This window comes from Evansella sp. AB-P1, from assembly GCF_029688925.1.
Classification (GTDB): Bacteria; Bacillota; Bacilli; order Bacillales; family Salisediminibacteriaceae; genus Evansella.
In genome coordinates, this window is the sequence record NZ_JARUKY010000019.1 from 1 (window position 1) to 57671 (window position 57671).

Sequence of the window (57671 nt, forward strand, 5' to 3'; positions counted from 1 at the left end):
CTTTATAGTATAATTTACATATTCATAGAATACAAAAGTGAAAATCAGTAATCCAGCAAATATAATCCATGCACTCTTTAATGAAAGGACTCTATCTCATGAGAATTACTAAAATCCATAAAATTTTTATCTTTTTAATCATTATTGGTTTAGGTGTAGCCACTTACTTTTCCATTGCGCAATATCAAAGTAGTCCAGAATTAGACGTACCATCGTTTACCGTTTCTTTTCTATCACTTTCCATCGCACTACTAGCATTTTATATTGCACTGGAAACCTTTAGCTCTATAGATAGTGTAAACAAGATTACGAAAATGGAAGGAAACATCCTTGAAAATGAGAGTTATGTCATCTCTCTCCCTAGTTTAATTAAAGACTTCGATGATAAAGACCTTAACAAAACAGAAGAAAAAATATTTTCTGATTTAGAAAAACGATTTAAAAGGAAATCAAAAACTGCCGTTGAGTTTGCTGATAATCTACAGCACTTTATTGACTTAATTGTGTTATTTCCTGCTCTTTTTAATGTTAATAGAAAAGATCATCATGAATACCAGAAAAAAATGGATAACATATTAAGATTAATACGTAAGCGTGAAAAAGAATTACTCTTCATAAACACAGGAAATCTCATTTTAATCCAAGAAACTGTAAAACTAATTCATGCAATCATGTCGTATCAAAAATTAACGCATGAACAAACCTTAAAGCACGATTCAGATTTATTTGAAGTTAGAGGTATGATTTTAAAAAATTCTGTTACAAGAACTGTTTATTATAATTACTTAGGATTACTATATAACAAAAAAGCAATGGCGGTTTTAAAGAAGAATTTGCAGTTACCTGATGCAGACTTACTACAAATTGACCAACTAAAGGAAATTATTGCTCAGAAGGACAAATTAATAGGAAAAGAACGTGAAATAGCCATCTTATTTTTACAAGAATCCAAGAATGCATTTCAAAAGGCATTGTCAACTAGTCAGGAAGATGTAATGTGGTTAGGATTTATTCTATACAATGATGCGAGAACAACTTTTTTCCTCCAATTATTAACAGAAGATACATCGGATACAAGTGATAGTAATAACACGTGGCTAACAATCATGAAAAAAGCCATCGATTCACGAACAAAATTAAATATTATTATTTCTGAGGTAGTTAAGAGTAATGGAGGATCAACTTGTCTTCAATCACATTTTTTATATCAAGAAGAAATGGCAAGATTAGTACAAGTAAATATCCTTATTGCCGAATATGGTTCTAATAGTGAATCCACATCTATGAAAGAGATTATCTATAGAGGGATGGATATAACGAAAATTAGTAATCCAGTATCACTAGAAAAGCTCTTTTTTACAGAAATCAACGTGGATAAAATTGCAAAATACCAACAAACGATACAAGGACATCTATTTAATAAGGAAAAGGACGGATGAAAATGGCAACCCCTTTTAATATTCAAAAACCAAAAATCCCAGCAACGTTATCACAGGGGGACTTTTCTCCACTTGAGGATGGATATTTAAGCATGTGTGAGATACGAGACTGTGAAATAAGTGGTGATGAACTACAACGTTTAGGTATGGGTGAAGGGCTCCGCTTCGACCAAGTCCTATTTAAGAATGTGACATTTACAGATACTACCTTTCCTAATATTGAACTTACAGATGTTATTTTTCATAAATGTGACCTATCAAATGGAGATTTAAGTGACAGCATTATCCATCGTGTGGAATTCAAAGATTCAAAATTATTGGGATTAAACCTTTCAGGTGCAACACTAGGTAACATAATCTTTGAAAATTGCAAAGCTAACTTAGTTTCATTTGGTTATGGCAAACTTAAGAACGTAAAATTCGATTCTTGCTCTTTATCAACCGCTGACTACGTGGAATGTCTTTTTAAAAAAGTTGCTTTTCAACATTGCCAATTACACGACGGAAACTTTCATGGAACCTCTCTAGCTGGGGTGGATTTGAGCACGTGTAGCTTTGAAAGGCTGAATGTATCTATGGAAAACCTTGAGGACTGCGTGGTAACTCCCTCACAAGCCATTGGTTTCGCCCAACTTCTTGGTCTAAAAATCAAGGATTAGAAGAAAACGGGCATAATACCCACGGCCGTACATTTGAATTAATTATAGTCCAACGAAAGCTCCCGAATTTTCGATTTTTCACTATTTGTAGGATCATTGGCGGCCTTCTATATGACTGCAAACCTCTTTTTTCCATTTGCAGGCTTATTGGCAAGCTTCTATACGCCTGCAAACCTGCTTTTCTCCATTTGCAGGCTTATTGGCCGGCTCCTATCGGACTGCAAACCTCTTTTTTTCATTTGCAGGCTTATTGGCTCGCTTCTATACGCCTGCAAACCTTCTTTTTCCCTTTTGCAGGCTTATTGGCGCCTTCCTATACGCCTACAAACCTTCTTTTTTCCATTTGCAGGCTTATTGGCTCGCTTCTATACGCCTGCAAACCTTCTTTTTCCCTTTTGCAGGCTTATTGGCCGGCTCCTATCGGACTGCAAACCTCTTTTTTTCATTTGCAGGCTTATTGGCCGGCTCCTATCGGACTGCAATCTTCTTTTTCCCTTTTGCAGGCTTATTGGCGAACTTCTATATTCCTGCAAACCTTCTTTTTCCCTTTTGCAGGAAGAATGTCCCCTTTTTCCTTACCAAATATTTACTCCCTCATTGTTTATAGAAGCTTACACACAAGGAATAAGAAAAGCACAAGGCGCCCCAATTCTGCCTAAGTACAGCCTACGTCCTTTAGGTAACGGCGTAATATCGACATCCTGTCTCCCACCGATATGCAGATATTCCGGCCGTTAAAAAGTGCTTTTTACTTTTTATGCGGACAGGTTATTTGATACGAGGTGATGGCGCCTAGAGCTAGACAACTTTCAAAGTAAGAATTTATACTTTCTTTTAAAAAGGAAGAAGCGTAGGATTACGATTAAACCCACTCTTCTTCCTTTAACAGCTCATTCACTTCAGCTACTGGCAGAGGCTTACTAAAATAAAAGCCTTGCATCTCTAAGCAATTCATTTTTTTTAGTTTTTCATATTGCCCCTTTGTTTCTACTCCTTCCGCAACTACATCTAAATTCAATGATTCTGCTAGATAAATAATAGAAGAAACAATTCCTTCGCTTCGATTGTCCTTTTCAAGATTCCAAATAAACGATCCATCAATTTTCAAAGTATCTGCCATAAATTTTTGAATGTACATTAAAGAGGAGTAGCCTGTCCCAAAATCATCAATAGAAATACGAATTCCTAAGTTTTTAATTTTTATAAGATTATCTTGAAGACCCAATTCTTTATCAATCATTGCTGTTTCAGTAATTTCTAACTCCAATCTTTTCGGATCTACCTCGTATCGTTCAACTATTTCCTTTAGTCGTTCGTATAAATCCACCTGCATCAATTGTAATGTAGAAATATTTATGGACATTGTAAAAAAATCATATCCCATACTATCCCATGTTACTAACTGCTTACATGCTGCTTCAAAAACCCAGTTTCCTAACTCAATAATCTGTCCTGTTCCTTCTGCAATAGAAATAAACTCCGTAGGTGGTATTAATCCTAACGTTGGATGCTCCCAACGAATTAATGCTTCAAAGCCAACTACTTTTTCATTTTGTGCAGAAATACGTGGTTGAAAATACAATAAAAACTCTTCATTTTTTATAGCTTCCTTCAGTCCATTTTGTAATTGAAAGCTCCTCTTACTCATGGCCATTGCTTTGTCGTAAACCTTATATATGTTTTTTCCAGAACGTTTTGCACTGTACATTGCAATATCTGCATTTTTTAATAACGTATCAAGTTCCTCTCCTCCAACAGGATACAACACAATACCGATACTGCTCGTAATATTTAATTTATATTGCTTCACTGGAATCGGGGTGCGAAACATGTGAAGAATGTCATTAGCTACTTTCACAGCTTCTACTTCCACTGTATTTTTTAAAACAATAACAAATTCATCTCCACCGAATCGAGCAATCTCTCCATTCGTGATTAACTTTTCGAATTTAGATGCAATTTCCTTTAATAAGGCATCACCAATTTCATGACCTAACGTATCGTTTACATCTTTAAATCCATCTAAATCTAGAAAAAGAATAGAAAAGGTATCCTTACACATTCGAACCTTTTGGATCTCTTCTGTTAATAATTTCGTTATTCCTCTCTTGTTCAAGAGCTGTGTTACTGAATCGTGGAAAGCCATATACTCAATTTTTTGGGCGAACTCTTTATGTTCACTTATATCACGAATATTTACTACTATCCCTCTAATATTTTCATTATTGAGTAGATTGGTAAAAATTACATCGCAATATACCCACTCCCCATTTTTATGGCGGAGTCTTAATTCTTCCTTCACAGGCTTTTCAGGGTACTTTAGTGCCTTTTTATATAATTTAAATGCTTTCAGTCGATCCTCTGGATGATTATACCTAGAACTATCTAATCCTCGAACCTCGCTTGTACTATAACCAAAAATCCTTTCACAGGATGGACTATTATAGGAAATCACCCCATTCTCATCCACGATTCCAAGAACATCATAGGCATTCTGAACTAACGCCCGAAACCGTTCTTCATTTCTTTCTAGTTCATACTCCACTTTTCTTTTTTCCGTAATATCTTGGATGGAGCCAATCATATGAGTGGCTTTCCCATCTTGATCATAAGTAATTTGTGCTTGCTCTTTTACAATTCTTTCTTCCCCATCAGCCCGTAAAATTGTATGTTCAACATCGTATTTTTCTCCATTAAACGCCTTATCAATTTCTTGTTGAATATACTGTTGTTCCTTGGGTGGAATGAAGCTCAAAAATTTGTTATGGGTTGGATGGAACTCTTTCGGGGAGACCCCAAAAATATGATACGTTTCTTTCGACCAGTATAATTCACCTTTAACCAAATCAGCTTCCCAACTACCAACTTGAGCTAAGCGTTGCGTTTCAGCCAACAGCTTTTCACTTTTTCTTAAACTAACCTCTGCCTTTTTTCGTTTTGTAATATACACATAAATTAATAAGGCAAGTGCAAAGGATACTATTGTAAAACCAAAATGGTTTAGTATTCGATTCATTGTTAAAGGGGTAAACAAATATGGCACAAACACTGTTCCCCATATAAAATGTACTAAATTAACTAAAAAAGTTCCGATTATCAAGTTTTTCAACGTAAAAAAAAGAGAGAATACAACAATCGGAATTAAAAACAAAAGAAAAATGGTTAATGGCGTATTTGGGTACAAATAATAATCTGCTAACAAAGGAATGGAAATACTCATAAAAACAATGACCCACAACTTTAGAGGAATGGTTGTGTTTGTTGTGTTAGTGAAATCAGTTTTTAAAGATGTTTTAAACAATTTATTAAAGCCTCCTCAAAATGCGGTCGATGTCGTAGTCGTAGTTACTTTATTATAAATAATTTTAATTTTTATATACTATTTTCTATTGGCGAATCATGCTGTGTCAGTGCGTTTTTTCAGGTAATAGGGGGGATGGATGGGTGGGCATTGGATCATGACGATAAGATTTCTCTATACTCATAGAACGATCAAATATGCTCATAGAAATGTAGAATCGGCTCATAGGAAACCAATAATAGCCCATAGAAACACCAAACTAGCTCATTGAACCACAAAACTCATCCAACCCCTTATCCAAACAAAATCAAATTCACTGCTGCCACTGCCACCACTACGGCTGCAAGCTTTTTAATCCGTTGTTGGGAAAGCTTTGCAAAAAAAAGTACGCCGATCCTTGATCCAACTAGAACACTGACAATCCCCACAGCAAAGTAACTTAAAAACTCTAAAGTAAAATCACCGTTTAAGCCGTGCAGTGACACTGTCAAAATGGCTGTAATGGCAAATGTCACTTGAAGATTTGCGCTATATGCATACTTATCATCATGAAAGATCAATAGAAAATAAAAAACAAAAAATGGACCTCCAACAGCAAAAACACCACTAATGAGTCCACCTACAAAACCAAGAACAACAGGAAGCCACGTTCTATTAACAACCGCACCTGGTTGGGGACCTTTACTGCGGAACAAATAAATGACAACACCAATCAAAAACACACCGAGAAACACCTTCAGTACATCTAGTTCCCCATATTCCCGTAAAACTAAAAAGCCAGCGAATCGCCCAACTAAACCAGCACCTAGCAGAACAAACAACGACTTCCATTGAATGTGCTTGTACATTTGCAAGGCAATACTTGTGGCTAGTATGAGTGCTAATGACACAACAAGTAATGTGCTTTCCTTTACTGTAAATAGAAACGGTAACAAACTCATGGCAACTAAGCCAAAGCCAAAACCGCTAACCCCCTGTACAAAACTCCCAAAAAACAATATGAAAAACACAAGCAATAACTCTATTACCATTTTCCACAGAACCTTTCATCTCTAACATATTTTATTTTTATCCATATCCATATTTACAAGACAAAACCTGATTTAGTTTCGCTTTTAACTCTTATGGAACATTTACTGGAAACTCTCTATAAAACCTTTTACCCTTACTATGAAAGAGTAGCATAAACCAATTGAATGAAACACCTTGAAAGAATATTTTTATACCACATAGTATAAAGTGTAACTTACTTTAGAGGTCTCCTGAAAATTATTGGTTATGGATTCGACTTTGGCGACTCCTACGATGATAATTTATTTTATGAATCAACTTGCTATTTGCAGTAGAATAGATCTTCCCCTTTTTACCGGAATACGTCATTTATGCTATTTGCCGTAGTCATGGAAAAAGGAAATGCGACAGCCAGGCTCATTGGCGACCTTCTATGTGCCCGCAAATTTACTTTCCCCCCATGTTCCTGTAAATGTCGTTTTTCCTATTGCGGGAACATTGGCCGACTCTTACTTTCGTCTACCCTGAAAATAGCTGTTATCGAACTTATCAGAGTTAACAAATACAGGTCAGATTAATCATTCGTTTCATCCCACTTCGCTTTCACCACAAGGGTATAAGCGCGACATCTATTCTTGTGCTTCACTCCGTTCTCAATCACAGTGTCTTCTTTACCGCGGGCAACGCCTCAGCTACACACTTCGCACACTGTGCCGAAGTGTGGGATCTTCACCTGTTGCTGTTCCCACAGGAGTCTCGTGGGATTCCACTCATTCCAATTGGATTTAAATTATTTTCATGCGCCATGGTGCAAATCTTCACTTGCATGGGTGGTCTACCCTGAAAATAGAAACGGTTCAGTAGTGGAAGGCAGCGACTCCAGTGGGATTAGCACGAGTCCTCAACTCCCCTAGCACTTACTGTGTAAGTGCTAGGGGAGTTGAGGACGTGCCCCAAGGAAAGCGTCCGCAAGAAATGGATGAACTCCTCGATGAGTAATTTTCATCCTCCATGGTGATAGTTTTGCTTGCATAAGCGGTCTACCATGAAAACTTCCTTTAATGGAGCCTTTCCTGCCAACAACCACAATCATACTTTCGGATAATATTAATTCTATTCGTTCGTATGCTACCATTGGCATAGTATTAAATTTAAATGAGAAAGGACTTCAGCCTATGTTACGTAAACTCCCCCTCGCTGCTATGTTCCTTGCTTCTGTTTTTCTATTTCTAGGGTGTAATGACGATGAAAATAACAACCATTCTGTGGCCGTTGAAACAAACAATGGAGATAGTTCAAATACTGTTTCTTCCAGCACCAACAACATTGATGGGCATGACAGCAACGAAGCTTCAGAAAAGGATGAAAACGAAGAAAGTACCGCTACAATTGGATTTGAAACTAACGTAAATAACTCAGAGGAAAGGGAAGAAGTAGAGGAACTAATAGAAGCAATTATCGAACTAGATGGTACCGACCTTCCTAATGATTTCTTAACCTTTGTCCCCTTCCCAACAGACTACGAAATTCAAGCCATTAAATACGTTTCCAATAACGAATACATTAGTGAAGGCTATCTCGTTGTTTTTTCAACAGGGAAACAACTGCACGAAATAATGACCTTCTATGAAGATTTTAGAAATGGATATAACTTCTTTAGTTCAGGGTATGTACAGTACGGCACCACTTTTCAAAGCGACGGAAAAAATAATGAAGAAGCCTATCAACTTGATGCCAATGCGGATGAAAATAATAATGTACTAGTAGAGTTAATGGTAGGTCGACCAGCAGAGTAAAACTAATAAAATGACACATTAATTTCGTAGAAATATAAAATCAACATTGGGAGAATACCCTCATTAGTAATTATTCTCCCAGTTTACATTTCTATAAAATCCAACATCTCACTACTATCCAATATAACCGTTCCTGCCAACTCTCCTTTTATCCTTATAACATAACCGACAACTACCTACTTCACTGGGAACATATGCAGTTTATCCGCTGTTACTCGTGATAATGGCTTTATAGTTTCCCACGTATTATAAAAGTAAATCCAATTACGAAAGATCGTGATCGATTCGCCAGATTCGTTACTTATTTTCGTACTTTTCTTCCTTTTCATATTATAGGAATAAATAGCGTAATAGGATCGCTGACTCTTTGTATATTTACTAACATAATAAAGAATCCCTTCCTCATTTGGCGCAGAGAATTCCACTATATTTTTTCCAGACAAAAATGTATCTTCCATCTCTCCATCAAGTCTATAGTGACTAATCCCTTTATCGGTTAACAAAAATATCCCGTCCTTGTTGCATTTAAAATCCAAAATGTTCATCCGTTCCTCTCCTTTATTATCAAGCACCACATTCACTTTCTCAGTTGAAATGTCGTACGACCACACTATACCTTTCGTATGGGTAAAATAAAGCTTTTTATCCCACAGTGAAAGATAAACCTTTTCCTTCGAATCGATGGAAAAAGCATCACAGTAGTTGTTTGGCAACGATATATTCCGCCCACACCAAATCAATTCCAACTTAAGTGAATCAGTCAATTTATCTATATGTACCTTTTTCTCACTACCATCAATCCCGATCGAAAGGAGCTGCTTTCGGGTAAAATAATAAATTCGATCATTATATAGAAAAAAGTGATCGTAAGAAAAAGCTTTCACTAGTTCCTTCGTTTCTGTTCCATCCAAATGACAACGAAACAGGCTAGGAGTCTTACTTCTTTGCTTGTATGCCGTAAAATAAATCCATCTCTTATTAACCTTAAAACTTAGTACTCGTAATGAGCAAATCTTCCATTCCTTCGAACCTTCATTATGGATTTCATGAGGTATTTTAAAGAGGGGACCTCCCTCCCCTTTTTGAATAAAATAAATACCATCCTCTAAGGCCTCCAAGTTTGAGGATACACCGTCACCATTTTGCACTTCCCCTTCATCTAACTGCAAAAGATCAAGATGGTAACTAAATTTTTCCCATTTAGAAATAAGACCGAAGTTTTTCCCATAGGAGAATGCTTCGTATGCCTTTCCCTTCTCACCTGATCCAACCGCTTCACATAATAAGGAGATGAAATGCTGCTCCCTTAAGGTCATATGGAATAAGTCCATGTACAGCTTTCTTACATCTTCCTTGTAAGCTGCACTAATACGAATCTCTGTAAACAACCGTTCCAAATCTAGCAAAAACAAATATTTCTGATACGGAAAGTCAAAGGTAGTGGAAACCTCCTCAATCATCTCTTCCGTTGGCTGGTCAATTTTACGAATGTCCCATAGCTGATTAGGAAGTAAATTCAAGCTATTGGCCAAATCCTCCACAAAAGCAATCGACTTCTTTGTTTTATAATTTTTTTCGTTCAACAGAAGCCAAAGATACGTCACATAGGAAAGTCGAATCATAACGTCCTCTTCTCTCATTGGATGTGGTTTCTTAGAACGATTACGCTTAACAGCCTGTAATTTATCTATAAATGACACACTACCAGCCTCCTTTCTACATAAATTTTTGGGTTGCAAATTCAATCTACCCAAAAATCTCCCATTTCCCGGGAAATTATGACAAATCCTGATAGTCTCCGCTACTTTTGTTGAAACTTTTTAAATTCCTCCATTTTTACTTAATGCACTGACAATACCGGATATTGAATGAACAGCTTTAGAAATTGCTCTATCTAGATCGCCTTTCCCAATCATCGCAGTATCATTCATGTATAAACCACCACTAAAAATTCTAGCCAGTTTCGGTTTACTTTGTTTTTCGTCAAAAAAGTAAAGAAAAGGTTCATGTGGCTGAAGGTCCACGCCCCCTTCATGTCCCATGATTTTTACATCCTTACCATTTGTCTTTCCTCTATAAATCTCATATGTACCCTTCGTTTGATCTACCGCTGTGAAATAAAGAGACTCTTCATCCAATGTAAAGCTTACAATCTTATCGTCCCTATTGATAATCTCCTTGAGCTCTCCAGTTGAACGGTTTAGCTTATGGATACTATGTTTTTCACAATAAAACACACCATTTCTATTCGTCTGTAAGCTCACCACATTTACTGCCCCATAGTTTACTGCGTAATTATTGATGAGCTTTTCTACATGTTTTGTAATGTCAGATTCTTTCTTACTAATGTCGCAGGAGCACAAGCTTCCATAATTACTAATAAAATAAACAAGGTCATCGTGAATCGAAAAAAATTCACCCTTATTATAAAGTGCAATTTTTCTATTTACTTCCTTAGTATTAGCACCGTTTCTATCCATCGTAAATAACCGATTCCCTTTCGGATAAAAAATACGATCAAGATAAAGGGAAAAATGCTCCGTCCCAAAGTCCTCACAAATGACACGGCGATCCAATCCATCCATCGTTGTTTTCCACAAACTTTCAGACTTACTATTACTAAAATAAGTAGTGTAAAAAATGTTGTCCTTATATAGTTTAAAGGTACGAACCTTTGACTCTACTAAAACCTCCCGCTTCGTTTTATCATGTGTCATGCGACAGAGGAAGCAGTTATTCTCGTAATCAATAAAATAGATCCATTGTTCTGTTCCTTCAATCTTTCTTGAAGCTCCTTCATATCTTTTTTCATCCCCATTATCCCAATTTTCATCATGAAAAAAATAATAGAAGTCCCTGCGTTCTACATAAATAGCCTGCTCATAGGCGTACGTAAATGCTTTGTTTAAAGCTTCCGTCCCATTCTCTTCTAGACCATTCAATAATAGTTGTAAAAAATGCTGCTCTGTGGGTGTAAAGCGTAGAAATTGTTTAAAGTAAGCAACGATTTTTTTCATTTCTTCCTTTTCCGTTCCCTCTCGATCTTCCATTCCCATCACGATCCGATGACAATCTAGCAAAAATGCATACTTCATTCGATCCTCTTGTAAATTGGCAACGATCTCTTCAATTAGCGCTGTTGACGGGTCTTGACCAACCTTTTTCACGTTGACCAATTGTTCAGTAGGAATGTGGAGCTCTTCACTGATGGTCTTCATTAGCTCTTCCCTCACGTTATCCTCTTTCTCCTCTACACCGTAAACTAAAATAGACAAGCCAGAAATATACATGATACGAAAAGATAAATCAGCATCTACTAATGGATGCTCCTTTACAAACAAATTCTTCTTCACCGCTTCAAATTTATTTAAAACAGACATGCCATTCTCCTCCATTATTTAAAATATGGAATTCCATAAAGGCAAAGACGGCTCCTGCTATCTATACCATTATCGTTAATTTTCGCCCCTCTGCTAATTCCATCACAGAAACCAGCTCTCCATACTCTTTTAAACTTTTCTCTTTGTTTTTGATTTCCCCTTGAAGCTGTTGTAGGTCTTCCTCTATGTCAGACAGAATGGAACGAACAAAGTCCTGCTGAGCTCTTTCAAGGATTCCTGAAATCTCTTTCGTTTTTTTCAAAATGGATGCTTGCATATCCTTCAGAACTTCCTTTATGGCTTGCCTCTGGGCATTTTCCAGCTTCATAATGGCATCGTTTCTTATTTCTCTTTCGTTAAAGTGCTTTGTGATTATCCCTGTATAGTCTTTGTTTCCAAAATCTATCTCTGGTAGATTCAAACGGTTTATTGTTTTTTCAACAGGAATAACCACGTCCTCCACCTCAAAGGATTCATCACTTAAATCAAACAAACTAAGGGCTGCCTGACGTAGCTCCCCCTTCATTTTATCCTTATTCACAATCCCTAATAGAAGCTCCTTTAACCGCCGTTCTGTTTCGGTGGCGAACTCCTCCACTTGATCAATAGAATCATAAACATTGGCATAGTCATATGGGATGGCACGATATTCTGTTTTCTTTTTAAACCACGTCTTCGGCTTAAATAGTTCAAAGGCACTTACCTCATAAGACTCCATTTCACTACCCGTCTTAATATTCACCGTTTGAAATTCCCGTGCCATTCCTTTCATGTCTGTTTCTAGCATGGAAAAATCACTTTTCACCTTTAGCACACACGATTCGAAAACGGTCTCTAGTCGATAACGACCTTTTTGAATTTTTCCAACAATCGCCTTTTCTTTTTCCTGAAGAAGGTCTACATCACCAGATCGAATCTGCTCCATTCGCTGCTCCGCTGCCTCTTTCATTTTTCGTAATAGCTGATCAAAGCCCTCACTTGCACCTTCAGTAATGCTCTGTATGCGACTTGCAATAATATCGTCCTTTTTTCTACGTTGCTCTTCCAGTTTTTCATGGGCCAGCTCTAAATTAGACAATTCGTACAGAAGCTCTCGATCAAAGGACGGTTCATGAGGATACATGGCATTGTAGCTATTTAAATGGTAAGCCTCCTCCTTTGATAGACTCCCCCAATTCGTAGCAATATTGAAGGCCATGGAAGAGATGAAAATAGGGGGTAACGATTGAATCACCCGATCAATAATCTGCTTCTCCCCTTCATGGTCACATTGATCGGCAAGATGGTGAAACGTTCTTTCTGCTAGTCGTTCAAGCTTATCCTCCTGCGTATCCAACAGCTCCCCAATAGACGGAAACTTCCTGAACTCTTGACGTAACACAGCATCTAGCTTCGTCCCGATTAGTATAATTTCATTAATCCCATTGGAAGGAATGTATTGAGCAAGGAGCTGAACATCCACTTTATCAATAAAGGAACCAGCATAGCTTAAGACAAAAACCACGTCACATATCCCTAAGTTGTCCTTCGTTCGACGGCCTCTCGATAGGACAGGATCGTTTAGCCCTGGCGTATCAATAATTTCAATGTCCTTCAGTAACGGATCATTGTAATAGACCGTACTATTACGAACGATAGGGGTAAATTCTCCTTCTGCACCAACGTATTTCTCCAGTTTCCCAATGAGCTCATCTACTGTTATCCCTTTAATCACCTTTGGTGGGGCACCTAAATAATTTTCAAGCTTAAGGCCACTTTTTTTCACCATTTGAACGATCGTTTTCGCAGCCTTCACGTGTTCAGGAATAATGGCAGCACGCTTCACCTGCTCCTCCGTTATAGGCTTCTCCACCTCTGACCGACCAAAACGACCTCCATTCCCACTACGATCGCGCTGTTCACGTGCGAGACGTTCCTTCGTTTCTACTAAAATCTCATCATAATGTTGCCCATCCTCTTCAATCCGCTGCCATTCCTCTTTATTGTAAAACTCCAGCTCTGCCTTTAGCTCATCAGAATAAGTAAGGACAGTAAGAGCAGCTGTCATTGGAGTGGCCGCCTTTGGCAATACGCCCTTCCCTTGAAAGACAAGAGTATTAATAAAGGATGATTTCCCTGCATTCACTTGTCCAACAATACCAATACGTAAGCACCTATTTTTTTCCTTCGCATCTTTCACGTTCTCCTTCGTCCGTTTCACGTGCGAAACTAGCTCCTCATAATGCCCTGGAAGCATGTGACCATATTTTTTAAGCCCCTTCACCACCTGCTCCATTTCCTTCATTGATCTCATCAGATGACCTCCCCTTCTCCTCCATCTTCATCACTAGAAGTTTTTTCACGCGATCCACTGTTACGATCTCTCCGTACACAACCTGCCCGTTGGAAAAAATATCCTCCACTTCATTCGTAAATGCTTCACCAATATCATGCATGGAAATGACTGCACTGTCGTTAAAGCCAAAATCAATAAAGACACCAAAGAAATTCCGTTTCAAAACCGTTCCTTTTAAAGAATCACCAACTGAAAGGCCGTCAAACAAGTCTGCCTTTCTTCCTTGTAAATAGGCTAATACCCCTCCATCACCTATTGTTTGCTCCTTTAATTCAAGGAGCTTCATGACGTGGTCTAGCGTTATGTAAAGCTTTTCCTCCAATTGATCAAGCTTCTTCATCATTCCCTTTTGCCTGCTGATCTCCTCTTTACTTTCATTTGTAAGGAACGTGATTCGATCCTTTACCTCCTGAGACGCATCCCCCACCTCAAAGTAAAAACCATTCATGATCTGGAGCATGTCCTTCCCCTTCTTTGTTTCTTGGAAGCTATATTTTTTCACCTCATCAAGGACCTTTCCAAAGCTCTCCTTCACCGTCGTGAACTTCATCCGTTTATTCACACGACAGAAGAAATCTCGTAAATAATTCCCATCCCGTTCATTTCCCTCCTGTGCAGTGGAGTCATACATAATGACACGTTCATATGGAATGTTCGCATCTGCCAATCTCTCTTTTCCCTCTTGGACAATTTGAAGTGCTGTTTCCTCATCTACTAAATCCACTTTGTTAAAAATAACAAACAATGGCTTTGTGAAATGAAGGCTTAACAGAAATTGAATATCTGTGTCATTGATCGTCCCTTTCGTTATATCCACGAGCCATATGAGATAATCCGCATGCATCAGGTGCTCCCTTGCAATCCGTTCGTCCGTGTTATCTCCCTTTTCCATAAACGTATCGGACTTACTATAGCCAGGCGTATCCAAAAAGGTAATGGTTTCATATGGGATGGACGGCTTTTCGATAGTCAGCACCTTAATAATATGACTGAAGCTCACATTGTACCGTTCATGAAATTCATGACTAATAGCCTTCACCGCCTCCCGATCAAGAGGCACGCTTAAATGAAACGTGTTTAAAGCAGTGATTTTTTCTTCCCTTCCTTTAAAAATATAGGTAGGGATAGCTGTCGTTGGTGTTAATTCTGTAGGAAGAATATTGTCCTGCAAAATGGAATTTAAAAACTGGGATTTTCCTGCACTAAATCCCCCACCAATTGCTACCACGTTCTTATTGGCTAAGGCTGAAAACTGACACATATCCTCTACATCCTGCACCAATTTTTTTAAACTGGAAAACATCATGGCCTCATTTGGCAGGTGACCGAGCTTACAAATTTCAAGAAACTCCTCATGTACATATTTATTTAACGTTTCTACATGCTGCTGGAGCTCCTCCTTTTGCTTCGGCATGGAAATTAAATTCGATATTAAGGCCATCCCCTCCTGAGGGTTGTCCAAAAATCGATTTTCCTCCTGCACAATTCTTCGCTTTCCACGTTCAGATCTTAATCTTGCCATGGTGAACTCTCCTCTTCCCTGTCATCTAGCTCATGAGCTGCTGTAAATCTGCCTCTATCTCTTGACGTTTGACAGCAATCTCTTCCTCGCTTTTACGAATTTGATCCTCTAGTAGCACAATCGTTTGCTCCATTTCCTTTATGACGTCCCCTATCTTTTCTTCTAAGTGGTGAAAAAAACGTTCCCCCATCTCCTGCAGCTGCTTTACTGCCTGATCACGAACATTTTCTGACCCTTGGCGAATGAGTTCATCCAACTGCCGTTCCAGCTCCTTTTCTCTTTCCTGCTTATATAAATAAGAAAGAAACAGAACAACTAAGCTAGCTATAATACCTGCTGGCAAAACAACAGCCGGCAGTACGATTTTCCCAATACCAACTCCTGTCAGCGACGTTAATGCACCTAAGCTCGCCAACGTTCCGGACCCTTTCATTACGAAGCTTGAAACGCCCACTTCATTTTTTACAGCAGCTGAAGATGACACTTCTGTCCCCGTCACATTTGCATCGACCATGATCTCGTCCATGACGGCATACACTCTTTCCTCCACATACTGGGATACTTCTTGTCCGATTTCACGAAAAACGGCACGACTTCTTTCTAAAACAGAAACCTTAAAGGTGTTCTGAATTAAGCCCTCCAGCCTTGATCGAAGTTGATCCTCATCCTTCATTGCCTCTTTTATGCTTGACCTGCTTTGCAGAAGGACCCCGTACACATCGTCCACTACACCAGAAGCCATCCTTCCTTCACAAAGCTCTAGCACTCTTTTTTTCCGGCGCTGTATAAATGCCTTTAAGTCTTGTTCCTTTTTCTTGAGCTCTCGTTTCTTTTCCTCTAAATCATAAAGGGACAAATGCTCCTCTTTACTCAAAAGGACGAGGCCAGCCTGCACCTTCCTTTTCAACTCCTCCACCGAAGCATGGAACGTCCTTTCCAGCAGCACTTCCTTCCGATCATCAATGCTTCTAATCACGTGATTCCACGCCTGCAATTTATTTTCTCCTGCAGAAACGGTTCCAACGAACAGCTCTCGCCCAACCATTTGCTCCGTTAATCCTTTATGCTGCTCCACAATTCCTGGAACATCCTCCGGTACGATTAACTCCTCTTTCGTGAGCAAAATGCTAATATCCATAGGACGATTTCCATCATCAAACACCGCTAAATCATAAAGAAATTCCTTCGTGCTTTCTTTAAAACCGATGGACATATCCACACAGACAATGAAGGTCGTCCCTACATCAATGTAGCTTTGGATCGCCTTATTATGAGCTTCAATGTTGGAGTCAAGCCCAGGCATATCCACTAAAATAACATCCTCGTGGTCAAACAGTTTCCGGTTATTTAGGTGTATTTCGCAATAAGCCATTTCCTGATGGTCCTGCCTTTTCACCAGGTTCCGTTCCGATAATGGGAGCTCCCGCGTCTCCCCAGACTCCATATGAATGACAAACTTCTCCTGATCAGACGGTCGAATCTCCGTTGCAACAGCCGTTTCCGGTGTTAAATCGGCATCAAGAAGATTCTCCCCTAAGTAACTATTCAAAATAGTCGACTTCCCTGCACTAAATGCCCCAATGACAGGGACAATGATTTCAAAGCGAACAATTCTCTGTTCCAACTTCCCAATATCCTTCTGAAGAACCTGAGACAAATCGTGCTTCTTACAAAGCCTACTAAGCTCCCTCAGCTCCTCCACATACCTCTCCTTAGCAACAGAAAGCTTCTTCCTCTCCCGCTTCCCATAACCACCACGCTGCAAATGAAATAACAACTCAATCATAAACGAAAAAACACCAAAGCTAGCGCGTGGGTTGGGGCATAGGGACGGTTCTGATGAGTCATCCAGTGCAGTCCAATGGAACAAATCCGATGAGTCACCCGTTGCAGTCGCAAGAAACTGACCCGATGTTTCATCCAAATTTGACTTGCAAGCTGAGTTACCCAATCCACCTTGACCTCCCGTTGACGATGGCGATTGCTGCAAATTCTCCAACACTTGAAGAATGGACACCGCGCCATGTCCAAACCCATATTCCAATATGTTGTGCCGCCCAAATCCGTCCTGTCCGAGTCCGTCATTACGTCCACCTGCCGCTTCCAAGCCTCGAAACAGACGATCCACTAAGTGCCGCTTCTCAGAAATTTCGACAAAAAAATTCTCTAAATGGATAGAGACCTGGTTCATGTCTAATTTGTGACAGACTACCTTCAGCTTTTCTAGCTCCTTTTCATTCCATTCTCCATTCGTCAACGTGTAGAAGTCATTTGTTACACAAACAACCTTCTCCACTACGGAAAGGTGCCGATACTCCCGCCCTTGATACGATTTCACAATAACAGAATCGGACCAATCTAATATACTCACCCGATTTTCCAAACTCGCAATCCGTTCCTCCTGGCTCTTTAACTCCTGCCTCACCTTCACATACACATTGGCAATCGTTTTATACATTTGAACGGCCTGCTCATTCAGTTCGTCACTTAATTGATCCACCTCAGAAAAAAGCCAGTTTGCCCTGTTTTGCAGCACAGTAGCAAACTCAAAAGTAAGCAAATGCTTCTCCTGCATAAGGGAAATGAGCTTCAGACCCGCAAACTGCCCCTTAGCCAACTGAAGCTGACTTTCAGCTAATACACTTTCGTTTTTTCCCGAAACAAAAGACCAGAGCTTGGCGAAAAATCCTTGCTCTTGAATGTGTTTCGTTCTCCCTTCCTGCGCCGACAGGACCGACACCGCCTCAAGGGCAGCCTGCTCCAAATTGTGGCGATTATCCGTGTTTTGCGAAACAAAGTCGTTCACCCGCCTTGAAATCTGCCCCAATTCATTCCGATCAATTTGCCGCAAGAGGGCGTAGTTTCCCGTATCCAACAAATTTTCCAATCGACTAGGTAAAAAGGCCATGTCCCCCTCAAAATCGTCCTCCCGAATGACGCGCTGAAGCTGGCCGATCGACTGTTTAATTAGCAGCCGATCCCCTTCCTTATCATTAATATCCTGAATCGCCTTTTGGAAGGGCACCTCCTGCTGAACAGCCCTCTCCCACAGCTCCTCGTAACGATCCTCCTGCTGAACGAACACCTCCAGCTGCTGCAGAATAGCCGAAGCATCCGCATAGCCTTGAGAAATTCTCCGCTGAACACCTTCTTGGGAAAAATCCAGTGTCCCTTTCACAAAATTACCAAGATCCGTCGTTGGCACAATTGGGATAATCTTTGCATGAGGATAGTCCTGATACATCAAGAGTTCTGCCTGACTCAACGCCACCACTACAATCACGTCACAGCCCATTTTATAAAGTGGCTCGATTGGCGTATTGTCTATTAATCCCCCATCCCGGTAGCGTTTCCCGTCAATGGTTTCCGAATTAAAGACAACAGGAAGGGAGGAGGATGCAAGCAATATCGTCCGAAGCTTTTCTTCCTCCAGTCCGTTTAGCTGAAAGTATTCTGCTTTTTTCCCCATAAAAAAGTTTTTCATCAGGAGCTTCGATTTATCAATTGCCCGATCAAAGGTGGATTTACCGAAAGCCTTTTCTATGTCGTCCTCTATCTCCACACACGTAGCAAACAACGGAATGGGCGAGCTAGAAAGGGTCGAGAAATTCACCTTTTCATCCATTAATTCAATTAGTCCATCACGGGAAAGGACACCAGTTCCCTCCAGCATTTGGAGCCACTTAAGGACTTTTGGAGGAATGACAGCTCTTCGTCCGACATTTGCCGCCCATTTCACTACTTGCTCCGGCTTCACACCGATAATTTTTTCGGGACTGATGGACATCCAAAGGTTTTCCGCAAGAGCTAGGTCTCCTTGGCAAAAAAGAGCTCCATTCAAAGCCCCGACGGATGTTCCGGAAACGGCCTTCACTTGGTTATGTAATCCAAACTCCTCCATTGCCTTCCAAACGCCAATTTGATAGCTTCCTTTCCCTCCACCTCCAGCAAAAACGAGACCGATGCTCTGATTTATCATGATTGTTGTCCTCCTCCACTGTATACGTGATGCATGTCTAATATGGTCGTTTCCATTCGTTCTCTGAAGTGCGCCGGTTTTACAACCTCAAGATGCGGGCCTTGAGACAGGAGCCACATTTTTATTCCTTCGCCAAACACTTCTGCTTCCACCAGGAATTTGTCACCTGTTTTGGTAAGGATCTTCGCAGTAGGTAATCGATCCAACACTGCTTCGATGGAGGGGCCTTGGAAGTAAAAATGAATTCGCATGATTTCCCCAGGGGTCATGAACTGAATTTTTTTACGAAATTCTCCCTCTTCAAATCGATCCTTTTCTGGAATCTTAAAATGCTCTTGTTGGATTGTGTAGCTCTGGATCCGATCCAGTCGGTATATGATAGGGAACGGCATGTCTTCCTTTTCTTTATAAGCGATTAAATAAAAGTAGTATTCGGAAAAAACAAGTCCAACTGGCAGTACGACCGCGTCCTTGGACACGATCGCCTTTTCTCTCTTATAGTTAATCGTTAGTTTTCGATGCGTCCGTATAGCCGTGGTCACATCCCAAATCAAGTGTAATAAATTTTTGTCGTGCTGAAGTGGAATATAATGAAAGGCTTCATTTCTCACAACCTCTTTTATGTGCTTTCGATTTCCTGCTGTAGATTGAAGCGTTAGCTTATGTATGAGATTGGCCATTTCATTTTTCGGAAAGGCCCGGCTCTCTAACAGCACTTTGCCAATGGCCAAAATTTCTTCGTTCGTGAGGGCATGTTCCTGTTGTTTATTTAGGACGTAACCCTTCTTTTTTCTATCATATTGTAAATAAGGGGTGGGATGGGTCCCGTGGTCGGGGATCTGGGAATCGGGATGGGTGTGCTCCTGATCAGGAACAAATTCCGTTTCGTAATCAGGTCCGATTGCCCCCTCAGTGCGCTTCCCCTCCCCTAAATAGCGGCGAATATCCTCAAGATCTCGCTGAATTGTCTTCTTATCTACGGCAAACCGTTTCGCCTCTTCTTCTTTGGAGATCACATCTCCCTTTTGCAAGCGTTCATAGATGGATAGAATTCTATTGGTCTTCGATTGGTCGTTCCTCTGATTTCTTCTCTGCTGCTGACTGATGGCCTTCCCCTTCTTTCTCTTCCCCTTGGCTTGATGTAGGGGCTCCTTGTCCCATATCTTTTTTACTAGTTTTCTGTTCTCCCTTATCCTCCCATTTTACCATTTCCTTTGAAATTTGTTCCACTTCAAATATCGTTTCTGAAAAAATCTCATCTAGTCCTTCTAACGCTTCTGTAAAAATTTCGTCCAATTCCTCTACCATTCCATCAAAATACCCTTCATCACGAAGCTCCTCAAATGATTTCATACTCATTATTATCTCCTCCTATTTCTTTTGTAAGGCTACTATAACAAAGGGGTGTGGACATATATTGTCCATGCGATGGTCTAGCGAGAAGGAAATTACATTTATGGGGAATTAATTTTAGTAGAGACCTGGACTGGATGTGGAATCATTGACAGCACGTTGGATGGAGATTGTTATTTTCAACTATAAGTGGAGTTTCAGTGAGAATGAGGAATTGTGGTATGAAAGTGTCCGTCATTCCTACCGCAAATAGTGTAGACGATTAAATGCAGTTTGAAAGAAGCCACCATTCTTCCTGCAAATGAGAAAAATTGATTTGCAGTCATATTGGAGCTGTCCAATCAGCCTGCAAATGAGAAAAATTGATTTGCGGTCATATTGGCGCTGTCCAATCAGCCTGCAAATGAGAAAAATAGATTTGCGGTCATATTGGAGCTGTCCAATCAGCCTGCAAACGAGAAAAAAAGATTTGCAGTCATATTGGCGCTGTCCAATCAGCCTGCAAATGAGAAAATAGATTTGCGGTAACATTGGCGCTATCCAATCAGCCTGCAAACGAGAAAAAATGGTTTGCAGTCATATTGGCGCTGTCCAATCAGCCTGCAAATAAGATAAATAGATTTGCGGTAACATTGGCGCTGTCCAATCAGCCTGCAAATAAGATAAATAGATTTGCGGTAACATTGGAGCTGTCCAATCAGCCTGCAAATAAGATAAATAGATTTGCGGTAAGAAAGAAGTCGTTACTATTAACAGGAATACAACAAAATATTTGCTAGGTTTAAGCAAGCGTCTAGTGCTGGAGAAAGCTAGAAAGCATATTTGCTAAATTTAAGCAGGTGTATAGAGCTGAAGAAAGACGAAAAAACATCAAATGCACAGTCCAATGAGTCTGCAAACAGTGAAAAAAATATGCAGAAACATATAAACCATTAATAATACTACAAAAAGTTAAGTCGAAATAAGCCGTACAGTCGACTCATTTTCTTCTTAAAGTTCTTCTAAAAGTTTATTAAACTACAAAATATGAGTATCGATTTTTTCCCACTTTATTAAAATTTTTTTTTAAAACTCTCATTATGACTTTTGGTGACTTAAACACTCCACACCATTGCCAAATTGAAGAAGTCGTCACTTTTCTGTCCGGAAAAAGTAGCTTGTACTCTTTAACGGCGCGTAAAATACTTTCATCTACTTCCTCTACATGACCACAATTATTACAAAAAATCTGATGCATTTTAGTACCACCAATTAAAATAACATGTAATGATCGGCAGGAAGCACACGAAATACCTTTTTTTATCGTTTCAAAACTGTACTTAGGGATATTTTCAAATGAAGGCCTTGAAATATGCATAGACTTCAGTTTTTCTGCTAGCTGCATGTGTCTTTGATTCGGCTTCACAGTTAATTTTTTCCCCAAGTCTTTCATAAACCGATTTAATTGTGTTGGGAAGATAATTGGACTGTCTTTTGAAGAGTTATAGAGAGTAAATTCAGGGTGGATAAAAATGAGGTTAGATTGAATTTGTAGATTGGAGTTAATTCCTTGCTGTTGCAGCAATTGCCGCAGTAATGTTTCACTTCGTTGCATTTGATGTAGTGGATTTGTGATAGCATTATTTGTTTTACAGAAGAACCATTCACCATTTTTAATATAGTAATCTCCTTCGAAAGTCTTTATTTCGAAAACGTAAATGGTGGAGGTTGAGAGGAGAACAGAATCTAGCTGGAATTGTGTATTGTTGTGCTCAAGCAATAAATCATTTAAAACAAGACAATTCTCGTTTGGTACACTTTTGGCTAAAAGCTCATCGAATTGACATTCACCTTCAAACCCTTTTCTCATTTTCCAAAAATATTTCTTTTCTTTTTCTGTAAAGCTTACGCGACAGTTCAGTAAGTGCATTAATGTTAGTTCATGAGACATCATTCGAGATTTTATCTCCATGGCAACACCCGCTTTCGATAAAATAATTCTATATATTACCATTTAATAGTATGCGATAATACAAATATTTACAAGCTGAATTTGTTAAAACCACAAAATAATTATCCTACACCAATCCTGTGCCTCAAAAAAACATGCTTACATCGGAATTTATATCTATCTATCACCGCAACCACTGCAAACGTGAAAAAAAGATTTGCAGTAACATTGGAGCTGTCCCATCAGCCTGCAAAACTTGAAAATGACGTTTGCAGGAACATAGAACACTTCCTATACGCCTGCAAACGTGAAAAAAAGATTTGCAGTCATATTGGAGCTATTCAATCATCCTGCAAACCTTGAAAGTGATGTTTGCAGGACCATAGAACACTTCCTATACGCCTGCAAATGAGAAAAAAAGATTTGCGGTCATATTGGAGCTATCCAATCAGCCTGCAAATGAGAAAAATTGATTTGCGGTAATATTGGCGCTATCCAATCAGCCTGCAAACGAGAAAAATTGATTTGCGGTAACATTGGCGCTGTCCAATCAGCCTGCAAATAAGATAAATAGATTTGCGGTAACATTGGCGCTATCCAATCAGCCTGCAAACGAGAAAAATTGATTTGCGGTAACATAGAAGCACGCCAATCTACCTGCAAACCGTGAAAACGATGAAATCATCGTCATCCAGTCTCCTAGACTTTCAAAGTGGAAATTTTATGCTTTCTTATCATACAAAAAAGGACAAGTTTGAAGTGCAATCTCCCTTGTCCTACTCTTCCATTGTCCCCATCAATACCTCAAATAGTCTTTCCCTTTTTCTTTGCGTCTCCATCCAAACCTGAACCAATGGCTAATCCTATCGCAATTCCAATTGGTAAGCCCATGCCAACATTATCAAAAACAGCAATTCCAAAGACGAGACCGAGACTTGTGCCAAGAGCCATGTAAGTACTCAAATAGTGACCCTCAGCAACTAATTTATGTTGTTTCCGCAAATGTGAAATCATATCATTTACTTTCCTCTTATGCTGTACAATATCTTCTTCATAAAGCTGATTACCCTTTTGTTTTTGACTAATGTCTTTAAGGTGATCTTCTAAAGCAGACAACTGAAGATTACACCCTTCACATTCAGTTGAAAATTCATCCATTTTTTTAATCATTCTTTCACACTTACTTAGAGCAAGTTTATTAGCAACTTTTTTATCAATAGAATGTTGAAGTTTTTTTAAAAGGCCGATGATTCTTTCCTTTCGCTGATTATCCATCACACTTGCACACCTCTCTTGGATACTGGATATAGTTCCCTTAAACCGTTGTGCCGATGAAATAAATACTTATTTGTTATTACGAACGAAGCCATAAATAGTTTCACGGCTTCATACAAAACATCTTTTACGGGAAAAAATCAGCATACATACCTTCCACTTTTTTCACAAAAATCGAATGATGCTTATCCCCCCTGGTACATAAACTCAACATGATTAGCCATCATAATAATTACGTTCGTGTATCCAACTGTATCCAACTGAAATAATTTTAAAGGAAGAATGGATCGTAGGAACACCGTGAATTCACATAATCATAAGAAAAGGGCTAGATTCCTGGAGCTAGACAACTTTCATAGCGTCCAAAATTTTATAAATTCTGCTTGTCTTTCAAACAACACGTCGTCTTTGTAAAGGAAAAATACAAAGACACTATTATGTCCTTTTAAAAAATTCAGTTAGGTATCTACTACCCAACTGAATTTTTGATTCCCTCTTAATAAGATTGTTTTTAAAAAAGTGTAACTATTCAAACAGTTCAGTGCATATGCTCTATACAATATTATATACTTGTTGTTGTATAACCTTATCCTTTAAAGGAGGTGTAGTAGTTTGGACAATCTATTATTAAAGAAGGATTTAACTGCAGAGCAGCTAGCTATGGTTCAAAGCGAATTGGAAAAAAGCCAGAAGAACAAAGTAGTTATGTATCTTTTATGGTGGTTTACCGGTTTTTTAGGTGGACATCGCTTTTATATAGGCGATGTAGGTTATGGTATAGCTTTGTTATTTTTAGGTTGGCTTACATTATTTATTTGGCCTTTTCTTGATGTATTTTTTATTGGGAAGCGTTTAGAACAAAAGACAAATGAACTAGAAAATGAACTAATCAATAAAGTAATCAGATATACTAAAAAATCAGAAACTGTTTATTGATTATGAATTAGATTCTCTTATTATTTTTTTAACTTTTGGAATCATAAATGTTTATCCTTTCCTACCAGAGTACTAGAACTAATTATAGTACTCTTTTTACTTTTTGCATTACTCGGACGTCTCTTGCTCCCCTTTGCTTTAGATATGGGTAGTTTGTTTATCTCCGTCTTCATCCCAATTAGTGTAATTATTATTGGTGCAGATATTGTATCAACGGAGATATCAAACGGGACCATGAAAACATTATTACTTAGACCTCTTGGAAGAATAACCATTATTCTGTCAAAATGGCTTGCATTTTTTATAGCATCTATTGGTGTTATGATTTTCTCTAATGTCTTAACATTTATCACTTCCTCGTTATTCTTAGGAATAGGAAATTGGAATGACCACATCGTTATTGGTTCAGATCAATTTACTAGTGTACCTCTATGGCAATTTATATTAATTAGCTATGGACTTAATTTTTTTATCGTTCTAGTACTAACAAGTGTTATCCTGTTCATCTCTGTACTCTTCCAAAAATCGATTGCTCTGTCCATTAATATGTCGATGGCAATGATTATTTTAGGATTAATCTTTAGTAATCTCCAATCCCAAATTACAAGTTTAAAATACATCTTTGTTTTACATTTGGACCTAATAGCACACCTTCATAATCAATTTGCAATACAAGACGCAACTCTTGTTTTTTCCGTAACGATACTGTTCATAACAGCATGTTTATCTTTAACTACATCATTCATTCTGTTCAAGAAAAGAGATATGTTAGTTTAAGAAAAGACATGCTTCGAGAAGTAAACCATTAGTTTGTATATTCCTACTGAAAGTCATCTCCACTTTTCTAAAGATGGAGATTTTTATTATGGTGCGTCCCCGTTACCTTTTCAATCCAAATATAATAAGAAACACCCCTAGACCAACAATGATAAGTTTACTAAATGGTAATTTGTCTGACACACCAACAAGTCCAATGGTCATGGTAACAATTAAAATTATAGGTCCAACTAGTGCCAATAGGGCATTTACTTGAAGTGCTTTTTCAACATTATTAAATTTCAACATGATAAATGCTGCTGTCATTTCAAACAGTCCAGATAGCAATCGCAATACAACCATTCCGATAATTGCATACTCTAAGGACGCAATCCAATTTTTCATCCAACCACCTCTACTCTGTCCACTTGTTTCTAAACTATATGAATGGACAAGGGGTATGATGATAGTTGATTGAGTAGTACATGAAGAAAATTTTAAGGGCATAAAGTGAATTTGGTAGTTGAAGGTGAGGGGGCGTGGGGTGGTTGTGAGACGGTGGGGGGTGGCAGTGGCGCGTTGGGTGGTTGCACGGCAAGTTGCTCATAGAATGTGGGTTTTTGCTCATAGAACTCCAATTCCTGCTCATAGATTCGAATTTCGTGCTCTTAGAACGATAAAAGCTATGTAAATTAGCAAAATCAATGGCCATACTAGCGCCTTTTAAACGATCGTTTTAAAAGGTTTTATAAAAAACACTCTCAAACTTTGATAAAAAAGGTTGAGAGTGTTTAAGTTTTTAGTTACCCGTAGTTTTTTTAAAAGTATCACATTAATGAGGTTTTATGCATTCAGAAGAAATGTAGCACACCAGATGCAAGTCCTCTCCCCTTTAATCCGGTTTGACGATACCTAACCTTTCGCAACTTCGCCATTAATACGGGAGCCTTCTCCAAAACGTTGAAGCTAAAATTGTTCCCTTCATAGAGATGATTAAAACTAATTAATCCCTTCGATTCTAGCTTTCTGATTTCATTACTTACTTCAGGAAATTGACTTATATGGTCCTTATTTGATGACTTAATTAATTCCCATAAAACATTTTCTCTGACCTTTTAACGTATTCATTACACCATAAATCATCCGGTCCTCTTCAGGTAAACTGTCTACTTTTAATTTCATTTAAACCTCCCCTTTCATTTTCACTCTTTATTTGAAAATTCGATTCTATATAATGAAAATATTCGATATATAGGTACAAATCCCTTCTTTATTTCGAAAAAATATTGTGATTTTTCCTATAAACTGTAAAATAAATCGAAACTATAATACGAAAGGCACGAAAACTGGATAATACTTAAGTCCTTATACAAAATTAAAAGTAGATATTGTTCTATTAATAGAACAAATAAAAAAAGAAGATAATGGGATGAACTAAAAATGTGAAATAAAAAAGAGTAGCTATCACCTGACAGCTACTCAAAACTAATTCCACATATTAAATATATATCAAGTAAACTGGTTGCATTTTCAAGATGCACACCGCATCCACAAACCTTTGGCATCAACTGGCGCTTTAAAGTTGTGCGCAACCTTAGTTAGTCCATTTTATCAATCCACTTTACAAATTTTTCTATCGTTTCCACATCTTCTATATAAGACATCATTAGGGAGTCGCCTTTGTTCAATTCATCAACTACTTTTTTAACGTCAGAAAAACCGCCCGTGTCACAGGAATGCACTCAGCAGTCCCACTACATAGGCGGTGTTTAAATTTTTAAAATCATCAAAGTATTGAGAGATCGACTCTCTATTTCGACACAAACCGAGTGGTGCTTGCTATCTTTTCGTTCGGTGGCAGGGACCTTGCACCACAACTGTGGCTCCTACAGATGAATCACAACGTCGCCACTTTCACGTAGGTTTGCAACTATCGTTTGCAACACTTCATTTTCTTGTTGAGAAACTAATTCAGCTTCCAGATTCGGTCTTATTTCCTCGAATGTAGGTATGTCTAATTCGTCCGTATCCTCTCCGGCCATCATTTGCTCTTGCTGCGCCAAAAGATCATCATAAAATGCTTGTAATTCTTCTTCCGTTACCTGAATCTCACCAGCTTCACGGACAATCAACTGATCTATTTTCACCTGTGTTTCAATTTCGGCCATCACGTCTTCTTCATTCATGCCTTGTGCTTCTACCGCCATCAGAAACTCCTCTGCAGAATCCATCCCATTGTGAGAAGCAATTTCATCTAACTTAGCTGCAATGTCATTCTCTGTAACGTCAAAATCACTACTATTAGCTTCCTGATCGAGCAACTCTGTACCTACCATATTTTCAATAACCCGCTGTTTTAAAGCAGATTGGTCTACCTCTTCTCCTGTCATTTGACCCTGCATAGCCATTTGCTGAAATTGGCCAACGTATGTAGCCTCAAAATCTTCTTTCAATATTTCCTGACCGTTAACCTCTGCCACCACATCAGGAACTCCATCTAAATCAGGCTCTGGCATTTCCATCTCTATTTCTCCCATTGCCTCTTCATTATTTCCGGCAGGATCTCCATCCAAATTGTTACCTTCACCTTCATTTCCATTATTCACACCATTACATGCAGCAGTAATTGATACAACTGCAGCTAAGGATAAACTTACAAACCATTTCTTATTCAAATTCATCAAGCCCCTCTCTTTATATAACTTGGTGGCAATTCTAACATACATTATTTCCTTTTAAAAACCCGTTCTGGCTTTCTCAAGGAAATAAGGAACAATTATTCGATTGAATTGTAGAAAAATATGAAAAACTTCCCATAAACGGCATAACCTTAGTTTTATAAGAAACCCTATCTCATCCCTTTCTGTGAGACAACCTCACATCCTCTTCCACACACTAAAGGTAGAATGTAAAAAAATGTGTAATTTCCTACTGAACAATGGAATTCCACCTAAAGTCATTTACTTAGCACCAACAATATCATTCCGCTTAATTGAATGTTTATCATCTACTTGTGATTGATGGGCTAATATCCTACAAATTTCTTCTACCCATTGCACGAATATAATGTTATACTAATCAAGCGATGAGCTAATTTGCATAAGACGAGATTGACGCGCCTTTAAGGCAATGCACAATGTGGAGTGCTGTCTCTCGCGGCAAAGCGAACAAAAAGACGCCACCAGGAGGCGTCTTTTTTTATTTGTGGGGACGGTTCTACTGAGTCACGGTTAGGTTAAAAACGCTGCTTCGTCAAATTCACTCTCCCCTTGAACGATACTTTTTTCAATCATTTTGAGGGAATACATTACAGCTATCCTGTCGTCCAGGACACATTATCACTACATAAGTTCTTTCTTTATTGACACACTATTTTATTTAATACAACCACCTTCGAAAAATCTTGGAGATACCTAGTATTCGTCGTTCAAAGCGCACCTATGACTCGCAAGAACCGTTACGAAGAAAACCCCTCCGCTACTAGCGAAGGGATTTCCATACATTAGTTTGACATCTTCATTATACCTTCAAGCATTTCCGACTCGCGAGAACCGTCCCTATGTCACACTGCCACTTTGCTATGCCACTTGCTTTCTTCTATAAAGAAGTACTCCTCCTGCTACAAGTAGTAACAGGGCACCGATAAGAAGGTAGTTGTACATTCCTGTTGCTGTATTTGGAAGTTTATCTCCATCTTTATCTGATCCTTTTGATGCTCCATTAGTAGATTCATTTTTATCGTCATCATTGGAAGCACCGTCACCAGCAGTATCGTCTTCGCCTTCACTGTCTCCATTTTCATCTTCCTGAGGAGTTTCACCTTCTTCATTGCTGTCATCTGAGTCCTCTAGACTTGCAACAAGCTCGGCAAATGCAGTCCTAAGGTCATTCAACTGTGCTTCAAGCTCAGCAATTACTTCTAGTAAATCCTCATTTGTTGTTTCTAGTTCAGCAAGTGCTGCTTCAAGCTCTCCTAATCTGTTTTCTAATTCTTCTAACTCCGAACTATCTTCCAGCTCGCTAATTTTTTGTTCTAACTCTGCAATTCTATCTTTTAATTCCTTGATTACTTCTTCTAATTCGTCTGCAGGTGGTGTCTCATCGTCATCGTCTCCTGGTGGTGTAGAAGAATCACTCGAAGGAACAGCACCAACATAGGATCCATTCGTACCAGCTGTGTTAAGGAGACTATCTGAAGTTAACCTTACGAAATCACCTAAAATGATGTTCCCTTCACTATCCCACTCAAACGTTGGAACAGACAGACTTTCAAAGTGAGATGCATCCACAACGACACCAGCACTATTTACTGTTTTTTCCCCATCAAAGAAGAAGTTTGTTGCGTCAATGTCTCCATTGACATGGTCCTCATTTGTAAACTCTGAATTTGTTCTGAAGGAAACGTTATTTCTAAAGACACCTAACTCACTAGAATCAATATAAGGATTTGCTCGGAAAGCAAAATTCATTCCTTTATTATCAAAAGACGTATTGTTTTCCACAGTCATATTTCCAGGGTTAAAGTTATCTGTAAATCCATCCTGATTGTTGTCAAAAGCAATATTATTTTTAATAATATGTGCTACTGGCAGTCCTTCACCACCAACTTTAAATCCACTACCAGAAGTTCCATCTTCTCTATAACCATCACTAAGTTTTCCGTTAGAGTAGGCTATGTTTCCATCCAGGGTAATCGGCATGTTCGGACCTTCGTTGATTCGATTGTAAAAATCCCAGCCATCATCAATATTATTGTGGGCAATATTTCCTCTAAATACGTTCCCTACTCCGACACCAAGTTTTGCCGCAAATCCATCGGCATTAATATCAGATAGATCACGGTTATCATGGGCAACACTACTAATAACAAGGTTATGCTGTGGCCAGTTATCAGGATTTGATCCACTACCTGAAATTTGGAAACCAGAACCACGGTTAAAGCTAAATGTCATGGACTCCACAATGTTATGACTACCATTCATTCTCACACCGTTGTCAGTTGATTGAGTAAGCTCAAACCCAACGAAGTGCCAATAATCTGCATTGTGTGTTAAAGTTGTTCCTCTCTGATACTCTCCATCGAAAATAACTTCTTGTCCATCATACGGAGCAAGAGTTTTCATAGCACCTTCCTGGCCACTATACTCACTATCGATACGAATTTGTTCATGATACGTTCCACCAAGCATAAAGATTGTTTCACCTGGATTCACATATTTTATGGCTGTATGAATATCAAGTGGATCCTCCTTCGTCCCTGCTCCGTCAGACGTTCCATCAGGAGAAACGAAAAGACCGTCGCCACTATCAAAAATTCGCTTATTAACTGTAATTTCTCTCGTAATGGGATCATTAGATGGACCATCTGTAGGCGTATAAATAACTTCAAATTTCGTCGAATCGTTATCTAATGATGCCGTATGGGTGAATGTTTCCATCCCCTTCACTTCAGCATTCTCAACCACTTCTTGATCATCTTTTAAAACTGTAATGGTACCATCATAATTTGCTAATACTTTAAGATCGTACGTATGAGACCCTGAATCAGCTGGTGAAACGATATTCATAAACGGATTCGCAGGTGATGGCTCCACAACTGGTGTAGGTTGTGTATTTGCTTCACTTAGCGTAATGCTAGCATTACTGACCGTTAATGCTATATTCCTTGATGCAAAGAAACCTACTTGCATTTTATCTTCATCAATCACTTGTACTAAATCTGCTCCTTGGACACTTCTTTCATATGTTGGTTGTCCCTCTAAATCAAGGAATGTAGTGGTCATAATAAATTCAGTGTCCGTTCTTTCAAGCTTCAAACGAATTGGCATGTTTAACGAATTCTGCCAACTAGGAACCTCATTAGAAAACCTTGAATTCATCCAACTACTTCCAACAGTACCCCAAGGCTCTGTTACACCTGTACGTGCCATTGCACTCATTCCATCACGCATTAATCCAACTGCAAACAAATTAGATGCTGCAGGAACTTCTTCCATTCCAACAACAAATGGATCTTGACGCGGAGGACCGTTCACGTCACGAACCATAATCCCTCCACCCTGTTGGCTATTTGGCCCTGCATCTGTTTCTGGACCAAATTGTTCAAAAATAAAATCAGCTTCTAGAACAAAATTATATTTATTTGCATCTAACGTTGTATAGTAAAATGTTAACCCATCATGCCCCGGTGCAATCTTTCCACCACGGCTTTCCATAAAGATTTCTCCATCAATCGTACCTGGATACTCAGGTATAGCATGGTTTACCCCCACTTTTTCCGGTAAAACATTTGCAGAAAAATTTAAATCTACTGACTGACCAAATGCAACTTGATTCCATTCCAACTCAGAAGGATCTGGCAAACTACTACTCTCGCTTTGCGCTAACGAAATAAACGGGTTACTACTGATACATAATAAAATGGCAAGCATAACGATCATTATTTTGGTAAATGCTTTCATAACCTCAACTCCTATTCTATTTTTGTAAAAACGAGATAGCTACAGTTCTACTGAAAAAAACAAAAATTTTAGGCCAAACAATATGTACCTAAAACAGGGGCTAACCTCCCTTCTTTCAAGAATCTACTGATTTTATGTACAACAAGACACGAAGTATGTATTAATGTTAAAGCTCCCTTGTTGATACCAAAATATAATGTTGAACTGGCCAACCACACATAGATTATGAGTAATTATTGAATAACCCTTGAAAACATAGTCTATGAATAACCTTTTAGGTAAAAACCAAACTATATATTTTCGAAATATAATTTTTGTCGAAGGGTGTAGATAAACCTAATCCTCTAAAAAGAACGGATTGATTATAAATAATGAAAATGACAAGTAGAATAACCTTGAAGTAAGAAAATGAGAAACTATCAAGAAGTACTCAAGAACGAAGCTAGTTTTAAAGCATTGCAAATGATAGAATTATTGTAAGCGTTTTCCAAATAATATGTCAATAAAATTTACGGTAATTTGTCGTAATTTTTCAAAAATAGTCCTTTTGATCCATCTTTTCCCTTATAGTAAATATATTGATATAATTTTATCAAAACACATAAACACATATATTCACTGGGGCCGTGGTGGGAACGTGCTGGGTCATGGGGACGGTTCTACTGAGTCTCTATTTGGATTCTTTTCTAAAAATTCAGGATATGAGAATGAGTCTTTTGTATCACTCTATAGAAACAGTTCTTACGAAAACTCTTCTTCCCTCGTACATAAGGTAGATATGGAGTTTTTGATAAAATGAACAAAAGTGCAGTAATGTATAATTTTTGAAACATATTATCAGTCTATATCGTCTAACTTTGCAAAGGAGGCAGTGACAATGAGGAGATTAGTTTTCATTCAATATATATTTTTTATTTCGATTTTTGGATTATTTGCGTGTGGAACAGATAATAGTAGTGAATCTAATAGGAACGAAAGGACACAAGATACAGAAGAAACTAAGGAAGCGGATGATTTTGAGGTATCCATAAACGTGGAAAATGATGATGATATCCTTGAAGTTTATGCCACTATTACTTATATAGGCGAAGAAGATAAAGCGGATATTTATCACGGAGGAAGTATATTTTTCTTTAATCTATATGAAATAAATGGGGAGTTCGAATACCTCGGAGGTATGGACCAACCATTATTAACAACAACACTTCAGAAAGATGAAATTCATAAAGTCGAATTTACAGACCCTGTCTTAAATGAGTTAGGACCTGGGGGCTATGAATTTGAAGCAATTGCTCATTTTTCGTTAGATGGTGATAATATTATAGATACAAAAATTGAAATCCCTGTTTCTAAAATTGTGAAAATCGAATGAGACAAATAAATCAAACCGCTAGGAATTCGAAAATTCAAGTGTTTTGTATGCTAATTCTATTATTATTTTATTAGGTATTTAAGTTGTGATTTCACTGTATTCTTGCATGCTTCATTACATTATCTGCATAACATCGACTACTTACGATAAAATGCTCACTTCTCTTTATACTCCACATCGAAAAAGTCCAAGAAATGCCAATCAATCGTGGTTTACGGTAAAGGAAATATTCAATTCAAAATCCCTACGAATCACGAAAAACACCCTGTTATTAGCGCACCAGTTCGACTCACTAGAACCGTCCCCATGAGTCCCATTAGTCCTTTGGTTTTAAATACAAACTAAAGGGGTATATATGAAAATAGTTACTTTTTACACTTCTAAATTCACAAATAGATGCTTACACTATTAGTAGGACAAGAACTAAATAATGAGGGGGCTTGAAGTTTATGATCATGAAAATCTATTATAAGATTTTAAGAGCTTGGCATAACCACAAAGCAAACCTTTATTTAAGAACTGCTAATACGACGAATTGCATTGAGGAAACAAAGAAGATGATGGAGAAATGTAGCTTTCATCACGATAAATACATGGATTACTTGTCCAAATGATTTTTATAATGAAGATTGTGATTATTTAACAAAGTAATTTTTGAAATTTCAATAAACAGAAGAGATACCTAGAATCTAGGGAATCCTTGTGGAAAACTGGATACGCGAATCATTTGAAAACACCTCCTGTGACTCAACACGGGAGGTGTTTTTTTCGGGTGTGGTTCGGGGTGTGGTTCGTGGGGACGGTTCTCCCGAAAACAAAGCAACAAAAATCTAATACAATTCCCATAAGGACACGCACTTTTCCAGAAGAATCAGAAATAAGTGGAAACTGACGTGCTGTTTTAGTTACAGTATAATTTTGTAATGATGGTTGTGTCTTGAAAGCATCCCTACTAAGCCATGGAAAGTCCCTTGGTTCTAAGTTATTTATGGCTCTAAGCACATTAAGACTCACTAGAACCGTCCCCACGCCCCAAAACTCACACCCTCCCTATTAGTGTCTGTGAAACTCCCAGTATCCTTGCTGCTTGTCGTTGCGACACACCTTTAATCTCCTTCACTTTTCGTAGCAATTCATTTCTTTGTGACCTTTCCATACTCTTGACGTGCACAATTTCTATCTCGCCAAGTACTTTTTTAATTTTTCTCCTAGCCTCGTCGTCCGTTAATCTCCTTCTAAAATTAGCTCCCTCAACCTCAACTTCATCGTCATCCGCCATCATTTCATTAAATTCCTTAAACAACTCCCTCGCAGCCAACACATCCTCACATATCATCTCGAAAACATACGCACAATCTAGCATATTCGTTGGATAAATAGTTTTCCCATAGTACCCTAGACAGCTACTCCACCGCCACTCCTCTACCCCTTTCACTATACCCGCCTTCAATGGATTTTGATGAATATACCGAACCGTCGACAATAAAGAACGCTTCGAATCCACAGGATAACTTTTAAATCGATCCTGGAAAAGGGAACCTGTCGTGGCATACTTAAAATTATAGTAGGATACAAAACTAATCCCAATGCGTTTCATCGTAACGGATATGGTTTCCTCCCCTTCTTTAACGAGTAGATGAATATGGTTACCCATCAAACACCAGGCCAACACCCCCAATCCAGAGGCTTCCTGATATTTTTTAACCGTGTTAAGAAACTTGAAACAATCCATGTCATCATGGAATATTTCCTGATAATTCGCCCCTCTCCATATGATATGATATATTCCGCTTCGGCTTTTTCTTCTTGAAGTACGCGGCATCCGATACACCTCCACTTCCTTATATTTTTTTGGAAAACAATAGTAGAAAACTAGTTTAATAAAGGATTGATATTTTTGGGGAAAAATAATGAATCGTTATTTTGGAAAAATGTTATACTACAGCATTCTGGAAGCATGATTAGAGTCTTTACAATAGGACGTAAAGTATTTGGAGGATTGGTTTTGGTTAGAGAAGGTTTTACACTCTTCAGAAGGAAGAGACAAAATTCATTTCCAAGATAAGGTTTTTTTAAAAGTGATGTTATATATAACTGAGGAAAGAAAAAACAATAGAAGATTGATTTAGTAATTAAGGTAGGTAAATACTTGAGGAAACAAAGTATTTGAAAAGATGAATGTGGGATAATTAAAGGGCACTCCTTCTATATTGGTAAAATAAGGAATTTTTAAGTTTCATAGGGGTTTAAATTATTAATTAATCCTCTCGGGAACAGAATTAAAATTGAAGTATCAAAAAGAATTTAGTTATTTAAATGGGCACAGTGAAATTTTAACAACAGAATCGTAAAAACATGTGGAGGAAAAATGAGTTAGATTTTGAATTACAAGACAGGCCAGGCCTATTGAATAAAACTATGAAGAAAATCGAAGTACATACGAAGTGTTCCCTTAAAAGCTCTGATGTTAATTATAATATAACAATTTTTAAGAAAGTGCATCAAAATATTAGATATTTTGTTAAAAAATATAACGATATTGTGAGATAGCATCATGAGAACCGTCCCCACGATGTCCACGATACTATTCGAGGTGAAACTCGCCATCATTTAATTTTTTTCCCATAATTGGTTTTTCACCTAAATCACTAACTAAAGGTTTAAATCCTTTTTCAACGTAGAATCGGTATACTCTCTCATTATATGTATACTCACCATCCTCTTCTAATACAGGAATAAGACCCACATAATCCACATTCATAAAACTTAAATACTTTATTACATCTTGCAAAAAGTAAGTGCCATAACCCTTTCGACGATATTCATCGTTTATTTCAAGATGATCAATAACAGCAATTAATCCGTCTATATCCTCTCTATTATGAACACTTTTTAGTGCACTGACTACTACTTCTACATCTCCACTAATGGAGTCTGCCACATTCCAAATATAGTCCCATGTACAAGTCGAGACATTAAATAAATACAGCTGTCCACTACCAACTGTAATTTCATCATCAGTTTTTTCATCAAACACCTTAATTTCAAGCTCCGCCTCAACATACTCTTCTTCCAAATCCTTATAACAATTAAAATATGTAGTTAACAAACCCTCCACCAACTTCATCTCCTTTCACGGCTCTTTTCATGGGTTTTCATGGGTTTTCATGGGGACGGTTCTTTTGATGCACTCTTCTTAATTCCTAAAATTTCACCAGCATTAACCCATTGTAAAATAAAAATAAGCCCTGTTCCAACGCCCCCCTCTATATCAAATAAATCGAGGGGGATAACTATTCTATACCATAATACTTAAAGATCCGTCTACATACTATTATAAATTATTTCCGAATGAAACAAACGATTACATTTGTAAAGGCTTACTTACAGCAATTAAAGTTCAATTGGACACATTATCTGAATTAGAGGACATGGTGGAAGCTACCACTGTAATTTTTTAAAAAATCCCGATCCCGAACTACCTGTAATAATTTTTCACTATTAATGATTAAGAACTTTTTCTAGAACTATTATTGATTTGGAAAAATGTGAAAGACCCGTTGTTTATGTTTTATCACTGAGAATCTCCTAGTTCAAAAGACCCCTAAACTATGAAGAAAATCCTATATACATAGTTTAAAATTTTTAAGATAATTTTACCAAATCCAAAATCGTACGAAAGGGCAAAGTCATTGAAAAATGGTGACGCAAAGCTATAGGGACTAAAGTTTGTATACTATGTCAGCCAGCTACCGAAACAAACCTCCGTACGGTTTTATCCTAATAGGGAGGAATTCAATTGTTAAAAATACTTTGGCATGAATCCCACATAAGGCACTACCTTCACCTATACAACCAATGTGACGATGGCGAACAGCAAAAACGAGGAAAACTAATTAAAAAAGCATTCTTTCATCAAGATAAATTAATGACAATAAGCATAAGAAAGCAAAGTACCCTGTAGAGGTGCTTTGCTTCTCTTTTGCATATGCGCATATTAGAATATTTGTAGCTTTGCAAATTCAAGTTTCTTCAAATCAGTACTGACACGTCTTTCCCCTTCAATACTTTTTAACAACAAAAAACACCTCCAGTGTTGTAGGAATACAAATGTTTCCACACAAGAATGAGGTGTTTTCTTAAATCGTCTTGAAATCCTTTTGAATGGTTAATCAGATGGACGACACTTCTCACATTAACCTAAAAGTCACAGATAGGTTTTGGAAGACAATGCCTGGCGCATCGGAAGAACCGTCCCCACGAGTCTACGGTTGCAAATACAAGTCTGATTTATTAATAGGCGAAAATCCTTTTATAGAAGATCCATCAAACATTATTTTTCCACTTTTAATGTCCTCAAGCTGATCTGCAGTAACTGTTACGTGCTTGATTATTCCCTCAATATCTACAAACTGCAAGTGTATTAATTCCACATTCTTTTCCTTTATCACATCTTCCGTCACCGCTACACTACTAGTGGACTTCACCGGACTTTGGGTTGCAATGGCCATAAATTTCCAATCCCCTTTCACGTAATAATTGATAAAATCATGTGTCCCCTCATTCTAAACTAATCAGCATTAACAGTGGTAAACCATGTAAGAAAATCTACTAAAGAAATTTTCAGGGGCGTGGGCGTGGGGACGGTTCTACTGATTCATAAAATAGCCACCAACGAAAAGGAAGGTTTTTAACTGAACGTTCCTCTTTATTGGTGGCTAACATTTCTATTTACTGTGTGTCATCCCAATCCTTTTACCGAGGCTAGTTCCAGTGCCGACTCTGAAGAACGTCCCTAGTCAATCACTTTCACTTTTATTGATCCGCTAACTTTACTTACAGATACAACTTTGCCTTTGAAGTTGACTTTATTCCCCTTATTTAAGGATAGTAGATAGTTTAGCACTTCATTATTCCCTTCAAAATTATCGAACTCAAAAAAAACCGTAACAGAAGAACCTTGATTCGTTTTCACTGAAGAAGTTTGGATATACGGCATAGGAACACCTGTTTGAGAGCTAACACTGTATACCGCCCCTTCAAAATCAAACGTTTTTCCTATGTATGGATGATGATCCAACTGCATTTCTGTCATTACCTTAAAGTCTTTAGCTAGCTGGTTAAAATCTAAACTATTGTAATTGGACTCCACTTTTGATGCTTTGTCAATTGTATTATGAGGGGACTCGAATGATTTCTCTTCAGACTCAGCCTTAGTCACTTCCTCAGTTTCATTCCTCTTCTGTTGATTTGCCTTTTTTAACTCATTCTCCAAGAATAAGATCGTACTATGTAGTTTTCTACATTTCATAAAGTAATACAATGCAACTATAGCGAACACAATGCTGATAAATATAAACATTTCACACCTCAATCTTTTAATCTGATATCATACCAACCTATTAATAAAAAAACGGAAGAGCTGCCCCTGGAAAAAATAAGATGTCCTTTCTATCAACTCAAACAATCACAAAATCACTCTACACCGTTCTTCAATAATTTATTTTAACATTATATAAGGTTCAATATTGCAGATTTTGTAGAAAAAAATCACATTCTGGAAAGAATATAAAACGTTAATGTGAAGAAAAAACTCAAGAGAACCGTCCCCACGAACCAGAAAAAGGAATTCAAATTGCTTCGAACGTTGTTACATTTCTTAATGCAATTGGTCTTGATACGACACCATCAGAGATCTTTAAAGAAGCTGAGCAAAACGTACTACAAATGTTCATAAAATGAAGCAGAAAGAAGATAGTTCAAATTAAAACCATTTCTATTCTGGTTTACATCATCCAGTATTAACTACATTGACTAATGAAACACTTTCAGCTTAGATACATATAAGATTTAGGAAGTTTAAACTTTAATTTTTTGAGACTTCATTCCCCTTATAGCATAAACACCACGCACCCTACTATCGCTTGGATTTCGCAACTTCGGTATGCGTGGGGGGCGATTAGAACGTTGAAGTATTTACGTGACCGGCGTATTTCCTGTCACAACCTAATATCTTCAGTTTTCAAAGAACAACCTACATGTATTTTTCACCATAAGAACAAATGTCCCTACGTATAAAAAGGCGATTCATCACCCACTTACTCATTGGGTTTCGCCATTCACATTCCTTGAAGATGGGGGTTTTCTCGCCTATTTTCAGATAAATCTTGAATCACATAGAGTATAGTTTCACCCTATATGTTGATATAAATATCAGAGGAATTTTTATAAAACTATTTATTATTAATCTATTTCTATTTTACTGTTCAATTCCCAAAACCCATCCCTGTATCTTCTATTAAAAGACTCGCATCCCTTATTTGTTTTTGAATATATCCCTTCGTTTCGCTATTGTCTTTTTCATCTTCATTTAAAAGCTTTATCATACAATTTAATAGTAAATTTACTACTTTTAAATAATTCACAGCTAACTTTCCGGTGTTTTTACAACTGCAAAGTGAACAAATATAAGGGATTTCAAATGCAATATAACGTGCATAAGATGTACCATTACTATTCACTAAAACCCTTTCACCGGTCTCTTTATTTATTACTCGAATACACCGAAACTCCCCTTCAACCGTCCACCCACACGTAGCATCTGTAATCCAATCCTGATCCTCTAATAAATTCTCAGAAAAATGGTAGAATACGTCATTTTCTAACAACACTTCTTTCACAACACAATATTTTTCAATTTCACCAAAACCGTCACACACTGTCTTCTTCAGATCTTGTAAGCTATCCATTTTACAGCCAAAGATTGCTAGCATCATAGTTATTTCCTCCTATATAATTTTTGTTGAATCGCTGTAAACATGTAAGGGTGATTACCACGTTACTGTTGCATCGGGAGAACCGTCCCCGCGAAGCTTTTTGATAGCTTGTTTTCGCCATGATTTGACTGTGGTAATGCTGACTTTGTGTCGTTTGGCTATTTCTTGTGGCTTGTAGCCGTAGAAGATTCCTTCTTCTACCCACAACTTTTCCCGTTTACTTAAGGGGGTAGTTTTTATCCATTCTTTTAACAGTAATAACTCTTCTTCAGAAAATGGTGCAGCTGGTGATAACTCCGCTAAAATAAATGGTTCTGTCGTCTGATAATGTTGACTCCACTTATCTTGATTAGCTATAGCCCTCTTGATGCGACCGTGAATATAACTTTGGGCATAAGGTGCAAACGGTCCCGATGCTAGATCGTACTTACACCAGGCATCATAAAGAGCAATCCTGCCAATCTGGACATATTCATCCACTTCGCGTCCCAAATTCCACTTTTTTACTGCAGCAAAAACGATGGGCATATACTTTTCACAGCATGCCTCAAATGTTGCTTCTTTTGTCCAATTTTGTTCCAAGTTCATTACTCCAACTCGGAAGCGCGCTTCCCATATTCCATGGTAAGCACAGTGTATATTGCTTATGGTAAAGTGGCGAATGAAGAAAAATAACGTTTCTCATGACGAAACATCACGTTTCCCATAGAGAAACTGTGGGTCGTGGGGACGGTTCTCTTGATTCACTCTAATTTGCTTTCAGAGATCAGAAGATTCCCTCTGTGGAGAATAATGTGGACGAAAAAAGGGTTGTAGATTTTTACTACTAACCCTTAGAAGTTAACTATTTTGTAAAAGTAAACATTTAATTTTTCTAATATTAACTCATAACAGAAGAAGGTGAACGTCAACTAGTCAACCTACGTCCCCTCCAAAACTCTATTCCCTATCCCCCGAAGAAAAAGTCAATGACATTGGAAGCCGTGGTGGTTTGTCTGTTGTATAATTCGCAATAACCGCAATTGGTGCAGTATACAACAATAAACTTATTATGTTGGACATCAAACATTTTGGACAGCCCAGTGCCTGTTGTAGCAATTTCCTTTGTTTCCGCTTCCTTGTGACCGCACTTGATACACCCTTTTTCCTTCATTAATACACCCCTCCAAGTTTTTTATATAGTATTAAATACGAATTAAATAATAAAAGGTTTCTACTAGATTGCGGCTGGTAACGTAATTGAATAGGGGGTTATTCGAAAAAAAGTTTTTCAAGAGTAGAAACCCGGTGTTGATTTAGAATTTTGATTGCATGTATGGAGAAGAATTAGTCGGTGGGGAAATAAGTAGTTGTGGATTTCATTTAGCAAACTCCCTAGCTCCCTCTGTTCGATCTCTGATGAAGCCTTGGCATGATCTATTTTGACTCACAAGAACCGTCCCCCCGACCCATAACCCCACCTAAAAATTTCTCAGCATATAGACAAAGGCTACAAGGATATATATAGACAGTGATGTTTAAAATTTACTTATATTAGGAGGAGAAATTTTGAAGAAAAACTTCATATTGTTGTTTTTGTCTATAGGGGCTATATTTTTCATTCTGACAGGGTGTTTTTCTGATCCTGTGAAAGATGATTTAGAGGACTATGTCAATAATGGCATCATGCCACTTGCTGAAGACGAGGACGAGATTATCTCTCTATACGAAAGTGTGACGGGTATAAACTATATCGATGACTTTATCCTATACGAAACAATCCATTTAGACATTATTCCAAAATATCAAGTTTTTATCGACGACCTTGAAGCCATTAGGCCAGAAACAAGGGAAGTTAGAGATATACATGAAGTCTACATCCAAGCTCACAATACACAATATAATGCTATGGTAATCATACTCGACGCACTTGACTATCAAGATCACGGGCTCATTAATAATGCAAACGAAAATTTAAATGAAGCAAGAACATTATTCAGGAACTTCCTATATGATTTAGAGGATCTTTTGGACGAACACAACCTTGAAATGGAGTATGTAACCAATTCTATGATGTAAAAATATAGCGCTGATTTAAGCAAGGGCGCATCATGGGGACGGTTCTCACGATGCGCCACTGCCAATCAGAAAGCAAAAAATTTCTTCATCCAAAATTGGCATAAAGCCAGTTTTGATGTAAGACTCCGTTAGCATTCCTCCAACAAGGCTCGTTTTAAAATGCTATTATTTTATTCACATTATTATCCTAATCCTAATATCTCACTTAATAAACGACTCACAAGAACCGTCCCCACGACCCACCCACGACCCACGCACAAACCAGTCACGTCACACACAACCTCAATCATTCCCAAGGTTTCCGTCTTGGCAATAGCCTCGGTACATTTTTCTTATACTCCAAGTATTCTTCGCCGAACTTTTTAGTAAGAAGAGGTTCTTCCCCAAAGATGAAGTAAGTATAGTTGACCACTGTAAAAAAGATAAACCATAAAAGTACTGACATGGAACATAATAGAAGAGATTCTCCTAATAAAACAAAGGCTACTCCGCTAATCATAGGATTTCGAGTATATCGGTACGGTCCACTAACAACCAACTTTTTAGGTGGATCCCATGGAGCCAACGTACCCTTCCCATTTTTGGCAAACTGAGAAACGGTCACGATTACTAAGAGAAAACCAGTTAATGCAATGGCTAATCCTACAATAAAGATAAGTGCACTAATCGGTCCTTCTAGTCCCCATAACAACCTGTTTGGCAGGAAGCTTTTCAATAATACCGGAATAATGATCGTCACATTGAACGGCAAAAGTAAAATTGAAATGATATGTGAAAAAAACGATGATTTCTTTTGATACATCTTTTGAGTCATTACTCTCCTCCTTCAAAACAGCCAGTCACTCTACGCGTAACTTCTCAAGTGTATTTTCTCATGAGGAATGCATCGTGAGAACCGTCCCCACGACCCACGCACCGTTTTATAGTATAATAATCCTATGTAGGAATTTATTGTTAGTAAAAATCGCTTAAGTCAGGAGTGCCCTATGAGTAGTCTAAATAATCCAAATCCTTTGCACGACTTAGATAAAATAAAATATCCGTATAAAGAACTGCTGGAGAACTTTGCTGAGGCCATTTATGTTATTAATCTAGATGGGCGCTTTATTGATTATAACCATGGCTTTAGCTCATTGGTTGGACCTGGGGAGAAATATATAAATACAAGCTTCCTTGATCTTGTTCATCCTGAAGACATTGAACTAGCCAAAAATGGATTTTTTAAAACACTAGAAGGGCAAGTACTAAAAGAAGAAAAACTACGAATCTTTTCTATTGATGGAAAAACAAAGTCAATCGTTACTAGTAAAGTTCCCCTTTTTGATAAAGAAGAAAAGCTCATAGGAATATTAGGCATTGCAAAGGACATGACAAGGGAAATTGAATTACAAAATCAAATTAAACTGCAATATAATCAATACAGATCTTTATTGAAAAACTCAAATAGCGTCAATTGTATTCTTTCCGCAAAGGGTGAAGTAACATATAGAAGCCCTTCTATTGAAAAAGTTCTCGGCTATAAACCAGAGGAGTTAGATGGACCATTTTTCAGTCTTGTCCATCCAGATGATCAGGAAAACGTCATTTCCCGCTTTCAACACTTAGTCGATCAACCAGACGCTGTTCAAACAATTGATGTAAGACTTCAGCATAAAAACGGAGGCTGGAGAATGATTCACGCCATTGCCAATAACCTCATAAAAGACCCTCATGTCAATGGAATCATTGTCAATTATCATGATATAACAGAAATGAGGCAAGCAGAACAAAAGATTCACCATATTGCTTACCATGATTATTTAACTGGCCTACCGAATCGCCGTTTTTTTGAGGAGAAATTACAACAAGAATTAATAGCTGCTAAAAAAAATAATACTAAGCTAGCTGTACTCTTTATTGATATTGACCGCTTTAAATACATAAATGATACGTTAGGACATCCCCTTGGGGACGAAGTGTTGAAAAAAATTGCTCACATGCTACAAAGTCTCTCTTCTGAAAAGGAATTTGTTGCTCGTATGGCTGGAGACGAATTTATGCTTTTATCTTCTAATTTAATTACGGAAGACTATGCGAAAAACATTGCTACTACCATTTTAAAAAAACTTGAAGCCCCTATCGTAGTGGATCAATTTGAAATTTTTGTAACTGGAAGCATCGGAATTACCATCTATCCTGAATCAGGTAATGACCTAGCTATTTTAATGAAAAATGCCGATCTTGCAATGTATCAAGCGAAAGCAACGAAAGAAAATAGCTATAAGCTTTTCACATCAGAAATGGAAAAAGAATCATATAAGAAATTCTCTTTACAAAATGACCTTCGTCGCGCCATTGCGAACAAGGAATTTGAACTATATTATCAGCCAAAGGTTTGTGCAAAAACAGATAAAATCGTTGGTGCAGAAGCACTTATTCGTTGGAACCACCCGAAAAAGGGAGTAGTTTCACCTGGGGAATTTATTCCTCTAGCAGAAGAAACGGGCTTAATTGTTCCAATCGGAGAATGGGTTTTTCAAGCTGTCTGTGAACAAATAAAAGCTTGGCAAAATAAAGGGTTCGCCCCCTTTATCGTTTCCCTTAACTTCTCTTCTTCACAAATGCTCCAAAAAGGGTTGGTCCAAACAGTGGAAAATCTACTTAAAGAAAAGGAAGTAGAGGGAAAGTGGATCGAAATTGAGATAACTGAAAGCATCTTTTTAGAACACGATAACGATATAAAGAATAAATTAGACGGACTCAGAAAACTAGGAATCCAAATCGCCATCGACGACTTTGGGACAGGCTATTCCTCACTGAGCTATTTAAGAAAATACAAATTCAACACAATAAAACTAGACAGATCTTTTATAAACGACATACACACATCAGACGACAACGAAGCCATTATTAACTTTATCATTCAACTTTCCAATCAGTTAAAGATGAAAGTTGTCGCAGAAGGTGTTGAAACAAAAGAACAAAAAAGCCGCTTGCAACAATTAAACTGCGACGAACTGCAAGGCTATTATTTCAGCAAACCAAAACCAATACACCAATTCGAATCCGATGCGTGGGGACGGTTCTCGTGATGCACCCGGGGACACGGGGACAGGGACCTTGTCCCAACCTCTGGGTTCCAACCGCCCCAACGAATCATGCTTTTCGGTGTCCTTTGTCGTTGATTGACAGATAATTAGATGTAAGGAATTTATTTTCCATTTCTCATTTTAATATGAAGAGAGAATGGCTATAATTGAATTAATAACCTAACGATACTTACCGAGAGGAGGGGGGGAGTCGGAATGACTCTTCATGAGAAAAAGAAAACCAAGGCAGAACGGACAAAAGAACGTGAAATTATTGGACAATATCATCAAAAAGTCACGGAAGATGCCCTTGATCCACTTTATCAACGTTTTATCGAATGGAAAAATGGTGAACTACCATACTATGAATTAACAGAACACATCCATGAATTTCATAAGCTCAACCGAAAGATATGGACAAAATTTAATTATAATCCAGATGATAGTTTACTTGTTTTTGAAGAAAAAAAAGAGTTAAGATTACTAACAGAAGAGGAAAAAGAAGAATTCAAGTTTTTTCTGTAAAATCATAGGGACGGTTCTACTGATGCATTTGTCCAACAATAAAGCAACCAGATCTCTTTTTTTCCCCTAATAAATCCAGCCTGGATGAGGGGAACGACTCCGTCTGCAGTTGACATTCGCTAACCGCAGTTCGCAGTTCAACGCTACAATCTGGCGCTATTTGTTTTAACATTACTTCAAGTAAATTTAAATAATTATCTTCTGAAGTTGATTTCTCTCATATGAGGAAGAACAGGGCTCAAAAGAACCTTAATACAAGATAAATCAACACAAAATTTATTGAGCCCCAATGTTATGAAACGGCGTTAGTTAGTTAGCAGATTCATAACATTAGAGGCTAGTTTATACATTTATAGTGGTCGACTTGAATCACGAGAACCGTCCCTATGAATCTAATTGTTAAAAGGTGGGAGTACTTTGAATACATCGGATATTGATAAATTAGTGATGAAACTTCATGGTGAGAAAGTTCGAGCATTACGGAAAGAAAAGGGACTGAGTTTAGAAGAATTAGCTCATCGCGCTTCCATTTCTACTTCTTTTCTAGATGAAGTAGAACGTGGAAAGAAAGATCTAACAATCATAAGCCTGTTATTAATAGCATTTGGACTTGATCTCGATGACCCCTCTATAATCTACTCAGAATCTAAAAAAGTAATATCAGAATACCTAAGTGAAAGTAAAGAAGAAGCAAAGTAAAATCACAGGGACGGTTCTTGCGATGCATCCACACCAATAATTAATGCAACAAACCTTTGCAAATTTGAAGTAAAGCCAGCCTCGATGTAGGACTACGTTAGCATTTCAGTCATACAATCAGGCTGGCTATTTATATGAACATTACTATTTCAAAATTTCAGTCGTTATCCTAAACTTGTTGGTCCTTATATGAATAAATGACTCACTCGAACCGTCCCAATTTTTCCCCAAACATAGGCAAACAGTATAAACAGGGATCCGTCCCCCTTTTCCGTTTGCTTTCGAACCCTGTGTGACATTATAAATATCAGGGTTTATAATATTTGTAAGAACCTTCAGCTATGAAAGACTACATTTGTGACTAAGATATAAATAAAGCGCGGTTTTTCAAATGGCTGAATGGAAAGAAGTTCGTAGGAGACAACGGTTTGCAAATTTCGAGAAGTCCATTTACTGTAAAAAAGATATTAAGCCCAAGAAATAACGAAGAATTGAAGAGAGCTGGAGTTATTTAATTTTTATAAATAACATTTGAACTTGCCTGGAAGGACCTGAAGGATAATAGTGGACAAACCTTCAAAATCTAAACGAAAGAGAGAGAGGAGTTTATTCGATGCAAAAAGACGAATTAGCAGAGAAAAGGTGGTTGGCGTTTCCAAATGAAATAAGAAAGAAATTAGAAGAGAATGTTTTTTGTTCCCGTTGTGGTGTTACGACAATTATTGATTATACTGTCTATTCTTCGGATTTTAACATTCTTCTAAAAGGGCGCTGCAAAGAATGCAACGGAGAAGTTGCTAGACTAATTGACTAATGATCCTTGCTTTTGAGAAAAACTTGAGGTACTACTGAATAATGAGAATCATTGAATTTGGATTTTCCTAAATACGTAATAGCCTCCATTTTAAGTAGTAGCTTAGCAATGGAGGCTATTTTATTCATTAATGGATTCAGAAGAACCGTCCCCACGAGTCCACCTACATCCTCGGGTTTATATGAAAGCCTACTATTTCTTCCCCTTCGTTAAAGGCTACGGTAAAGGTTACTTCATCCGCTTCAAAGAGACCGTCAACAAGTACAACTTCGTATTCGTCCTCTGTTGCTTCTATTCGACTATATTCATACTCAAGCAACTGCCCTAGCTGGTCAACAACCGAAACCCAGATTTCTTCCAACCCTTCTGACGAAAGCTCCATTGTCATCCGTTCATCAAATTTATCCACAGCATCCTCATAATTCCCATCCACTAAATCACCAACAAACTCCTCTGCAATCAATCCGATAGCTGGGACGTCTCCCCCGTTTGCATCACTTCCTTCACTTCCATCATCACCACAAGCTCCCAAAAACAACAGCGTCAACACCGAAACAAGCATTAAAGTTAATTTCCCCATATGATCTACTTCCCTTCTTTCCTTTTTTGAAAAAAGTACCACCAATTACTTAAACCTTTTTTCCCAGCAAAAAAATATAGACTCCATCATGCTACAACAACAAGCAGCAGCCTTTCGGAAAACGACTCGCGAGAACCGTCCCTCCGAACCTTATGGTGTTGCTCGACTCACGAGAACCGTCCCCACGCACCACGCACGAACCACCCAAACCACACATAGCCCACCGCAAATCACCTAATCCAACTTGCTATGTCGTTTATGACGTCCTCGTCCACCAATGCTGGATGTTCGTATTCCTTCAACGTCCCTTTGTCAGGTCCCTCATAGGAAATAAAAAAGTGGTTCAATCCCGGGTAACTTTTTAATGTGGCCTGATCATGATCCGCCAACAGCTCTTCCCACTTGGCAAAATCCGGGTCCGTGTACACTTGAAAATCATCCTCCCCATGTAAAACGAAAATCGGGCGACTATATTCAGTCAAATACTCCTCCATATCAAAACCATCCATGTCCAAAAAATAATATACTGACTGACCAAAAATAGTCTCTTGCAACGCCTCATCCTCGGTCATTTCCGTCAACCGTTGTGCCTTATTCATCTCCTCCTCAACCTGTCTTTCATACTCCGCCTTCGCTACCTCATCAAAATCTTCCATTTCAATAAACGCTATATTCTGATCATAAATAATTTCCCATAACGGACGAGGTGACCCACCAAGAATGATAAGACCTGCGAAATCGCCCCCTGCTGCATCAATCCTTGGAGCAAGCATGCCACCTAAGCTATGACCGGCAACATATATTTTTTCCGAATCAATCCGATCGTCCCCTCTCAACAACTCCGCAGCCAAAACAGCGTCCTCCACCGTCTCCTCCATAACCGTCAGACCCTCCATTAACGCCATCTCACTCCTATACGTGTAGGTCCGTTTATCATAACGAAGAACAGCAATCCCCTGCTCAGCCAGTCCCCACGCAATATCACGAAACGGCCGATAAGCGTACAGCGCCTCATCCCGATCACTCGGACCCGACCCATGCACAAGAACAACGGCCGGAACCTCACCAGTTGCACCCTCAGGCAACGTCAACGTACCACCTAGTTCAAACTCCGACCCTTCACCAATGATCACATCCTCCTCCGAAACATTCGAAGGAAACGACCGATTAGCATAGCCCATCCCCAAATGAAAACCAGCCAATCTATCTCCATCATTGAATGTGAACCTCATCGGAAAAACAACACGATCGTACTCCAAAGTCGCTTCAGCAACATGATAGGAACTACCTTGTTGGAAAAAATCGATGGAACGTACTTTTACAAAGTCCCCTATTCCCCTTGTTTTCTGCTCCCACACAACTTGTATTTCCTCTATAGATAGGCTGTCCTCTAACTCCTCACTAAAATAAGACTCCCGTACCTCTCCATAGTCCCCCTCCACTAATAGGCCGATAATACTCTCCGTAACCACTTCCACACCATCTTCATTCTCATTACTCTCATTAGAACCAGCACAAGCACCCAATACCAAAAATGAGAAAATCAACACAACCAAACTTATACAACGATTACCATAACTCAACATCATGACTCCCTTCTCAGGTGGGACATGGGGGACAGGGACCTTGTCCCACCCGTTCACTCTCACCCAAGGAATATTTCAATAAACACAACTTCATCTTCCGTTAACCGATATTGCTCCATTACTTTCCTTATTTTTTCAGTTGGAGATACGGACTCATCTTCTAATAGAATACACACATAATTTCCGTTAATGACATAATGAGTTTCCGTATTAGGATCATTAAATTCGACACCATCTGCATCACTGTCAAAACAGTAATGATCAGCTATGTAAAAATAGGTTTTTTGCGGTGTAAAATGAATAAGCACATTTATTACTGTATCATCTCCATTTATCTCTAATCCACCACTAAATTCACTGAGCTTCTTAAATAATTTATTTACCATTGATATCCCTCCACCTATCTAAAAATAAATAATTAAAAGAATTTCACTAATACTACCCAAAAATATTTACGTATAACCATCCAAAAGGTTACAGTTCATAGGGAATTCGTGTGTAATTCGTGTGCAATTCGTGGGGACGGTTCTTCCGATGCATTTCACCGTCCAATAATAAAGCAACGAAACTTCATTTGAAATCGAAATAAAGCCAGCCTTAATGTAGGAAGGACTCCGTTAGCATACGCAGTTCAGTCCCTACACTTAGGCTGGCTATTTGTTTTAACATTACTTCTAATAAATGTGCGTAATTATCTTCAGAAGCTGATTTCCCTAATATGTGTAGCAGGACTCAAACGAATCTCAATCTAGGGCACTAAAAAAGTAGCTATTTTGAAAAATGATGTTTTTTAGGAGGTCAAAAATATATCCCTACCATCAAAACGTCGCTTAGAATCGATTCTGGAACCCCGTTTATTAAAATTTTATTTTCCCTTTATAAAAGATAGGCTTTTTCAGTGACCTCACCTCAATCCGTAGGTAAGCCATCAATAATTTCCTAAGCCACCATTGTAATGAAGCTGCGTTAGCAGTTTCGTAACAATGGTGGCTATTTATAACAAATAAATATGTGAGACGACTCGTGAGAACCGTCCCCACGAGTCACCGTGAGGACTCTAAAATCTCCAAAGCATTTGATTCATTTGGTATAAGAAGCTTTCTCCAATAATCAAAAGAACAATAGCTAAAGCTAAGTAAACAATAAATGCTCCATAGATTGGATCGACTCGAGTTGCCTTTTCATCCTTTTTCAAAGAATAAAGGGTTAAAGCTATTGTTACAATAAATGATAATAGTCCAAATGATATGAAATACATACTAAAACTTACTGCCTTTATGATTGCAAAAACAAATGCTCCTAAAAAGAAACAAATCGATACAATATTGTAGGCTCCAAACTTAGCCACCACATCAAAAAATGTTAATGAAGATTGATTAAAGAATTTTGTAACCGCAAAGATAACGAAACTAGTAATAGTAATAAAAATGAGTATGTAAAAGAATGGGCTTACTACTGTATCAAAAAACGATACATTTACAAATTGACCAAATTGCACCTTAATATGAGTGAAAACAATGAGTGGTAAAAATATAGATAACAACACTAAAGTAATACTACCATTTAAAAAATCAGATTTAACAACAGAGTTAACTTTACTAGTAGGAGATTTCAACATCTCCACAAAAAATTTCCAGTAATTCATACTTCCCGTTTTTACCTTCTCAATATACGGGTTAGGTTCCCCACTTTTTTGTTCAGTTTCTTGTGCAGTTGCCGCAACCTCATCTGAACTTTCATTTAAACTACAACCACATTTCAAACAAAAATTTGCACCCTCTTCAACTAAATTTCCACACTTAGGACAATCCATCGTGCATCCTCTCCCTTTCTCTTATAAAATGAAATGTAACAAATCTCTTTTGCGGTGAGTTAGTTATTCTAGTAAAAAGATAGCCATACTCCATAATCAAAAAGTATATCAATAATTCGCCAGTTCAACCTCGTTTTTTCAAAAGTAGCTGGGACAAGAAGAACCCTTGTCCCACGTAAAACTAGAAATTGTACTCTTATCCTTTATTGGAATTCTGGTTTTTCAAAAATTATATTATGTCTTCCTTCTGATCCTCTTCGTTGATTAAATGTGATTGTTAGTTCACGGACACCAGACACATCTAACTCTAACGAATAGGCAGAATGGTCCTCTTCCACATCCAATGTATAAAGGATATCCCCTTCTTCGTTTTTGAACACTATCTCCGTTGACCCATTATCCACTCCATGTGTACCATGTTGAACATGAACGATTGTTTCAAAGGTTTCAAATCTATCCATTAAATCAAACTTATAATCATTGCCACTGTAAAATGCTCCTCTACGAAAAATAACAGATGCAGCATCTACAAGCTCCCCAGATTGATTAATAAGATCTTTTTCATTTCTTGAATCGTAATAAGCTTCATAATCAGAAGAAACATCTTTATTTATATCATTCAAATTTACTGGACCATCACCTGTGTATTTTTCACCAGTAATAAGATTGATCCATCCTAATTGTTCAAACATAGCAAGCCCTATATATGTATGAAACTCTGTCACAGGACTATTTAAATTGTGCACTAACTCAAAGGATCTTGTTGTACCTTCAAACAACTCAATTTCATTTGGACCCCAAAAACCATGACTATTGATACGACTCACCTCACCAGATTTCGGTAAATGAATATAAGAATATTGATTCACAGTCACATCATTGTGAGGTATTATTTCACCAGTGATTTCAATCTTATAATCCTCTACAAAAAAACGATCAATATGAACGTCATAATCATCTGTTTCATATACCCATTCCGGACGGTGAAGAGCTTTAATTGACCTGACTCCAGGTATTGTAACAAGATTTGTTTCATCTATACCATCAAATGATAGATTAAATGGATCCTCTTGTACGGAAGGAATCTCTACATTAATTCTCGAAATATCCTCATAAGTACGATCATTTACTCGAAAACTTATTTTTTGTAATGTTTTGTTATCATATTTCCTAACAGATGAACTTGAAGCACTTGCAGTTTGACCATCGGAAAAAATTAAGTAAGGATTTACATTCATAAGTCCAGCTTGCAGTGCGTAATCATCATTATAAAAAATATACAGATCAAAACCAGAGTCTGTCTTCATAATCCCTTCCGTCTCAATTGTCCCACGTTCACTTTCCAATATAACTTTATTCCAGTTCACAGCTACTTCAGGAAAAAATACATACCTGCTTTTAAGTTCCTCAACTTGGTCCACAAGAGAAACTACCGTATGCTCTGAAACATAGTCAGGCAAAACATTATGGAAGCCATTCAATTGGTCTAAATATTGATCTGCCATAGCAAGATTTTCCTCAGCAATAGCCGTATTGATTTGTTCCGAATAAAAAGTAATGACATTATTATTAATCATATCTTCTACAGATGATTTCATATCAGCTAATTCTTTGTACATGTCCAAATGAGTTAACTCACCAAATTGCGCCATTGTTCCATCTAATTGCTGTAGTAATTGTCGATAAACTTGTGCTTCCACATTTCCATCCATTGTACTGTACAAATGAAGGGATTCATTATACCCTTCCTCTAACACCGAAATTCTCTGTAGCATATTTACAGCTTCCGCACGAAGGCTGTTGGTAATCGCTATTCTACCTGTCTCATAATCATCTCCAGGCAATATTTCATCTATTATTTGATCATAAATCTCTATTGCTTCAGAAAAATTCATGTTATTCATTAACTCGTTACCTTCTGCTAGCTTCTCGTGATATGTAGCTGTTGCACTTGCAGAGCAACCTGCAGCAATTGCTATTATAATGAAGGAATAAAATATAATACTTATTTTTTTACGCACTAATTTCACCCTCTTCCTCTTTTGTCTCTGTGGATGTCTGCTTTTTCTTCATGTAAAAATATCCGCCAGCTCCACCTGCAATTAATATCAATAATCCAATCCATACTATAGCCATAGAAGAATTAGTCTCGTAAACAATAATAATTTCACCTGAATAAGATACTTCTACAACATCTGAATCTGTTAAAACCACATTCGAAGAGTGAGCAATAACATTACCTGGCAAATGAATAATTGTTTCATCAGACTCTAGTAAACCACTAGGTGCTCTTAATGCTAATCCTTCCATTGTTTCAGACCACTCTAGATCTTCATCAACCTGAATCAAGCCATCTAAATTTTGACCAGCTACAACATAGTCTGCCACAGGGACAATATAAGCTCGATCATCCAAGTCACTTATATTAGAAAAAGAAAAGGTTACTTCAATTTCCTCATTATTGGATCTAACCCTTAGTCCATTAACTTCGTCCCCCAGCTCTCTTTCAATCTCTCGTTCAATATCTTCTGCGCTAAAAAAACCTGTTTGTGGTATAACTTGTTTAACCTCTCCAGAACCATCCTTGTTAATATCAATGATCGCCTGACCACAGCCCGATATAACTAACATGGCCACAACCATTACACCAATAAAAATAACCTTTTTAAAATTCAATCTTTCCCACTCCTCCTCAATAAATTTAGTTAGTCCATTTCAAACCATATGTACGTAACTTGCATATTCCTTTATTGCATGTATCTTGGCTAAAAATAAGATGAAAAGGAACTTGGTTCAAATGACCTGATCCAAAGGTTCCTTATTCGACCTTTTTCCGCAACATGTACCATTATAGCATCGGATATTTATATCGAACACGCATTTTTTGTCGAAATCATAGGACTTATGTACTTTCCCACAACACACAGGGAATTCATGGGGACGGTTCTACTGATGCGAATATGAACATACACATCGACACTAAAACAGCAATATGTCGATACTGCAATTCTGTTCCGTCAGGTATACATTTTCTGAATAGTAAAGCCAGCGTTGTTGTGAAGGTGGCGTCAGCAACTTCACAATAACACTGGCTTTTTTTTCACGCTTCATAGATTTATAGAAGCGATCGATAATGAGACTCAAGCGAACCGTCCCTACGAGTCAACAAGAGTCAATGGTCAAGTTGGCAATATCATTCTTTTCAAACTCCTTTTCATACTTCTTCATTGCTTCCATCACTAAATCAACGTATTCCCCATAAGGTAAGTCTGACTCTAATTTATTCACATCCCTTGTTGCCAAACGGGTTCTAAGCGTCTCCCCAAAAACCGCTTATCATTTTCATCAATAATCGGTTGCACAAATTCATCAAATTTAAGTGTTGGCAAATATCTATTTAATGACTTATCGTACTCTATCAAATCATCATATCCAAAATCCTTTGCAAATGAATAAATATAATCACAGAGTTCATCGTACTTCTTATGCCTTTCCTCTATTATTCCAAAAAGAAGCGGCAAAAAAAAGATGGGACAAGATCCATTGTCCCACACTTCCGACTCACGAGAACCGTCCCCACGACACACAGCCACACACACCCGCACGAACCACACATGAACCACACACGGGTCACTGGCCCTTGGTAATAAATTCTCTATCGATGGTTTGGGGTGGGCGTTCGAACCAGCCGTGGTTGATCATGATAGAAGCACCATCCTCTGCAAATAACCCAGCTTCCGATAGCATTTTTAAATAATGAACAGCTATATCGTGTCGGAATGTTTGTGACATGGACCCACCATAATTGGCAATGCCCATAGCAGAGATTCCTCCAGTTATAAACATCATTAATTTTTCCGAAAATGGGGGAATTGTGCTCTCCATTACATCTGTATCCCACATCATCGGTGCAGGTTCACTACTCTCATGTAATATAGAACTCAAAATATCAACGTGCTTTCGAGCAATATCGTGTCCCCTGATAAAATAATCCCGCACCTCTGGAGTTTGTGCTACTTGGCTAAACCCCATTAATAGAGCTTTTCCCAAAGCATTATTGTAGTGGTTAAGATACAAATGGGTAACTTCAGTAGCAGAAAGGGTTCTCCTCTGTCCAAACCATCCTCTTAAATAGCTCTCTTTTGCTACATAATTAGCTCGATGTTTTAAATCCATTGAAGGAGGCTTAATATAAATTCCCTTTTGTAGCATAACATTGGTTACTCTATTATTAATTTCTTGGCACTGATCGATAGCCATATTAAATAAATTTAACATATCCTTCCGTGTTGCTACACCAGCAGCCATCCCATAGGTAGCAAAACCATTTTTCGCTGTATTAAGCAAAAAATACATATAAAATGTATCTGAATATAACCGTGGTGCCTTTATATTCAAATCTGTTTCTTCATTAAAACCAATTGGACTTGGAATTCCTTCTATTTCAAATATCCTTTTTAATTCAACTATGTGCTTTTCTGCAATGTCTAAAGCAAATTCCATTTCGGGCTTAACATCCTGATCGTCTACATTCTGTAAAAAGTGCTTAAATAAACAGATCGACCCTGAATCTGCCATATACATGGACCATAATGCTGCAATTTCCGCTGAAGTGAGTTTAATAATTCTTCCATTATCCACCTAAAAAAACCTCCGAATTCCAATTTCTTGCTTATATGTTTCCCCTTAAAATACTGTAATATCAAAGAAAACCACTTCAAATAACTGGTAATTGTTTTTATAAAATAGAATAATGAATGGTTTTCAAAAACCACGGTGCTGCTATAAATAAAAATTGATTTTTTTCGTAAAATGGTGCGAGACTCCCTAGTCCAAACAAGCAGGGAAAAAGCAGCAGCATAATTTCCACATAACACAGGCTTATTTTTTCACAAAAAATACTGGCCCTAAAAAAGAGCCAGCATACAGGCTTAATCATATAATTACATGTTAGATGTACGCATTCCTAAGCCTGAGGAGGTATAAAAAGCTATTTAAATTGATCCTCATCCTGTTAATCTTTTCCACCAAATTTGGTAAAACTGACTTCAAAATAAGATTTAATAATTGAAGCATTTTATCGCCCCCTTACCATCAGTTTGCACATCCACCTCAAATTTATCAGTCATTTGACTCTTTTTTTTGTTGCCAATTTTTCTTTATCTACTGTTCCCGGCGGTTGCTCTAACCACTGATTTTTTATCATAATATCCGCACCTTCCTTTGCATATTGACCAATTTCTATGGAAAGACGTTCATAATCCACAACTAAATCAGTTCTTTGACTTGCGGCAGCTGCAGTCGCATAATTACCCGTACCAGCTGCACTAAGTAACCCCATATGAAACATCATAAGCTTATCCGAGAATGGAGGAACGATGGAATCCGTAACACATACATCGGAACTAATTGGAGATTGAATATTGTTGTCAAGTAAAGCGGAGGTAAAGACCTTCATATGTTTTTTGGATATCTCATTCCCTCTTAACATAAATTGTTGAACTTCTTTTGTTGGGGATGTTTGAGCAAAACTCAAGCACAGTTTTGTTCCAATTAGATTCGTTTGTGTATTCATATATAAATGAGAAATTTCTACTGCATTAACTGGCCGTTGTTTATTAAACAAATGAAACCCACTCAAATACCCTTTACTATCAATGTAGTCCGGTTCACTAGGAACAGAAATATAGGGAGCCCTCACAAAAACCCCTTTATTCAACGCAATATCAGTCGTTTCATTGTAAATTTTGGAAGTATCGTTTAAAGCTTTTGTAAAAAAACTTCTTATGTCCTTTCTAGCAGACATAGATATAAAGCCACTATTCGCAATCATACCTGCTCTCCCCATATGATTGATATACGTCAGACAGAAAGTATCTGTATAAAGACTAGGAGCATTTACATCCACATCATCATCACCAAACCCAATCGGTATTGCAAAGTTCTCTTCTTTAAAAATTTCAATCAACTGCTCCACCTGCGTCTTCGATACTTTCAATGTCTGTTCCACAGCAGGATAAATTTCTTCATCCACAATATGCTTTATCATAAAACTCAACATACACTTCGACATACAAGCATTCATATATGCAGTCCAAAGGGCAGCAATCTCAGCAGAAGTTAACCTAACATGATTTTCACTTTTATCCATTCTATATAACCCCCGAAAAACATCATAATCAAGTGTAGTCTTTGAGAATAACGAATAATTATTCACGAATCACGGGTGGCAGCGGATCAGCGGGAC

Annotated in this window: 47 protein-coding genes, 1 pseudogene and 1 riboswitch; of the genes and pseudogenes, 14 read left to right on the top strand and 34 right to left on the bottom strand. The window is 37.8% G+C overall.

The annotated features are described in order from the left end of the window. The first annotated feature begins 98 nt into the window (after positions 1-98). From QA612_RS17810 to QA612_RS17820, 3 genes are all read left to right on the top strand, one after another. The gene (locus tag QA612_RS17810; protein WP_278285178.1) at positions 99-1439 is read left to right on the top strand and encodes a hypothetical protein; all 1341 of its coding nucleotides are present in this window, start codon (positions 99-101) and stop codon (positions 1437-1439) included. Positions 1440-1441: 2 nt separating this feature from the next. Continuing rightward, a complete protein-coding gene (locus QA612_RS17815) occupies positions 1442-2098 on the top strand; it encodes a pentapeptide repeat-containing protein (protein ID WP_278285179.1) in 657 nt (218 codons plus the stop codon). 111 nt (positions 2099-2209) lie between these two features. Then, positions 2210-2836, top strand: coding sequence for a hypothetical protein (locus QA612_RS17820; RefSeq protein ID WP_278285180.1), 627 nt, complete (start codon positions 2210-2212; stop codon positions 2834-2836). A 124-nt stretch (positions 2837-2960) separates the two neighbouring features. On the opposite strand, the gene QA612_RS17825 is transcribed toward QA612_RS17820, so the two are convergent. Together QA612_RS17825 and QA612_RS17830 are read right to left on the bottom strand one after the other, a co-directional pair. Further along, positions 2961-5399 (bottom strand): bifunctional diguanylate cyclase/phosphodiesterase, encoded by a 2439-nt coding sequence (locus tag QA612_RS17825; protein WP_278285181.1) that lies wholly within the window; start codon positions 5397-5399, stop codon positions 2961-2963. Positions 5400-5692: 293 nt separating this feature from the next. Further along, positions 5693-6430: a sulfite exporter TauE/SafE family protein gene (locus QA612_RS17830; RefSeq protein WP_278285182.1), complete on the bottom strand. Its 738-nt coding sequence runs from the start codon at positions 6428-6430 to the stop codon at positions 5693-5695. A 1041-nt stretch (positions 6431-7471) separates the two neighbouring features. Here QA612_RS17830 and QA612_RS17835 point away from each other — a divergent pair. Continuing rightward, a complete protein-coding gene (locus QA612_RS17835) occupies positions 7472-8206 on the top strand; it encodes a hypothetical protein (RefSeq protein ID WP_278285183.1) in 735 nt (244 codons plus the stop codon). A gap of 176 nt (positions 8207-8382) precedes the next feature. Here the strand turns inward: QA612_RS17835 and QA612_RS17840 are convergent, their stop codons facing one another. From QA612_RS17840 to QA612_RS17875, 8 genes are all read right to left on the bottom strand, one after another. After that, entirely contained in the window at positions 8383-9906 is a 1524-nt protein-coding gene (locus QA612_RS17840; RefSeq protein ID WP_278285184.1) for a DUF5050 domain-containing protein, read from the bottom strand. A 120-nt stretch (positions 9907-10026) separates the two neighbouring features. After that, positions 10027-11586, bottom strand: a complete 1560-nt coding sequence (locus tag QA612_RS17845) for a DUF5050 domain-containing protein (RefSeq protein ID WP_278285185.1) — start codon at positions 11584-11586, stop codon at positions 10027-10029. Positions 11587-11647: 61 nt separating this feature from the next. Further along, positions 11648-13879 carry a dynamin family protein gene (locus QA612_RS17850; protein ID WP_278285186.1) on the bottom strand — a complete coding sequence of 744 codons (2232 nt, stop codon included), beginning with the start codon at positions 13877-13879 and terminating at the stop codon, positions 11648-11650. After that, a complete protein-coding gene (locus QA612_RS17855) occupies positions 13836-15443 on the bottom strand; it encodes a dynamin family protein (RefSeq protein WP_278285187.1) in 1608 nt (535 codons plus the stop codon). Before QA612_RS17855 ends, QA612_RS17850 begins: the two co-directional genes overlap by 44 nt. A gap of 25 nt (positions 15444-15468) precedes the next feature. After that, a complete protein-coding gene (locus tag QA612_RS17860) occupies positions 15469-19422 on the bottom strand; it encodes a patatin-like phospholipase family protein (RefSeq protein ID WP_278285188.1) in 3954 nt (1317 codons plus the stop codon). Continuing rightward, positions 19419-20438, bottom strand: a complete 1020-nt coding sequence (locus QA612_RS17865) for a helix-turn-helix transcriptional regulator (protein WP_278285189.1) — start codon at positions 20436-20438, stop codon at positions 19419-19421. Before QA612_RS17865 ends, QA612_RS17860 begins: the two co-directional genes overlap by 4 nt. A 37-nt stretch (positions 20439-20475) precedes the next feature. Next, on the bottom strand, positions 20476-20781 hold the full coding sequence (locus QA612_RS17870) for a hypothetical protein (RefSeq protein ID WP_278285190.1): 306 nt from the start codon (positions 20779-20781) through the stop codon (positions 20476-20478). 234 nt (positions 20782-21015) lie between these two features. Continuing rightward, positions 21016-21306 (bottom strand): hypothetical protein, encoded by a 291-nt coding sequence (locus QA612_RS17875; RefSeq protein WP_278285191.1) that lies wholly within the window; start codon positions 21304-21306, stop codon positions 21016-21018. Here QA612_RS17875 and QA612_RS17880 point away from each other — a divergent pair. Further along, positions 21306-21554 (top strand): hypothetical protein, encoded by a 249-nt coding sequence (locus tag QA612_RS17880; RefSeq protein ID WP_278285192.1) that lies wholly within the window; start codon positions 21306-21308, stop codon positions 21552-21554. The two genes, QA612_RS17875 and QA612_RS17880, sit on opposite strands and share 1 nt — an antisense overlap. A gap of 233 nt (positions 21555-21787) precedes the next feature. Here the strand turns inward: QA612_RS17880 and QA612_RS17885 are convergent, their stop codons facing one another. The 3 genes from QA612_RS17885 to QA612_RS17895 all read right to left on the bottom strand — a co-directional run bounded on the left by QA612_RS17885 (position 21788) and on the right by QA612_RS17895 (position 23980). Next, complete coding sequence (locus QA612_RS17885; RefSeq protein ID WP_278285193.1) at positions 21788-22726, bottom strand: nuclease-related domain-containing protein; 939 nt, start codon at positions 22724-22726, stop codon at positions 21788-21790. A gap of 408 nt (positions 22727-23134) precedes the next feature. Beyond that, positions 23135-23344 carry a hypothetical protein gene (locus tag QA612_RS17890; protein WP_278285194.1) on the bottom strand — a complete coding sequence of 70 codons (210 nt, stop codon included), beginning with the start codon at positions 23342-23344 and terminating at the stop codon, positions 23135-23137. Between the two features lie 165 nt (positions 23345-23509). Next, positions 23510-23980 (bottom strand): glycine zipper domain-containing protein, encoded by a 471-nt coding sequence (locus QA612_RS17895; protein WP_278285195.1) that lies wholly within the window; start codon positions 23978-23980, stop codon positions 23510-23512. 612 nt (positions 23981-24592) lie between these two features. Between QA612_RS17895 and QA612_RS17900 the strand changes: the two genes are divergently transcribed. Together QA612_RS17900 and QA612_RS17905 are read left to right on the top strand one after the other, a co-directional pair. After that, positions 24593-24916 carry a TM2 domain-containing protein gene (locus tag QA612_RS17900; protein WP_278285196.1) on the top strand — a complete coding sequence of 108 codons (324 nt, stop codon included), beginning with the start codon at positions 24593-24595 and terminating at the stop codon, positions 24914-24916. Positions 24917-25039: 123 nt separating this feature from the next. After that, positions 25040-25693, top strand: a complete 654-nt coding sequence (locus QA612_RS17905; RefSeq protein WP_278285197.1) for an ABC transporter permease — start codon at positions 25040-25042, stop codon at positions 25691-25693. Between the two features lie 102 nt (positions 25694-25795). On the opposite strand, the gene QA612_RS17910 is transcribed toward QA612_RS17905, so the two are convergent. The 3 genes from QA612_RS17910 to QA612_RS17920 form a co-directional block, all read right to left on the bottom strand. Continuing rightward, complete coding sequence (locus QA612_RS17910) at positions 25796-26077, bottom strand: YqhV family protein (protein ID WP_278285198.1); 282 nt, start codon at positions 26075-26077, stop codon at positions 25796-25798. Between the two features lie 1481 nt (positions 26078-27558). After that, a complete protein-coding gene (locus tag QA612_RS17915) occupies positions 27559-28347 on the bottom strand; it encodes a SurA N-terminal domain-containing protein (RefSeq protein WP_278285199.1) in 789 nt (262 codons plus the stop codon). A 903-nt stretch (positions 28348-29250) separates the two neighbouring features. Then, positions 29251-32133, bottom strand: coding sequence for an LPXTG cell wall anchor domain-containing protein (locus QA612_RS17920; RefSeq protein ID WP_278285200.1), 2883 nt, complete (start codon positions 32131-32133; stop codon positions 29251-29253). Positions 32134-33010: 877 nt separating this feature from the next. Between QA612_RS17920 and QA612_RS17925 the strand changes: the two genes are divergently transcribed. Together QA612_RS17925 and QA612_RS17930 are read left to right on the top strand one after the other, a co-directional pair. Beyond that, on the top strand, positions 33011-33505 hold the full coding sequence (locus QA612_RS17925) for a hypothetical protein (protein ID WP_278285201.1): 495 nt from the start codon (positions 33011-33013) through the stop codon (positions 33503-33505). 449 nt (positions 33506-33954) lie between these two features. Next, positions 33955-34119, top strand: coding sequence for a hypothetical protein (locus QA612_RS17930; protein ID WP_278285202.1), 165 nt, complete (start codon positions 33955-33957; stop codon positions 34117-34119). A 425-nt stretch (positions 34120-34544) separates the two neighbouring features. Here the strand turns inward: QA612_RS17930 and QA612_RS17935 are convergent, their stop codons facing one another. The 7 genes and pseudogenes from QA612_RS17935 to QA612_RS17965 form a co-directional block, all read right to left on the bottom strand. Further along, complete coding sequence (locus tag QA612_RS17935) at positions 34545-35327, bottom strand: transposase (protein WP_278285203.1); 783 nt, start codon at positions 35325-35327, stop codon at positions 34545-34547. 762 nt (positions 35328-36089) lie between these two features. Next, the gene (locus QA612_RS17940; protein ID WP_278285204.1) at positions 36090-36623 is read right to left on the bottom strand and encodes an N-acetyltransferase; all 534 of its coding nucleotides are present in this window, start codon (positions 36621-36623) and stop codon (positions 36090-36092) included. A 554-nt stretch (positions 36624-37177) separates the two neighbouring features. Next, a riboswitch (cyclic di-GMP riboswitch) is annotated at positions 37178-37262 on the top strand. Between the two features lie 511 nt (positions 37263-37773). Beyond that, positions 37774-38016: pseudogene (locus tag QA612_RS17945) on the bottom strand (glutamine synthetase beta-grasp domain-containing protein); the annotation flags it as partial. 284 nt (positions 38017-38300) lie between these two features. After that, complete coding sequence (locus QA612_RS17950; RefSeq protein ID WP_278285205.1) at positions 38301-38867, bottom strand: hypothetical protein; 567 nt, start codon at positions 38865-38867, stop codon at positions 38301-38303. 904 nt (positions 38868-39771) lie between these two features. Then, positions 39772-40281 carry a hypothetical protein gene (locus QA612_RS17955; protein WP_278285206.1) on the bottom strand — a complete coding sequence of 170 codons (510 nt, stop codon included), beginning with the start codon at positions 40279-40281 and terminating at the stop codon, positions 39772-39774. A gap of 54 nt (positions 40282-40335) precedes the next feature. Continuing rightward, the gene (locus tag QA612_RS17960) at positions 40336-40863 is read right to left on the bottom strand and encodes a sigma-70 family RNA polymerase sigma factor (protein ID WP_278285207.1); all 528 of its coding nucleotides are present in this window, start codon (positions 40861-40863) and stop codon (positions 40336-40338) included. Between the two features lie 364 nt (positions 40864-41227). Next, positions 41228-41434 carry a zinc ribbon domain-containing protein gene (locus QA612_RS17965; protein WP_278285208.1) on the bottom strand — a complete coding sequence of 69 codons (207 nt, stop codon included), beginning with the start codon at positions 41432-41434 and terminating at the stop codon, positions 41228-41230. A gap of 395 nt (positions 41435-41829) precedes the next feature. On the opposite strand from QA612_RS17965, the gene QA612_RS17970 reads away from it, so the two are divergent. Next, entirely contained in the window at positions 41830-42339 is a 510-nt protein-coding gene (locus tag QA612_RS17970; RefSeq protein ID WP_278285209.1) for a hypothetical protein, read from the top strand. Between the two features lie 286 nt (positions 42340-42625). Here the strand turns inward: QA612_RS17970 and QA612_RS17975 are convergent, their stop codons facing one another. Continuing rightward, the gene (locus QA612_RS17975; protein ID WP_278285210.1) at positions 42626-43153 is read right to left on the bottom strand and encodes a methyltransferase family protein; all 528 of its coding nucleotides are present in this window, start codon (positions 43151-43153) and stop codon (positions 42626-42628) included. Between the two features lie 172 nt (positions 43154-43325). On the opposite strand from QA612_RS17975, the gene QA612_RS17980 reads away from it, so the two are divergent. From QA612_RS17980 to QA612_RS17995, 4 genes are all read left to right on the top strand, one after another. Then, a complete protein-coding gene (locus tag QA612_RS17980; RefSeq protein WP_278285211.1) occupies positions 43326-45410 on the top strand; it encodes a sensor domain-containing protein in 2085 nt (694 codons plus the stop codon). A 213-nt stretch (positions 45411-45623) separates the two neighbouring features. Then, the gene (locus tag QA612_RS17985) at positions 45624-45932 is read left to right on the top strand and encodes a hypothetical protein (protein WP_278285212.1); all 309 of its coding nucleotides are present in this window, start codon (positions 45624-45626) and stop codon (positions 45930-45932) included. A 417-nt stretch (positions 45933-46349) separates the two neighbouring features. Then, the gene (locus tag QA612_RS17990) at positions 46350-46631 is read left to right on the top strand and encodes a helix-turn-helix domain-containing protein (protein ID WP_278285213.1); all 282 of its coding nucleotides are present in this window, start codon (positions 46350-46352) and stop codon (positions 46629-46631) included. A 613-nt stretch (positions 46632-47244) separates the two neighbouring features. Further along, positions 47245-47445 carry a hypothetical protein gene (locus tag QA612_RS17995; RefSeq protein ID WP_278285214.1) on the top strand — a complete coding sequence of 67 codons (201 nt, stop codon included), beginning with the start codon at positions 47245-47247 and terminating at the stop codon, positions 47443-47445. A gap of 163 nt (positions 47446-47608) precedes the next feature. Here QA612_RS17995 and QA612_RS18000 read toward each other — a convergent pair whose 3' ends face one another. The 10 genes from QA612_RS18000 to QA612_RS18045 form a co-directional block, all read right to left on the bottom strand. Further along, positions 47609-48025, bottom strand: a complete 417-nt coding sequence (locus tag QA612_RS18000; RefSeq protein ID WP_278285215.1) for a DUF3887 domain-containing protein — start codon at positions 48023-48025, stop codon at positions 47609-47611. A gap of 230 nt (positions 48026-48255) precedes the next feature. Continuing rightward, positions 48256-49608 carry an alpha/beta hydrolase gene (locus tag QA612_RS18005; RefSeq protein ID WP_278285216.1) on the bottom strand — a complete coding sequence of 451 codons (1353 nt, stop codon included), beginning with the start codon at positions 49606-49608 and terminating at the stop codon, positions 48256-48258. A gap of 62 nt (positions 49609-49670) precedes the next feature. After that, the gene (locus QA612_RS18010; RefSeq protein ID WP_278285217.1) at positions 49671-49997 is read right to left on the bottom strand and encodes a hypothetical protein; all 327 of its coding nucleotides are present in this window, start codon (positions 49995-49997) and stop codon (positions 49671-49673) included. A 671-nt stretch (positions 49998-50668) separates the two neighbouring features. Continuing rightward, complete coding sequence (locus tag QA612_RS18015) at positions 50669-51424, bottom strand: zinc ribbon domain-containing protein (RefSeq protein ID WP_278285218.1); 756 nt, start codon at positions 51422-51424, stop codon at positions 50669-50671. A gap of 203 nt (positions 51425-51627) precedes the next feature. Continuing rightward, positions 51628-53445, bottom strand: coding sequence for a hypothetical protein (locus QA612_RS18020; RefSeq protein WP_278285219.1), 1818 nt, complete (start codon positions 53443-53445; stop codon positions 51628-51630). Continuing rightward, positions 53438-54100 carry an LPXTG cell wall anchor domain-containing protein gene (locus QA612_RS18025; protein WP_278285220.1) on the bottom strand — a complete coding sequence of 221 codons (663 nt, stop codon included), beginning with the start codon at positions 54098-54100 and terminating at the stop codon, positions 53438-53440. The genes QA612_RS18020 and QA612_RS18025 overlap by 8 nt, the downstream gene beginning before the upstream one ends. 486 nt (positions 54101-54586) lie before the next feature. Further along, positions 54587-54727 (bottom strand): hypothetical protein, encoded by a 141-nt coding sequence (locus tag QA612_RS18030; RefSeq protein ID WP_278285221.1) that lies wholly within the window; start codon positions 54725-54727, stop codon positions 54587-54589. Beyond that, positions 54709-55017, bottom strand: a complete 309-nt coding sequence (locus QA612_RS18035; protein WP_278285222.1) for a hypothetical protein — start codon at positions 55015-55017, stop codon at positions 54709-54711. The genes QA612_RS18030 and QA612_RS18035 overlap by 19 nt, the downstream gene beginning before the upstream one ends. 37 nt (positions 55018-55054) lie before the next feature. After that, entirely contained in the window at positions 55055-56065 is a 1011-nt protein-coding gene (locus QA612_RS18040; protein ID WP_278285223.1) for a DUF3231 family protein, read from the bottom strand. Positions 56066-56549: 484 nt separating this feature from the next. After that, positions 56550-57575, bottom strand: a complete 1026-nt coding sequence (locus tag QA612_RS18045; protein ID WP_278285224.1) for a DUF3231 family protein — start codon at positions 57573-57575, stop codon at positions 56550-56552. Positions 57576-57671 lie beyond the last annotated feature (96 nt).

Excerpts from the sequence above, each read along its gene's own strand:
- QA612_RS17810 (WP_278285178.1), top strand. The coding sequence starts at position 99 with ATGAGAATTACTAAAATCCATAAAATTTTTATCTTTTTAATCATTATT.
- QA612_RS17815 (WP_278285179.1), top strand. The coding sequence starts at position 1,442 with ATGGCAACCCCTTTTAATATTCAAAAACCAAAAATCCCAGCAACGTTA.
- QA612_RS17820 (WP_278285180.1), top strand. The coding sequence starts at position 2,210 with ATGACTGCAAACCTCTTTTTTCCATTTGCAGGCTTATTGGCAAGCTTC.
- QA612_RS17830 (WP_278285182.1), bottom strand. The coding sequence starts at position 6,430 with ATGGTAATAGAGTTATTGCTTGTGTTTTTCATATTGTTTTTTGGGAGT.
- QA612_RS17835 (WP_278285183.1), top strand. The coding sequence starts at position 7,472 with ATGGAGCCTTTCCTGCCAACAACCACAATCATACTTTCGGATAATATT.
- QA612_RS17845 (WP_278285185.1), bottom strand. The coding sequence starts at position 11,586 with ATGTCTGTTTTAAATAAATTTGAAGCGGTGAAGAAGAATTTGTTTGTA.
- QA612_RS17850 (WP_278285186.1), bottom strand. The coding sequence starts at position 13,879 with ATGAGATCAATGAAGGAAATGGAGCAGGTGGTGAAGGGGCTTAAAAAA.
- QA612_RS17855 (WP_278285187.1), bottom strand. The coding sequence starts at position 15,443 with ATGGCAAGATTAAGATCTGAACGTGGAAAGCGAAGAATTGTGCAGGAG.
- QA612_RS17860 (WP_278285188.1), bottom strand. The coding sequence starts at position 19,422 with ATGATAAATCAGAGCATCGGTCTCGTTTTTGCTGGAGGTGGAGGGAAA.
- QA612_RS17870 (WP_278285190.1), bottom strand. The coding sequence starts at position 20,781 with ATGAGTATGAAATCATTTGAGGAGCTTCGTGATGAAGGGTATTTTGAT.
- QA612_RS17875 (WP_278285191.1), bottom strand. The coding sequence starts at position 21,306 with ATGTTACCGCAAATCTATTTTCTCATTTGCAGGCTGATTGGACAGCGC.
- QA612_RS17885 (WP_278285193.1), bottom strand. The coding sequence starts at position 22,726 with ATGGAGATAAAATCTCGAATGATGTCTCATGAACTAACATTAATGCAC.
- QA612_RS17890 (WP_278285194.1), bottom strand. The coding sequence starts at position 23,344 with ATGTTACCGCAAATCAATTTTTCTCGTTTGCAGGCTGATTGGATAGCG.
- QA612_RS17895 (WP_278285195.1), bottom strand. The coding sequence starts at position 23,980 with ATGGATAATCAGCGAAAGGAAAGAATCATCGGCCTTTTAAAAAAACTT.
- QA612_RS17910 (WP_278285198.1), bottom strand. The coding sequence starts at position 26,077 with ATGAAAAATTGGATTGCGTCCTTAGAGTATGCAATTATCGGAATGGTT.
- QA612_RS17920 (WP_278285200.1), bottom strand. The coding sequence starts at position 32,133 with ATGAAAGCATTTACCAAAATAATGATCGTTATGCTTGCCATTTTATTA.
- QA612_RS17925 (WP_278285201.1), top strand. The coding sequence starts at position 33,011 with ATGAGGAGATTAGTTTTCATTCAATATATATTTTTTATTTCGATTTTT.
- QA612_RS17930 (WP_278285202.1), top strand. The coding sequence starts at position 33,955 with ATGATCATGAAAATCTATTATAAGATTTTAAGAGCTTGGCATAACCAC.
- QA612_RS17935 (WP_278285203.1), bottom strand. The coding sequence starts at position 35,327 with ATGCCGCGTACTTCAAGAAGAAAAAGCCGAAGCGGAATATATCATATC.
- QA612_RS17950 (WP_278285205.1), bottom strand. The coding sequence starts at position 38,867 with ATGTTTATATTTATCAGCATTGTGTTCGCTATAGTTGCATTGTATTAC.
- QA612_RS17955 (WP_278285206.1), bottom strand. The coding sequence starts at position 40,281 with ATGATGCTAGCAATCTTTGGCTGTAAAATGGATAGCTTACAAGATCTG.
- QA612_RS17965 (WP_278285208.1), bottom strand. The coding sequence starts at position 41,434 with ATGAAGGAAAAAGGGTGTATCAAGTGCGGTCACAAGGAAGCGGAAACA.
- QA612_RS17975 (WP_278285210.1), bottom strand. The coding sequence starts at position 43,153 with ATGACTCAAAAGATGTATCAAAAGAAATCATCGTTTTTTTCACATATC.
- QA612_RS17980 (WP_278285211.1), top strand. The coding sequence starts at position 43,326 with ATGAGTAGTCTAAATAATCCAAATCCTTTGCACGACTTAGATAAAATA.
- QA612_RS17985 (WP_278285212.1), top strand. The coding sequence starts at position 45,624 with ATGACTCTTCATGAGAAAAAGAAAACCAAGGCAGAACGGACAAAAGAA.
- QA612_RS17995 (WP_278285214.1), top strand. The coding sequence starts at position 47,245 with ATGCAAAAAGACGAATTAGCAGAGAAAAGGTGGTTGGCGTTTCCAAAT.
- QA612_RS18000 (WP_278285215.1), bottom strand. The coding sequence starts at position 48,025 with ATGGGGAAATTAACTTTAATGCTTGTTTCGGTGTTGACGCTGTTGTTT.
- QA612_RS18010 (WP_278285217.1), bottom strand. The coding sequence starts at position 49,997 with ATGGTAAATAAATTATTTAAGAAGCTCAGTGAATTTAGTGGTGGATTA.
- QA612_RS18015 (WP_278285218.1), bottom strand. The coding sequence starts at position 51,424 with ATGGATTGTCCTAAGTGTGGAAATTTAGTTGAAGAGGGTGCAAATTTT.
- QA612_RS18045 (WP_278285224.1), bottom strand. The coding sequence starts at position 57,575 with ATGGATAAAAGTGAAAATCATGTTAGGTTAACTTCTGCTGAGATTGCT.